The sequence below is a fragment of the Arthrobacter sp. 01N444 genome (assembly GCF_056399305.1).
This window is the reverse complement of record NZ_JBFTRB010000025.1, coordinates 1-46,873: the sequence shown is the minus strand read 5'-3', so window position 1 is coordinate 46,873 and position 46,873 is coordinate 1. Positions and strand designations below refer to the sequence as shown.

The following is a 46,873-nucleotide window of genomic DNA, read 5'->3' as shown; positions in this document are numbered from 1 at the left end:
GGATTGGCCGCCTCCGGTTCCCAGCATTTCCGCTGGTCTCCCTCGCGGCGACTTAGAAAACAATACACCCACCACGCCCCCACCGCAACTCCACCCCCCACACCCACCCCACCACCCAAAAACCCCGCCACCACAACCCAAAACCACCCAACCAGGCCCGCCGGCGTCGTAAGCCCGCAGTGTGTGGTGCGTCACCGCCGAAGGGAACAGTGGGGGGCGTGAAACCGCCAAGTCCTTAAACGCGAGAAGGGCCGGCAACCAAATGGTTGCCGGCCCTTCTTCAAGCCACTGGCTTCAGGAGTCCTGAATTACCAGGAAGACTTCGTGATGCCCGGGAGCTCACCGCGGTGAGCCATGTCGCGGAAGCGAACACGGGAGATGCCGAACTTCTGGAAGGTACCGCGCGGACGGCCATCGATGATGTCGCGGTTACGCAGACGTACCGGCGAGGCGTTGCGGGGCAGCTTCTGCAGGCCGAGGCGAGCAGCTTCGCGTACTTCGTCGGTTGAGTTGGGATCAACCAGAGCCTTCTTCAGTTCGAGGCGCTTTGCAGCGTAACGCTCGACGATGACTTTACGCTGTTCGTTCTTAGCGATCATTGACTTCTTAGCCATGTGTTTAGCGCTCCTCTCGGAATTCGACGTGCTGGCGGATTTTGGGGTCGTACTTCTTCAGGACCAGACGGTCCGGGTCGTTACGACGGTTCTTGCGCGTCACGTAGGTGTAGCCCGTGCCCGCGGTCGACTTCAGCTTGATGATCGGACGTACGTCCTTATCCTTTGCCATTAGAGCTTCACTCCTCGTGCCAGGATGGCGGCGACGACTACGTCAATGCCGCGTACGTCGATGGTCTTGATGCCACGAGCAGAAACCTGCAGCGTGACATTACGGCGCAGGGACGGAACCCAGTAGCGCTTCTTCTGGATGTTCGGGTCGAACCGGCGCTTGTTGCGACGGTGCGAGTGCGAAATGCTGTGTCCAAAGCCCGGCTCGGCTCCGGTCACCTGGCAGTGTGCTGCCATGACGACTCTCCTCAAAAAATAAATGAAACGGCTAACGGAGTTCCCGTTGACCGTGCGTTGGGCGGCGTCCGCATCCGGCCCCCTCCCCCAACCGTCGTTGTCCGCGGGATTCAGACGGCACAAACCGTCTGCTTCCTCACTGCGGCGAAGATTGTGGGCCACGGGCACCTGGCGCCGGCGATCTGTTGGACCGTCATTGCGAAGTGCCGGGATGCTGGGCGAATACAGGAATGCGCGCAACTTGAGCCCCTAACTACCGGCCGCCAGGACCGTCGATTTTTCAGACGGGTCCTGCCAACCGGAGCAATTGCGCACGCTCCGCGCCACCTAGCGCCTACCAAGTCTACGAGTTCGGCGATTTAAAGGCCAATCCGGCGCTGAATGGTGTATAGGGCAGTGCCCCACAGCCAGTGCAGGCGTCGGGCCGGTGCCCTCCCGAGTCATATGCCCGACGAAGGCTTTTCACAGCGAAATGATAGGCAGGGGGGCAATTCTGGATCCATGAACACACAACTTCTGACGAACCGTCCCGGGATTCGCCGCAGCTCCGGCGGCGTTGCGAACCCCTTCAGGGCGCAGTACCGCCGGCGGTTGCTAAGAGCGGATCTGCTGACGGTCCTTTTCTGGACGTCGCTGGCCGGCGCGGTCGCCTTGTGGCTGGCCGACGGCGGAATGGCCGGCTTCTCGACTCCAGCCGGTTCCTTCACCGCGCTGGGGATTGTAGCCGGCCTCGCCGGCATGGACCTGGTGCTTCTCATGCTGCTGCTGGCGGCCCGAATCCCACTCATCGACCAGACAGTCGGCCACGACCGCGCCCTTGAGTTTCACCGCAAGCTGGGCAAACCGGCCCTGTACCTGCTGCTGGCCCACGGAGTCCTCATTGCGATCGGCTACGGCATGGCGGAAGGGCTGGACCCCGTCAGCGAGTCGGTTGCCCTCTGGGTCCTTGTGCCTGACATGTGGCTGGCCTACATTTCCATGCTCCTGTTCATCGCCGTCGTCGTCACCTCCCTGGTAGCCGTCCGACGTCGGTTCCCTTACGAATTCTGGTACGCCGTCCACCTCCTGACATACGCGGCCGTGCTGACCTCACTCCCCCACCAGTTCAGCGTGGGCGCTCTCTTTGCCGAGGGAACCTGGCAGCGCTGGTACTGGCTGGCCCTCTGCATCGCGACCGGCGCCGCGCTCCTCTACTACCGGGTGGTCCAGCCTGTGGTGGCAACATTCAGGCACCAGTTGACCGTCAAGCGCGTGGTGCGGGTGGCCCCCGGGGTGGTCAGCATTGAAATGTCCGGTCTTCGACTGGACGAGCTGACAGGCAGTGGCGGCCGGTTCTTTATCTGGCGGTTCCTGGCTCCGGGCCTGTGGTGGCATCCGCATCCGTTCAGCCTGTCCGCCGAACCCGTCCACTTCGACGCCGCCGGCCAGGGCACGCTGAGGATCACTGTCCGCAACCTGGGCAAGGGGTCATCCCAGCTGGCGTCGCTGAAGCCCGGCACCAAGGTGGCAGTGGAGGGACCGTACGGGCTGTTCAGCACGTCCGCGCGGAGCCGCACCCATGTGGTCATGGTGGGAGCCGGAATTGGCATCACGCCGGTTCGTGCCCTGCTGGAGAGCACGCCATTCCAGCCCGGCAACGCCACTGTCATCCTCCGCGGCCACAGTGAATCCGAGCTCTACCTGGGCGAGGAGATCCTCGATCTCTGCCGGCGCCGCGGCGCCACGCTCTTCCACTTGACCGGCTCCCGCCCGGCCGGCATCCAGACCTGGCTTCCGGAGCACGCCGCCCGTGCCGGCCACCGGCTTGCCAGTTATGACCCGAAGATCGCCGACGCCGACGTGTACGTCTGCGGCCCCTCCGCCTGGGCAGACAACGTGCTTGAAGACGCCCGCGCAGCCGGCGTCCGGGAAGACCAAATCCACTACGAAAGGTTCGACTGGTGAGAACCCGCGCAGCAGTTTCAGCCGCCCTGGCCTCCGCCGGCATCCTCATCGCCGGCTGGCAGTCCGGCGTCCATGTAGCCGATACCGGCAGCTCCGTCGCAAGCGCGGCCGCCGGGACCACCGGGTCCACGGGTTCGTCTGGCTCAAGCGGAACGTCCGGGTCCACGGGTTCTTCCGGCTCAAGCGGAACGTCCGGCGCGTCGGGTGCGGGCACCACAGGGGCCTCGGCCAAGGCCGTAGGGACGTACCCTGGCTCGGTCGTCCAGACCCGGTTCGGCTCCGTGCAGGTGCAAATCACGGTTCAAGCCGGAAAGATCACCGACGTCACGGCGCTGCAGCTGACCGATGCTGAACGAAAGTCCGTGCAGATCAGCAACCGGGCCGCCCCGCTCCTGCGCGCCGAAGTGCTCCAATCCCAGTCCGCGGATGTGCAGACCATCAGTGGTGCCACGGTGACTTCCGAGGCGTACTTGAACTCCTTGCAGGCGGCCCTCGATGCAGCCAACCTCTGAGCTGGGCGGCTCTGCCCTGCGGGCCAGGACGTTTGGCTCGATGGGCACAGTCATCAGCCTGACCGTTCCAGCGGCGGCCGTCCCGGAAACTGCGGGCGGGGAGGGCGGGCTCTACGCCGCAAGCGCCGCCGTCGAGCGCGTCTTTGCCGGGTTGGACGAAACCTTCAGCCTGTACCGCCCCGACTCCGAGGCCAGCCGGCTGGCGCGCGGCGAGCTTTCCCTGCGGGACTCATCCGCCGCGATGCGGGACCGCTACGCGGAGTCGCTCGGCTGGCGGCTCAGGACGGAGGGCGCGTTCTCCCCGGAGCGGCCCGACGGTGTGCTGGACCTTTCGGGGCTTATCAAGGGCTACGCGATCGGGCAGGCCGGTGAGGCATTGCGGAGCCGCGGGATCACCGACTGGTGCCTGAATGCCGGCGGCGACGTGCTGGTGATGGGCTCGCCCGTGCCGGGCAGCGGAACCGGGTGGGCGGCCGGCGTTGTTGACCCGATGGACCGCTCGGCGTTGCTTGCCGCCTACGAGCTGGGCGGACCTGGCACCCGGTGCGCCCTTGCGACGTCGGGCTCAGCGGAGCGGGGTGACCATATCTGGGCAGCGGGAGCCGGAAGCCGGACCGCGGGCTTCTCCGGCGCCGGGTTCGCCCAGGTCTCCGTGGCTGCGGCGGACATTGTCACCGCCGATGTGCTCGCGACGGCGATCGTGGCCGGCGGGACCGCGATGCTGCACCGGGCCACGGACGGTTGGGAGATCGATGTCCTCGCCGTCCGCCGCAACGGGGAGCTGCTCGCGACGCCGGGGTTCCGCGCCTAGGGTGCCGTTCTAGAGGTGGGTCAGCTGGCCGTACTTCGGCTCCAGGCCGTCGCCGGACGACTTGCCGGTGACGCGCCGGACAACCCACGGGCCGGCGAATTCGCGGACCCACCGGGCATTCGCGCGGAGGGCATCCACCCGGCTCAGCTCGGGAACCGGCGTCATGGGCGGGACGTCAATCGAGTGCTCGTGTGCCAGCACCGTGAGGACGCGCTTGGCCATGTTCGCGTGGCCGGCGGCAGACATGTGCATCCGGTCCGTGGCCCACATGCCCCAGTCGTAGTACTCGCTGAAACGCCAGTAGTCGACCAGCAGGGCCCCGTGGTCCCCGGCGATGCCGCGAACCAGTTCGTTGTAGATGGCCGTACGGCCGCGCATGGTGCCGAAAATCTTGGAGCCCCGCGCGTCGAAGCCGGTGAACATCACCACGGTGGCGCCGGTGGCCGTGAGCTTGCGGATCCCGGCATCGTATTCGGCCAGCAGGTCATCGATGTCGACCTTGGGCCGGAGGATGTCGTTGGCGCCAGCGTAGATGCTGACCAGGGTGGGATGGAGGGCGACGGCGGCATCGACCTGTTCGGCCAGGATCTGGCGGAGTTTCCGGCCGCGGATGGCAAGATTCGCGTACCCGAAGCCGGGATCGGCGGCGCCAAGCCCCTCTGCCACCCGGTCCGCCCAGCCCCGGACGCCGTTGGGCCGGGTAGGGTCGTCGTCGCCGACGCCTTCCGTGAAGGAGTCTCCAAGGGCCACATAGCGGGACGTGAAATCCATGGATCCAGTCTGCCAGCAGTTGCCGTGAGCAACAAAGACGGGGGAGTCCGACGTCGGACTGCGGCGCCTTCGGCTGTCGCGCTTAGATGTCGCGCAGGATCCAGTGGTCGTCGTCGAGTCGGGCCACGATCTTTTCGCCGATCCGGGCCAGGTCCGCGACGTCCTCGGGGCTCAGGGCGTCGAGGAACAGTGAGCGGACCGCCTCAACATGGCCCGGGGCGAGTTTCACAATCGTCTGCATCCCGGCATCGGTCAGGTGGGCCGTGGTCACGCGGGCGTCGCCCGGGTGCGGCCTGCGCTCCAGCCAGCCGCGGTTCTGCAGCTTGGTGACCACATGCGAGAGCCGGGACAGGGAGGCGCTGGTGCGCGCGGCGAGCTCACTCATGGGCAGGAAGCGCCCTTCGGCCTCGGAAAGCATCGCCAGCACGTTGTAGTCGAACAGGGAAAGCTTGCCCGCGGCGTGGAGCTGGGTGTCCAGGGCGGCCGGCAGCATGGTGTTGATGCTGAGCTGGGCCAGCCAGGCCCGTCGTTCGTCGGCGTTGAGCCAGCGGGGTTCGGTCATGGCTACATTCTAGGAGACTGGAAGCTTGACGATTCAACTTCAGCCGGGCATTTCCGGAAAACTTCCCGCCTGTCCGTGGCCAGCTACCGGTAGGCTGGCCGCATGTACGTAGTCTCCCTGACATACAAAGTCCCCGAGGACATTGTGGAGTTCCATCTTCCGGCGCACGTGACGTGGCTGCAGGCAGCCTTCGACGACGGCGTCTTCATGGTCGCGGGGCGCAAAATCCCCCGCACCGGCGGTCTGTTGCTCTCGAACGCGGACCGGGCCAGCCTTGACGCCGCCCTGGCCAAGGACCCGTTCTACGTCAACGGTGTGGCTGAATTCGAGGTCATGGAGTTCCACGCCAACAGGGTGGCTCCGGGCTACGAAAACCTGCTGGACAGCTGAGTCCCGGCGGCTACCCGGCGCCGGACTGGCCGCTGGCGCGCTGGTCGTACAGCAGTTTCTTCAGGCCGCCCTTGCGCGGGACCCGCACGGGTTCGGGCCAGCGCGGCCGGAGCTGATCGCCGAGGGTAACGCCGCGGAGCTTCCGCCCGAACAACGGCAATACCCAGTCGCGGACCCAGCGGCGCTGCCGGCGTTCCCACTCCCGCAGGCCCGGCTTCACGGGCGGTTCCCAATCCCTGGGTTTGATCTTGTGCGGCACGCCGAGGTGGTCCAGGACCTGTGAGGCGAGGTATTTGTGGCCTGCCTTGGACATATGCAGCCGGTCCGAATCCCACATCCGCGGGTCATGGAAGGCGTCGAAGCACCAGTAGTCCACCAGCACCGCGCCGTAGCGGCCGGCGATCTCGCGGACGCGCCGGTTATAGAAGGCGTTGCGTTTCTTCAGCGGCTCCAGCAGCGCCGAGACCTTGACGTCGAAGCCGGTGAAGAGCACCAGCGTTGCCCCCGTGCCGGCGAGCGCAGCCACCAGGGACTCGTAGTCCCGCATGAGGGCCCCGATGTCCGTGCCGAAATCCAGGATGTCGTTGCCGCCCGCGTAGAGCGTGACGAGGGTCGGCTCCATGGCCACGGCGGGACCGAGCTGTTCGCCGGCGATGTGACGCAGCCGTTTGCTGCGGATGGCCAGATTGGCGTACTCCCACCCCGGCTGCGCCTTGGCCAGCCTCTCCGCAACCCGGTCTGCCCAGCCCCGCACGCCGTTGGGGAAGCGGGGATCGTAGTCCCCCACGCCCTCGGTGAAGGAATCCCCCAAGGCAACAAAGACCCGCCGCCCACCCCGATCCGGAAGCAAAGGAACTGAACCCATCCGTCCAAACTAACCCCCGCAAAAAGCGGCCAGGGAAAGGGAGAGTTAACCCAAGATGACCGGCCGAGCGAGCCGCAACCGCAACCGCAACCGCAACCGCAACCGGCGAGTGTCCTTAATGTCACCCGGGCCGCACTGAAGGTAACCCACCCCCAAGACCGCAATCGCCGCTTTGCAAAGGAGCGCATCGCCGACTAAGGCCGCCCGCGGCCGCAGGAGGTGTCTAAGCGACGGCAAAGCAGCGATTGCGGGCGAAGCCGCACAGCAACCTGCACACCGCGAGCGACGGCAAAGCAGCGGTGGCGGGCGTAAGCCCGGAAGGACCTGCGGGAGCGTCAGGGCAAGAACCGCAGGACCTGCGGGAGCGTCGGTTACAGCTCAGCTTTCCCCTGCCGCCAGTACCCCATGAACGCGACCTGTTTCCGGTCAATCCCCACGTCCCGCACCAAGTACCGCCGCAACTCCTTGACGGTGCCCGCTTCGCCGGCGATCCAGGCGTAGAACGGCAGTGCCCCGGCGGGCTTATCCGGGTTCTTGCCGGCTCCGATCATCGCGGCGTCCATCCGGGCGGGGGTCTCCCAGAGGATGTCCTGGTCCACGTTCACGTCATCGGGTTCGGGCCCTGCCCCGCCGCCGGCCGCAGAATCAGAGGGCGGCCGGAGGCCGACCCAGCCGGGTTCGGGAACAGCGGCGCGGACGGCTTCCTGCAGGAGTTCGCCATGCGGACGTGAGCGGCCGATCGAGGCGCCGCGTGCCAGCCAGGTGATTTCGACGTCGGCGTCGGACCTCAGATCCAGGAAGTCGCCGGGCTCGGGGACCTCAAGAAACGCATGTCCGCTGATGTACGACGGGAGGCTTTCCAGGATGGCGCTGATGGCCGGGACAGCGGTCTCGTCACCGGCAAGCAGTACGCGCTGGGCCAGGCCCGGCCGCCATTCGATGCCGGAGTAGGTCTCCGCCGTGACACAGTGCGCGGCCCGGTTGTTGGGTCCAATGAGGGTGAGGGCGTCGCCGGGCCTGGCGTTCAGCGCCCAGTTCGCGGCGGGTCCGCCGTTTCCGGCGGCGTCGAAGTGCATGACAAAGTCGACGTCGATCCCCGGATACACGGAGTCGAGGCGTTCCTGCCGCACTGTGTAGGTGCGCATGGAGCCACGGATCGCGGGATCCATGGCCAGCCATTCCTGGTACCAGCCGGACTGCTCCATGTGGAACACCGGCAGCGGCAGCTGGGTGCTGTCCCCGGCAAGGGACGGGATCATCAGCTTCACGCGCAGGTCCAGGGTTTCGCCGTGGACGCCGAAGCCACGCAGGGAGTATCCGCCGAAGGTGATCCGGCGGAAGTTGGGGCTGAGCTCCTGCACCGCGGCGACCGTCACGTCGAACGCCAGGGTCATTGGTTGGCTGGGCGGCTGGTTGCTTACGCCAGAGGGAGTACGGCGTATCCGCGACTGGCTGCTGTCTGCTGCAGTGCCGCCCGTTGCACTGCCGGCTGTTGCACTGCTGTTAACTGCCCTCATGGGACCAACTCCAGGGTTGCTGTTTCTGCTTTTGGGAACTCGGCGTGGTGCCGGCCGAGCGGGATGATCAGTGGCGTGCCGGAAATGGGGTCGGGCAGCACCCGCGAGTCCAGGCCGAAGACGTGTCGGACCAAGTCCTCGGTGACGACGTCGGTAGAGGTGCCCTCGGCCACGATCCTGCCGCCTTTCATGGCGATGACATGGTCCGCATACCGGGCCGCCAGGTTCAGGTCGTGCAGGACGATTGCCACGGTGGTGCCGCGGCGCCGGTTCAGGTCCGTGATTAGGTCCAGGACCTCCACCTGGTGGGCCAGATCCAGGTAGGTGGTTGGCTCGTCGAGCAGCAGAACGTCGGTTTCCTGGGCCAGCGCCATCGCGATCCAGACGCGCTGGCGCTGCCCGCCCGAGAGTTCGTCGACGTTGCGTTCGGCGAGCTCCAGCGTTTCGGTGGCTTCCAGCGCACGGTGCACAGCGAGATCGTCACCCGCGCTCCAGCTGCGGAAGAAGCCTTGGTGCGGGTAGCGTCCGCGGCCAACGAGGTCGCGGACCAGAATGCCGTCGGGGGCGGTGGGGTGCTGCGGGAGCAGGCCGAGGATGCGGGCGAGTTCTTTGGCCGGGCGGGAATGGATGTCCTTGCCGTCCAGGGTCACGGTGCCGCCGGCCGGCTTCAGCAGCCTGGACAGGCCGCGGAGGAGCGTGGATTTGCCGCAGGCGTTGGCGCCCACGATCATTGTCACCTTCCCCTCGGGAATCTCCGCCGTGAGGCCTTCCACCACCCGGCGCTGGTCGTACTGCAGCGTCAGGTCCTTGGCGTTGAGAACTGCCATGTCAGGCGTCCTTTCGGTTGGCCGTGACCAGGAGCCACAGCAGGAACGGTGCTCCCAGCGCGCCGGTGACCACACCGACGGGAAGGACGGTGCCGTCCAGCAGCAGGGGTGCGATGTTGGCGGCGAAGTAGTCGGCGGCGAGGACAATCAGGGCGCCGACGAACGCGCCGGCCGGAAGACTGGCCTTGCCCGTGAAGCGGCGCGCGATGGGGCCGGCCAGGAAGGCGACGAAGGCCACGGGCCCGGCAGCTGCAGTGGCGACGGCGGCAAGGGCGACGGCAACGGCCACCACGCCCAGCCGGGTGATGCCCACCCGGATGCCGAGCCCGGCGGCGGCGGCGTCTCCGAGTTCCAGGATGCGCAGAGGGCCGGCGAGGACGGCGGCGGCGGGCACCAGGACCAGCAGCGCCAGGGCCAGCACTCCGGCACGGTCCCAGCTGGCGGAATTCAGGGATCCGTTCAGCCAGATCAGGGCCTCGGCCGCGGTGCGGATATCGGCCCGCGTCATGAGGAAGTTGACCACTGCGTTCAATGCCGCGGCGATGCCGATGCCGGCCAGGATGAGCCGGCTTCCGGCTGTGTTGGCGTGATTGCCGCCGCCAGATCCGAGGGAACCGCTGCGCGAGATTGTGTAGATCAGGACGGCTACCGCCACGGCCCCGCACAGTGCCGCGCCGGACACCGCCGCTCCGGAGGCGCCGAAAACGACGATGGCGGTGACGGCGGCCGCGCTGGCCCCGTAGCTGATGCCGATCACGTCGGGACTGGCCAGTGGATTGCGCAGCATCGTCTGGAACAGGGTGCCCGAGAGCCCGAAGGCAATGCCGATCATGGTGCCGATGACTGCCCGCGGCAGCTTGGTTTCCATCACGATGAAGCTGGCGCCGGGGATCCTCTCGCCACCGGTGAGGTGGGCCGTGAGGATCCTGACGAAGTCCGGGACGGTGACGGTGTAGCTGCCCAGCAGGATGCTGACGGCGAGGAGCACAACGACGGCGAAGGCCAGCAGGGCCGTCCGGCCCATCGACACACGGCCCATCAGCACACGGCCCATCGGCGCACTGCGCAGCGGCCCCACATTGGCGCGGACCGGGCCGGCCGGTTCGGCCAGTTCGCGCTCGGCGGGTGCGTTCTCCCCCAGCTCGCGCCTGACGTTGGCGAGGTCTGCTTTGCTCACAGCCCTGCCCCCTTCCCGCGGCGGACCAGCCACACAAAGACAGGCGCACCCACCAGCGCCGTCATGATGCCCGCCGGGACTTCGCCGGGCAACAGGATGACACGGCCCACCACGTCCGACAGCAGGAGCAGCACCGGTGCCAGGACCAGCGAGAACGGCAGGATCCAGCGGTAGTCCGGGCCGGTCAGGAAGCGGACGGCGTGCGGAACCACCAGGCCGACGAATCCGATCGGCCCGGCCAGCGCCGTGGCCGAGCCGCAGAGCAGCACAATGCCCAGCGCGGTGACGGCGCGGACCAGTCCGACGCGCTGGCCCAGGCCGCGGGCGATGTCATCCCCGAGGGCCAGGCTGTTAAGGATCCGTCCGGTGAACAGCACAATCAGCGCCCCGGCGGCCAGGAACGGCAGCCCGGGCAGCACCACAGACCAGTCCCGGCCGGCGATCCCTCCCACCTGCCAGAAGCGAAACCGGTCCAGGGTGTCCTGGCTGGAGACCAGGACGACGTTCATCAGCGAATACAGCCCCGCGCTCAGGGCCGCGCCAGCCAGTGCCAGTTTGACCGGCGTCGCGCCTTCCCTGCCAAGTGACGCGATCAGGTAGACGACGACGGCGGCTGCCGCGGAGCCGATGAACGCGAACCAGATGTAGCCGGTCAGCGACGAGACGCCGAAGACGTAGATCCCGGTGACGACGGCGAGGGCCGCGCCGGCGTTGACACCGATGATCCCCGGGTCCGCGAGCGGGTTGCGGGCCACCCCCTGCATGGCCGCGCCGGCCAGTCCGAGGGCGCCGCCGGCGAGCAGGCCCAGCACGGTGCGGGGGATGCGGGCGTGGATGACGGCGTGGTCGCCGTCGGCGGGGTCGAACTGCGTCAGGGCCTGCCAGACGGTGCCGAGCGGCACTCCGCGGGCACCCACAGCCAGGGACGCCGCGCAGACCAGGACAAGGACGACGACGGCGGCCAGCAGCCAGGCGGCCTGCTTGGCGGCGGCTTTCCTCCCGGCGGGGGCGACAGGTGCGCCGGGCACACTGCCGGCGGGCGCCGTCGCCGTACTGATTGCCATGGATGCGTGTTATTTCGCTGCGGCCGCGACTTTGTCCGCTGCAGTGGCCAGCTGCGGCAGGAACGTGTCCAGGGACCACGGCAGGCTCAGCGGCGAGGAAGCGGAGATGGACAGGGTCAGCGTGTTGTTCGAGTCGGCAACCAGCGCGCCGGCCTTGACGGCCGGGATCTGGCCCAGCAGCGGGTCAGCCTTGATGGAGTCGGTGGTGGCGGCATCCGGCACCCAGGTCACGAAGATGTCCGAGGTGAGTTCGTTGGCCTTTTCGGCGGACCACGGGATGAAGAATTCCTTGGAGCCCTTGGAGTTGTCCTCGACAACGGATGCGAGCTTCATGCCGATTTCGTTGAGGAAGCGGGGACGGTTGTCGTTGGCCGTGTAGACGTTGACGCCGTCGCTCTTGTCCGGTTCCAGGTTGCCGTAGATGAAAGACTTTCCGGCGATCTGGGGGTACTTGGAGACCTTGTCCTTGATCGTGGCCTCGGTGTCGGAGACCAGCTTGGCGGCTTCGACTTCCTTGCCAAGGGCCTTGCCGATGATGGTGGTGGAGTCCTGCCACGGCGTGCCGTAGGCCAGCTCCGGGTGCGCCACGACGGGGGCGATCTCGCTGAGCTTCTTGTAGTCCTCCTCCGTCAGGCCGGAGTAGGCGCCGAGGATGACGTCAGGGTTCAGCTTGGCGATCTCGGTGAAGTTGATGCCGTCAGCCTCGGAGAACTGGACGGGAGCCTTCGCGGAACCGAACCCGGCGCCGAGCTCTTCCAGTGCGGCATCCTTCCACGGTGTGGAGCCCTTGTCGTTACCGCCCCATTCGTTCTTAGGCACGCCCACGGGAACCACGCCGAGGGCGATCGCGACGTCGTCGTTGACCCAGGAAACGGTGACTACGCGCTTGGGCTGTTCCTTGATGGTGGTCTCGCCGAAGACGTGCTTGATGGTCACCGGGAAGACGGTGCTGGCCGGCTGGGAGGGAGCGTCCGCCGCCGCCGAGCCGGCAGGTCCGGTAGAGCAGGCGGTCAGGGTCAGCGCGACGGCGGCCAGGAGGGCTGCGGCCCGCCCTGCGCTCTTGCGGAGGCGGCGGCCGGCGGGGCGGCCGCCTGAACGGGTGAAAAGGGCGGAAGCCACGGAACTCCTTAGGTAAGTGATGCAAACCTAAGTAAGGCTAGCCTATCCTTTGTAGAATTAAGTAAGGTTTGAGTAACGTAATTGTCTCAATTGCCCTTTGAAGTGCACCGGAGCATCGATGCGCCCCTCGTTGCACTACTCAAGGCCCAGCCGCCGGGTGCGGAATGCGAACTGGACACGAATCCCGGGCTTTGCAAGGATGGGCTCGCCGGATAATCGGAACCGGTGATGTGTTGGGACGGGGGAAGTGGGCATGGACATCGCGACGATGACTGTTGCCACGGTCAGCGGGGTGGCCGCTGTGGCCTGCTACGCGCCCGCGCTCCTGCCAGCCCCGCCCGCGCAGGCCCTTCCCGCGAAGTCCCGGACCAGCACGGACTAGTCCCGCGAGACGCCTTGCCCCACACCGGAGTTGCAGGCTGGCAGTCTTCTGCCCACAATCCGCCTGGCGCGCCGCGCGCCCGTCTGGCCGGAGCCATCCGATTTTCGAAAGTGTCCGTCATGCAAAAATTCACGGCGCAGCAGATCCGCTCGTCCTTCATCAACGCGAGCCGCTCAGAAGCCGCCAAACTCAATCTGCCCAAGAGCTTCGACACCCTGGATTGGGAAGCATTGGACTTCCTGGCCTGGCGGGACGCGAAGATGCCCCTCCGCGGCTATCTCGTGGTGCAGGGGCCGAAGGGTCCCACCGGCATCATGCTCCGGGCCCCTGAAGGCGGGGCCAAGAAGAACCGTTCCGTGCTCTGCGAGCTGTGCCGGGACGTGTTCTCCAAGGACGACGTCCTGCTGTGGGTGGCCAAGCGCGCCGGGCAGTCCGGCCGCAACGGCAACACGCTGGGCACCTTGATCTGCGCCGATTTCCTGTGCTGCCGCAATGTCAGGGTGGAGCCTGCGGCCAACGAGATCAACCCGGACCCGGCCGCGGTCGTGCTGCGGCAGATCGAAGGGCTGGTGGCCCGCACGGCCCAGTTCGTGGAGCGCGTCCAAGGCAATTAGCCCCGACACAAGCAACGCGGGGTCACTTACGGCCCATTACGGTGGCGTTTATGGGCCGTAAGTGACCCCGCGTTGCTTCAAGGGAGAGGGGTGAGGTCAGCGCAGGACGATGTCCACGGGGTTCGCCTCGGAGCGCCAGGTGCCCTCCGTGCCCGGACGTGCGGCGATCACCGGAGCCGTCAGGACACCGGAACGGTTGGTGCGCTTGTCCCGGAGGATCTCCGTCACCGAGCCAAGGTGCCGGGAAAGGTCGATGACGTTCTCCGGCGCGGCCAGCAGGAGCTGGAAGCCGAACTCATGCAGCGCCTTGATGCCCGCGCCGGCGAATTCCTCCGAGGCGAGCACGAACGCCTCGTCCATCATGACCGTGCCGTACGTGGTGAAGCCCTGCTCGGCGATGCCCAGCTGGTAGCTCAGCGCCGCCGCCATGATGAACGCGGTGAAGCGCTGCCGCTCGCCACCGGACATGGAGCCGGTGTCCGCGTGCATGTAGACCTCGGTCTTCTTCGCGCCCTTCGCTGCCCCCTTGGCACCGGCGCCCTTGGAACCGGCACCCTGGACTTCGCGGTGTTCCTTGCACTGGATGAACAGGTGGCCGCGGACGTCCAGCACTTCGGCCCGCCAGCGGCGGTCCTCCGGGGTCTGCGAGCCGAGCCGCTTCACGAGCGTTTCGAGCGACTTGTAGCGGGTGGTGAGCTCGGCGTCGTCGTCCCCCTCCGCTCCGGACGCAGCAGCGGACGCTGCAGTAACCGCCTTGCCGGGCCGGGTGTGCCGGACCTTGAGCGCGTTCTGGATGGCGTCCTTGAACTGCTTCGCCGTCGCCGGCAGTGTCTGCTTGATGTCGAGTTCCAGGAAGCTGCCCTCGTGGAAGTTGACCTCGGACAGGATCCCGTTCAGCGGCAGGATGCGGCTCGTGATGGCGCGCCGCTCCTCGTCGAGCAGGTGCAGCAGGGTGGAAAAGGATTCGTGCGTCCGCTGGTTGAAGAACTGCCGGAACTCGGCCTCCTGGGCGGGCAGCCCGTCGCTGACAATCGCGTGGTAGCGGGATTCGAACTCCCCCGCGGCGCCGATCGAGGTGCCGTGGTCCGCGGATATCGCCGTGCCCCACTCCCGGACGAAACCCTCGAAAATGCGGGTGAGGCGCTCCGAGGTGGCCTGCCCGCGGGACTCGGCGACGTGCAGTTCGGCCAGGAGCCTGGTGCGGACCTGGTTGGCGAGGTTGTCGAGTTCGTGCATCTCCAGGACGTCACCGAAGCCGGTGAAGTACGGTTCCAGCGCGGCGACGCCGGCGTCCGACGGCGGTGCCTGCGCCAGCCGGGTGCGTGCGGCATCGAGCAGCGCACCAGCGGCGGTCATGCGCGCATCGAGGGCCTTGTACTCGCTTTGCAGCACGGCCGCGGATTCGGTGCTGGACTGGTGCTTGTGCCGCGCGGCTTCGATGCTGGCGCGGAGCGGTTCGAGGTCGGCCTGTGCGGCGAGGGCGTCCTTGAGGCGCTTCTCGATCCGGGCGAGCTCCTCGCCGGCCACGGCGGCCGACACCTGTTCCCAGGGCCGGTGGTCCTCGGCCACCCGGCGCAAGGCTTCAAGCTGCCGGGTCATGCCTTGGTGCGACTCTTCCCGGCTTTGCGCCAGCTCGGCGGCCTTGGCCAGCTCCTGCTGCAGGTCCTCAACCTGGGCCGCCACCAGTTCGAGCTTGGCGGCATTGTCGAACCCGAGGACGTAGTCCTGGCGGGATGTGAAGCGGTCATCCTTTTCCACTGTGTGGCGGTTGCGCTTGACCACACCGCCCAGGCTCAGGCCCTTGTCCAGGCCGGCGAGCTCGTCCGGGTTTTCCACACACGGGTAGGCGAAGTCGAGGGCAATCCGTTCGCGGAGCCAGGCGCTGGACTGCGCAAGCGCCTGGGCGTGTGGCCCGGCCGGCAGCCCGGCATCGGTGAGGAAACTGAGCTTGGTCAGCAGGTCGCGATCGGCCACGTCCTCGACGGCCAGCGCGCCGCCGGCCAGGGGCCGGGAGACGTCCACGGCACGCAGCGCCCCGCGCACGGAATGGTCGTTGAGGTAACGGGTGACTGCCGCGAAGTGCTCGCCCGGGACCAGCAGCGTGGTGGCCAGGCTCCGCAGCGCGCGCTCGGCAGCCGGGCGCCACTGTTCCTGGCCCTCGGCAAGGTCGATCAGCTCGCCGCCGAAAGGCATCTGCTCCTCGGGCACGCCCGTGGCAGCGGCAATGGCGCTCCGGTTTTCAATGCTCGACGGCGGCAGCAACGATTTGCGCGTCTTCAGCGAGACGAGCTCCTGCTGGGCCGCGGCGAGTTCGCGCTTCCGGGTGGCGTGGCCATCAAAGGCCTCGAAGCGCAGTTCCTTGAGCGCCTCGGAGTCGTCCTGGAGCTCAGCCGAGCGTGCCGCGGCGTGCTCGTGGGCCTGATCCCAGCCGGCGGCCGACCACTGCAGTTCCAGCCCGGCGTCGGTCAGCGCCTTGCGGGTCGATGCCTCGACTTCCTGCCGGAGCTTGAGCCCCACCCGGGCGTTCTCCAGGGACTGCTCGATCGCGGAAATCGCGTTGCCGCCCTGGTTGTTGTACTCGCCCTCCAGCTGGCGCAGTTCCTTGGCGAAGCCGTCACGGACAGCGCGTTCGGCGGCCAGGTCCGTGGCCTTCGCCTGGGCCAGCTCCTTCAGCCGCGCCAGGGTCTTCTCGTGGACAGTGACCGCGAGCTGCTGCCTGTAAGCCTCGAATTCCTCACCTGTTAGGTCCCGCAGCCGGTTCGCGTCCAGGAGCGCCTGCGCGTATTCCTTGTTCAGCCCGGGGACGGGGGCCAGCTGGTCGCGCTGCTGCCGGACGTCCTCGAGGCGCTGCCGGATGGACATGAGGTTGCTGAATTCCTCGACGACGTCATCCGCCGCGGCCAGCGTGGCAGGGGCATCGAGGACCTGGTCGCGGAAGAAGGTGTTGACGCTGCCCCCGAGACCCTTGCCGGCCTGGATAACGCGCAGCAGCGGAAGGGCCTGATCCGAATTGATGCCGAGAAGCCGGCGGAATCGTTCGGCGAAGGCCTTGTGGACGTCGAAGATCTGGGCGTCCGGGAAGATCGCGTCCAGCGCAGACTTGGTGAACCGCTTCTCCGCGATGCCCTCGATCGCCGCGAGGTCCAGCGGCTTGTTATCGATCACGTAGTACCGGCCGACGCTGGATTCCGTGCCGTTCTTGGGCAGGTCGAAAAGCGCCGAAACCGTCACCCGCGTGCCGGCGGCGTTGTCGAACGTCAGCGCGACGGCGGACCAGGTCGCGCCGGGGCGCTGGAATGCACTCGCCGAGCCCTCTCCCACGGCCTTGTCGCCTACCTTGCCGCGCATGTACGTGAACGTGGTGCGCTTGTCCTCGACGGCGCCGCCCGCCCGCTGTGCAGCCGCTTCGTTGGAGCGCGGACGGGCGTCGAAGACCCGAAGCATGGCATCGAACAGCGTGGACTTTCCGACGCCCGAATTGCCGGTCAGCAGTGTGCCGTTGCGGTCCACGTGCATCGTGTGGGCGCCATGGAATGTGCCCCAGTTGACCACCTGGACCAGGGCCAGGCGCATCTGGCCGGGGTTGGTGAGCTCGCCCATCGGCAGCATGGTTGCGATGCTCACTTGGTCTCCTCGGCTTCTTCAGTGTGGCTGGGTGACGACGACGGCGATGCCGCCCCCGCCCCTGCGCCGCGCAGCTGATCTTCGATCAGCTCAGCGCGCGGCTCCGACAGGCCCGATGCCACTCCCGGGGCGGCATCGCCGTCGTCGTTGTACGGGTCACCGTGGGCGTCCGCAGCGACTGCGGTGCCGCTGTTCACGTCACGTTCGGCGACGGCATCGCCGTCGTCGTCCGGGTCTTCCTCCGCGTTTGCCGAGGTGTCTGTGTCGAGCTCCAGGAGCGGCTCCGTTCCCGACTGGTCTGTGCTGGCTGCCACCAGGGCTTCGATTTGGGCCGGGATGTCGCCGATGTTTTCGAACGGCAGGGCCAGCGGGAGGGCGTTGGAGATGGTGTAGACCTCGTCCAGGCCCGTGGCGAGCAGGAGCTGGCGGGCCAGGAGCTTGGTGATGGCGCGATTGACGACGTCGGCATCGCGCAGGGCGTCCTGCTGGCCGGTGGGCTGGTAGTGGGCGACGAGTTCGGCGATTTCCTCGCGCGTGATCGTCGGGTCCGTCTGGGCGGTGACGTGCCGGTCCAGGAGCAGGCGCAGGCGGAGCAGGACGATGGTCTCGACCCGGCTCAGGGCACGCTGCTGGCGCAGGATACTGGAACGCGTACTGCCGCCGATCGCCTCGGGGTCAACCGGGCGCAGGACGGCGACCTTGCGCTCGTGGTCCAGTTGCAGCGTGAGGAAGAGTTCGGAGAGGCGGCTGCGCAGGATCAGCTGGTTGTCCAGGAGCGTGGTCCACAGCTTTTCGTCGCGGCCGCCGTCGATGTAGGGGCCCTTGAGCAGCTTCACGAGCGCCTGCCGCACCTTCATGGGCAGCACGCCGGTGTCGCCCGGGAAGAGCGCGGCGCCGTCGACGAACGTGTCCCGGGGGGTGACGATGAAGGGGTCGCCCCGGACGTGGGCGCCATCGCTGTCCGCGGGCGCAGACTCGGGCGCGGACTGCAGGTCCGCCGCCGCGGTCTCGGTCGCGGTCTCTGCCGTGGTTTCTGTCGTGGTCTCGGTCAGGGTCTCGGTCACAGTCTCTTCAGTCATGGTCAATCCTTCGCGAGCGTGACGACGGGCAGGTAAGCGGTGCGGGGGGTGCCGTCGATTTGTTCGAATTCGATGGGGCCCCAGGTCCCCCGGTCGAAGCCGGCACCTTCGTGGAGGGTCTGCGACAACAGGGCCCGGATGGAGTTGATGTGGCGTTCCTCTGCCGGCAGCTGCGCCCAGGCCTCGGTAAGGGTTGAGGCCCCCGCGAGCGCGGCGCGGATGGCCTCCGGCTTGGCCTTGGCGGTCCGGGGCGAGCGCGCCCGGTCCGAGTCGGAGAACGCGATGGGGTCGGCCAGCTTGGGTGGAGCCGCGAATTCGTCAGGGTCGAAGAGCTTGACCATGGCCAGGGACTCGAAACCGGCGCTGAACAGCACCGGGCCGCGGACCAGGCCGGGCCGTTCGCGCTCGTACGGCAGGGTGCGGATCGCCTGCTCAGCCTCCCGCAGGACCTTCCGGAGCCGGACCGACTGCCGGAAGTCGTCACTTTGGACGTAGGTGTTGAGGCTCTCGCTGAGCTTGCCGTAGATCCGCTGGATCTGGCTGTGCTGGGTGCGGAGTTCGGCCACAAGGTTCTTGAGCGTCTCGCGTTCATCGTGGCTGAGCTCGTCCGCGAACTGCCGGCTCAGGACTTCGCCGATCGCCGACCGGAACCTCAGCTGTTGTTGCGGGTCCTCCAGGAACGCGGTGAAGGAGCGGAACGTCCGGCCTTCGGGACTCTGCCGCAGCCGCTTGTCGGCCTCGAGCACTTGGGCCATGGTGGCGCCCTTGCTGAGCGATTCCTCGATGATCTGGTTGCGCAGCTCCCCCACGAGCTCTTCGATCCGGTCACGCATCTTCTTGTAGTCCGCGGGCAGGCTGGCCGCGAGATCGAGGATGTTGCCTGCCGCCTCCACAGCCTCGTCGTCGTCGAGCAGCCCGTCGAAATCGCCGGAGCTGATGTCTTCCATCAGCTGGCGGCGCTCGTCGATCTCCTCTTCGAGGGATTCAATGCGTGCGCTCTGGTCCGGGTTGGTCTCGTTGGCGAGCTTCTCGACGTCGCCCAGCAGTGTGCCGAGCCGGGAGCCGTTCAGCGTGGACCGCTCGCTGGAGAGGCTGTCCAGGAAAGCCAGGACGCGGGCAGCAGGTTCCGTTACTTCGTAAACGATCTGGCCCGACTGGTTCCGGCGGGTCAGGAAGTTCTTGCGGGTCCATTCGTCCGCGTATTTCTTTCCGGAAAGTGTGCCGTTGGCCGAGCCGCTGTGCTGCTCTCCGGTGCCGGGGGCCTGCCGGCGGAGCTGCTCGAGGAAGGCGTCGACGTCGGCGTGGAACTGTTCCAGCGGCAGCTGGGCGCGCGTGCGGGTGAAGGAGGCCTGGAGCACGGCGATCACCCAAGGCGCCGAACGCGTCAGCGCCCAGGCAGGTCCCTTGGTAAGGAGCTCAAGGTCCCGGAGCCGGGTGCTGATGGCGTCGGCTGATGACACGGCGGAACGGGACACGCGCTCTCCTTCGGCTGCCAGGGGATGGTTTGGGGTGGCGTTGCGGGGCAGCGGATTCGAAAAACTGCCAGCTACAAGGTTAACGCAGGGCCCCGCCCGCATTTATCGTTGTCTGCTCCCCTATGTCGGCGCACACTGGAATGACCAGCCGAAGGGAGACGATCATGCGCAAGAGAACGGTCTGGATCACGGGGGCGGCCTCTGCAGCGGTGGTGCTGGGGGGAGCGTCAATTGCGGTCGGGGCCACCCAGGCCAGGGATGTCTGGTCCGGAAGTGCGGGCGCCCTCACCGCCAAGATCGGGAACTTTGAGATCGGTGACGATTCCGATGGACCGGCGCTTAGTGACGCCGACCGTGCCATGGCAACACAGGTTGCGTTGGCGAAGGTGGGCCAGGGCAGCGTTACCGAAGTGGAGCGGGATGACGACTCCGGCGCGGCCTACGAGGTCGAGGTACGCCTCAACGACGGGTCCCAGGTCGAAGTCGCCCTCGGCGCGGACTTCCAGGTCATGAGCCAGAGCGCCCCTGAACACGACGAAGACTGACACCGGGCAGCCTCCCGGCACTGACAAGCGCAGCGACCCCCCGATCAGTGAGGGTGCCGCAACTCAGCCGTGACCTACGCCCCGGTAGCATTTCGATCCCGCATCAAGAGGCCCCCAACGTCCAAAGGACCCTAGTTCAGCACGCCCACGGCACCCTACGCTCGGGCTACTGGTTCAACCGGAGCAATGGTGCAGGGGGAAGAATGCAGTTCGACCTAAGCGCAGTGGAAACCGGCACGATGGTGGTCATTGGAACCCTCGTGTTTGCCGTGATGATCGGCGCCTTCATGATGGTGTCCGCATTCGCGGCCATGGTTTTGGTCGGTGTCGGCCGGCTCGCCTGGTACCTCGTGGCCGGCGCGGTGGTGGGCCTGGTCCACGGCATCAACCACGGTTGGGACCGGCTGGTCCACCACGCCTCAACGGTGGAGATGCCCGCCGATTTCCAGGTCGACTTCGGCACGGACTTCCGGTCCGACTTTCCGGGCCAGGCCTCCCCTAGCACAGGCACTTACCCGCGAGTAGTATTGCGGGACAGCTGAAGGGTCCTCCACCCGCGGCGGATCCAGGGCTCAAGCCGGTCACCCGGTTAGAGGAGATGCCCCGTGAGCTCCGCCATCGAAGACCCCGCCACCACACCCGGTACTCCAGCGTCAGATTCTCCAACATCAGGCATTCCGATTCCGGCGGCCGACGGGGACGCTGAGCACGTCGGCCCCGACGCGACGGCCGCCGACGCCCGCGCCATTGCCGAGGCCGCCCGCGAAACCAGTTGGAGCCAGCCCAGCTTCGCGAAGGGCCTCTACCTTGGCAGCTTCGATTTGTCGCTGATACACCCGTGGCCCGAGGCCCCCGCCGACGACGTCGAACGCGGCGAGGCGTTCATGGCCCGGCTGGCCGACTACTGCCGCACGATGTCCGGGCGCACCATCGAACGCGACGACCGGATCCCGGACGACTATCTCAAAGGGCTCGCGGAGCTCGGTGTGTTCGGAATGAAGATTCCCCGCGAATACGGCGGACTGGGCCTCACGCTCGTGTATTACGGCCGCGCACTGGCCCTGCTGGGCTCGGTGCACCCAAGCCTCGGCGCCCTGATCTCCGCGCACCAGTCGATCGGCGTACCGGAGCCCGTCAAGGTCTTTGGCACTCCGGCCCAGAAGCGCGAATACCTGCCCCGCTGCGCCGCCGGCGCCGTCACCGCTTTCCTGCTCACCGAGCCCGACGTCGGCAGCGACCCCGCCCGGATGGGCAGCACGGCCGTCCTCTCCGACGACGGCGAGTCGTACCTCCTGGACGGCGTCAAGCTCTGGACCACCAACGGTGTTATCGCCGAACTCGTCGTGGCGATGGCCCTCGTGCCGCCGCACACCGATGCGGACGGGACCGCCCACAAAGGCGGTATCAGCGCCTTCGTGGTCGAAATGGACACCCCTGGCATTACCGTGGAAAACCGCAACACCTTCATGGGGCTCCGCGGGATCGAAAACGGCGTCACCCGCTTCCACCAGGTCAGGGTCCCCGCTGCCAACCGGCTGGGCCGGGAAGGCCAGGGCCTGAAGATCGCCCTCACCACACTGAACACGGGCCGGCTCTCCATCCCCGCGCTGTGCGTCGCCACGGGCCGGTGGAGCCTGAAGATCGCCCGCGAATGGTCCGACGCCCGCACCCAGTGGGGCCGGCCGATCGGCCAGCATGAGGCAGTGGGCAAGAAAATCGCCTTCATCGCCGCCAGCGCCTTCGCCCTGGACGCCGTGTTTGAACTCTCTGCGGAAATGGCCGACGCCGGGCAGAAAGACATCCGGATCGAGGCGGCCCTGGCCAAGCTGTGGTCCACGGAGATCAGCTGCCTCATCGCGGACGAACTCGTGCAGATCCGCGGCGGCCGGGGCTTTGAAACGGCGGACTCCCTCGAAGCCCGCGGCGAGCGCGCCGTCGCCGCGGAACAGCAGCTCCGCGATATGAGAATCAACAGGATCTTCGAGGGGTCCTCGGAAATCATGAGGTTGCTGATCGCCCGCGAGGCCGTGGACGCGCACCTGGCCGCCGCGGGAGACCTCGCCTCGGAGGATGCCCGCCTCTCCGACAAGGCGAAGGCCGCCGTCGGCGCCTCCGGCTTCTACGCGAAGTGGCTGCCCAAACTCGTGGCCGGCGCCGGCATGGACCCGCGCTCCTACAGCGACTTCGGCCGGCTCGCGAAACAGCTGCGCTACGTGGAGCGCTCCTCCCGGCGCCTCGCCCGGCAGACCTTCTACGGGATGGGCCGGTGGCAGGCCAAACTTGAGCACAAGCAGGCGTTCCTGGGCCGGATCGTGGACATCGGTGCGGAGCTGTTTGCCATGGCAGCCTGCTGTTCGCGCGCCGAGATGCTGCTGCGGACGCAGCCGGAACGCGGCGCCTCCGCGTACGAACTCGCCGAGGCGTACTGCGAACAGGCCCGTGTTCGCGTCGACGAATATTTCGACCGGCTGTGGCGGAACACCGACGACGCCGACCATGCCCTGGCCCGCAAGACACTGGCCGGGGACTACACCTGGCTGGAAGCCGGAATCCTCGACCAGTCTGAAGGGACCGGTCCATGGATCGCGGACGCCAGCCGGCGCGCCTCCGTCCGGGAGGACCTGCACCGCAAGTACCGCTGACGGGCCGTCGCCACGGATAGTAAGCATCCTTGCTAACCGGATTCCGCCGTGGTTAGGTTGACGCCAGACCGGCGTCTCCAGTGTGCCCGGTCATTCAGCGAAAGTGAGCAGCCCTCATGAGCAGCACCGCAGGCCCCGACGACAAGACGACACAACACGCCGCGCAGGACGACGCCACAACCCGCCCGGTGACAGCAGTCCGCCACGACGACCCCGTGCGCGACGCACCGGTCCGCGATGTCGACCCCGTCCGCGACGCACCGGTCCGCGATGCTGTTCACGACACTGTCGTGGAAGAGATCCCCACGCGCGAGACGGTAGTGGCCCGCGAGAAGGAACAGTTCGGCGGCATCAAGGTCGGCTCGGCATTCTTCGGCTGGCTGACGGCCACGGGTACGGCCGTGCTGCTCACCGCGCTGGTCGCTGCCGGCGGTACCGCCGTCGGCCTGGCCACCAACACCGATGTGAACGACGCCGTCGACCAGGCCTCCAGCAATCAGACGGTCGGGCTGACCGGCATCATCGTGCTGCTCGTGATCCTGCTGGTCGCCTACTACTGCGGCGGATACGTCGCCGGGCGCATGGCCCGCTTCAACGGCGCCAGGCAGGGCTTCATGGTCTGGATCTGGGCCCTGATCGCCGCGATCGTCGTCGCCGTGCTGGGCCTGGTCGCCGGGCAGCGCTTCAACATCCTGGCCAACCTGAACAGCTTCCCGCGGATCCCGATCAACGAGGGCGAATTGAACACCCTGAGCATCATCGCGGCGATCGTCGTGGCCGCGGTGGCTTTGGTGGGCGCAGTGCTGGGCGGCCTCGCGGGAATGCGTTTCCACCGCAGGGTGGACCGGGCCGGCTTCAGCCCGGCAGCAACGGTTGAGAACCACCCCGTCAGGGACAACTCAGCCGGAGAGAACTCAGCACGGGACAACTCAGCCGGGCGCCCCTAGCCGCGACGGCGTCAGCCCCGGAGGGCTCAGCCGGCAACGACGCCATCTACGTAGTACCAGCGCCGGTCCACCCGCACAAAGCGGCTGGTTTCGCGGTGCAGGCCGCCTTCGCCCTCGTGCCGGTAGTGCGCCGCGAATTCCACGGTGCCTTCGCTGTCCAGCGGGCCGCCGCGGCTGGTGGAGAGGATGTCCAGGCGTCGCCACTGCATGCCGGAATCAAACTCCAGCTCAGCGGGCCGAGTGTCCGGGTGCCAGGTCCGGAGCAGGTACCCCGCGTCGTGGACTACGAAGGCGCTGTACCGGGAGCGCATAAGCTGCTCCGCCGTAGGCGCCTCGGCGTCCCCGCGATGGAACCGGCCGCAGCAGTGCACATACGCCTCGCCCGACAGGCACGGGCAGTTCCCCTCATACGGCGCGAAATATGCCGCTTCCGGAATACTCACGGAGCGGTCCGTGCCAGATGCTCCGGCGGGCTCGGAATCGGCTGCTGCGGCGTGCGTCACAAGGTGTCCTTCCGGCGGGCCGGACGACGCCGGCGGGGCTGTCTCCGACTATAGACGCCCGGCCGGCGGGGCCCGTGCCCCGCCCGCGGATAACGGCTTCGACACATATTCGCCACGACTGCCGGGGGCGGCACGGGGCCAGCGAAAAGTACGTATTGTTAAGGGGGCTCCTGCCCGCCGCGTGCTAGCGGCAGGGACCACGCTGAAGCAGGCCGGCAAGGAGGGGTGACATGGAAGATCCAACGACCATTGCGCTGAACCTGACTTTTTTCGGGACCCTCGGCGTGGCGTTCTTCATGTTCCTCGGCCTCTTCCTGGTCTTCGCCGCCACCCTCGTGCTCGCAGGGATCGGCCGGCTGGCGGCAGTCGTTGTCTTGGCCGTCGCCGGGCTCGTCCGCGGAACCCCGGTATCACGGGAAAATGGGGCTGGGGAAGAGCCGGCGCCGCACCGGCCGGCAAAGGCAGCGAAGCCCGCACGCCCCGCCCGGAATGCAGCCAAAAAGGAACCCGCACTGTCCCCGGAGTGGGCGGCCGCCGTGGCCCGGGCAGATGCCCGCGCCGCCGCGAGGGCCAGGGCCGAGGCCGGACCCGCCGTACGGGTCACCGTCCGGGACCTGCCCGACCCCCTGGCACCGGCACAGGACATCACAGAAGTCTCTGCCCTCGTGCAGTCTGCCACGGACACCAATGGAACACTTGGCTCCGTCCCGCGGGCGTTCAAAAAGCCGCCCATGCCCGCAGCGAAGTCCCTGCTGGACACCGGATCGCTCGTGGCGCTGCGCGGCACTCCGCCGGCCGGGAAGGCCAAACAGCCGGTCCAGGAACGCAAGGCCGGCTGAGCCCTTACCCCGGGCAGGCAAGTCCGCTACGTTGGAACCCATGGAATTCAGATACCTCGGGAACAGCGGCTTCAAGATTTCAGAAATCACGTTTGGCAACTGGCTGACCCATGGCTCCCAAGTGGAGAACGATGTCGCCACCCAGTGCGTCCGGGCCGCGCTCGACGCCGGTATCAGCACCTTCGACACGGCCGACGTGTACGCCAACACAGCGGCGGAGACGGTCCTCGGAGCAGCCTTGAAGGACGAGCGCCGCGAGTCGCTGGAAATTTTCACGAAGGTCTTCGGCCCCACCGGGCCCAAGGGCCACAACGATCTCGGCCTGTCCCGCAAGCACATCATGGAATCCATCAACGGCTCCCTCACCCGGCTGCAGACCGACTACGTGGACCTCTACCAGGCACACCGCTACGACTACGAGACGCCGCTGGAAGAGACCATGCAGGCCTTCGCGGACATCGTGCGGCAGGGCAAGGCCCTGTACATCGGGGTCAGCGAGTGGACGGCCAACCAGATCCGCGACGGCCATGCCCTCGCCAAGGAACTGGGCTTCCAGCTGATCTCCAACCAGCCTCAGTACTCCATGCTGTGGCGGGTGATCGAGGCCGAGGTGATTCCGGCGTCGGAAGAACTGGGCCTATCCCAGATTGTCTGGTCCCCGATTGCCCAGGGCGTGCTGAGCGGCAAGTACCACCCCGGCAAGCCTGCCCCTGAGGGCAGCCGCGCCACGGACTCCAAGGGCGGTTCACGGATGATCGAGCGTTGGATGTCCAACGAGGTCCTCACCGGCGTCCAGCAGCTCAAGCCGATCGCGGAGGAGGCCGGGCTGACCATGGCGCAGCTCAGCATCGCCTGGGTGCTGCAGAACAAGAACGTGGCCTCCGCGATCATGGGCGCGTCCCGGCCGGAGCAGATCGAGATAAACGTCGCGGCAGCCGGCGTGAAGCTGGACGCGGTGATCATGGACAAGATCGACGCCGTCATCGGCTCACTGGCCGAACGCGACCCCGCGCAGACCAAGTCGCCCGCCTCCCGCGAGGCCTAGGCCATGACCAACGCTCCCGAGCTTGCTGTCACCGGGTCCACCGGCCAGCTGGGCGCCCTGGTGGCCAGGCTGCTGGCCCAGGCCGGCAGCGAGCAACGGCTCCTGGTGCGGGACGCCGCCCGGGCACCTGAGCTCGAAGGCGCCGTCCCCTTCGTCACCACCTACGCCGAGCCGGAGCAGGCGAAGACGGCGCTTTCCGGGGCGAAAACGTTGTTCATGGTCTCCGCAGCCGAGGCCGAGGACCGGCTGCAGCAGCACTACGCCTTCGTCGATGCCGCGGCCGCAGCGGGCGTCCAGCACATCGTGTACACCTCGTTCTTCGGCGCGGCGCTGGACTCCACGTTCACGCTGGGCCGGGACCACTTCGCGACGGAGGAGCGCATCAAGGCCTCCGGCATGGACTACACGTTCCTGCGGGACAACTTCTACCTGGACTTCCTGCCGCTGCTGGCCGGCGAGGACGGCGTGATCCGCGGCCCCGCCGGAGACGGCGTCATGGCTGCCGTGGCGCGGTCAGACATTGCCCGCTCGGCCGTCACCGTACTGCGGGACCCGTCCCTGCATGTGGGACGGACCTATGACCTGACCGGCCCGGAAGACATCTCGCTGGCCCGCGCCGCCGAACTCCTGACCGCCGGAACCGGCCGGGCCATCACCTTCCACAACGAGACCCTGGCGGAGGCCTACGGGTCCCGTGCCTCGTACGGCGCCCCGCCATGGCAGGTGGACGCCTGGGTGAGCACCTACACGGCCATCGCCGCCGGCGAACTCGCCGGTCCGACGTCGGCAGTGCATGAGCTGACGGGCCGGGAACCGCTGAGCCTGGCGCAGTTCCTGGCCGAGGCGCACACGCTGTAGCCCCTTGACCGGAAGAGACGGGACCGGAAGGGACGGGACCGGCGCGTCCCGGTGTTGACGGTTTCCGGGCTGCGGCGTAGACCTGAGACCAGGTGATACCTACGAAAACCGGCGGGTCCTTCACAGGAGCGGGACCGGGCCGGTCCGGAAAGAATCGCGGCATGCCATGCCAAAGCAAATGTCCAGACACTCTTCTGTCCTGAAGAGTCCGCGCCGGCAGGCCGGACAACCCCGGGCGCATCCCGGCGAACCGAGCCACGGCCCGCTGACGGCGGAGGAACTCCAGCTCGCCGTGCGGAACCATTCCATGCCGCTCGAGGCCCTGCGGAGCGACACCACACCGCCCGGACTGCACTACGTGCTCACGCACTTCGACATCCCGTTCATCGACGCCGATCACTGGCATCTGTGGATCGGCGGCGCCGTGCAGCGGTCCTTCGAACTGAGCCTGCGGGCCTTGCTCCGGGCACCGAGCATCACCCTCCCGGTCACCCTGGAGTGCGCCGGCAACGGCCGGTCCCTCCTGCGGCCCCGCCCACTGAGCCAGCCGTGGGTACTCGAGGGCGTGGGGACCGCCGTGTGGACCGGTGTCCCGCTCGCCTACCTGCTGACGCGGGCCGGAGTGGAGGACGACGCCGTGGAGGTGCTCTTCACCGGGGCCGACGCCGGCAGCCAGGGCGGCGTCGCCCAGCAGTACGCGCGCAGCCTGCCGATCGAGGAGGCCTTGCGCCCCGACGTCGTGCTCGCCTACCGGATGAACGGCGCAGACCTGCCGCCTCAGCACGGCTATCCGCTCCGGCTTGTGGTGCCGGGCTGGTACGGCATGGCGAGCGTGAAGTGGCTGACCTCGATCAAGGTTCTGACCAAGCCCTATGACGGTTTCCAGCAGGCAGTGGCGTACCGCTACCAGCATGACGCCGAGGATCCCGGAACCCCGGTCACCTGGATCAAGGTCCGCTCGCTCATGATGCCCCCGGGGGTCCCGGATTTCTTCACCCGGAGCCGGATCCTGCCCCCGGGACCGGTGATGCTCACCGGCCGGGCCTGGTCCGGGCAAGGCGCCGTGCAGCGCGTCGACGTCGGAATCGACGGAAAGTGGGCAGCGGCCCATCTGGAGCACCCGGCAGCGCCGTTCGCGTGGTGTGCGTGGTCGATGCCGTGGGTGGCCGATCCGGGCGAACACGAGCTCTCCTGCCGTGCCACGGATGCCAGCGGCGCGGTCCAGCCGCTGGAACCGGAATGGAACTACCAGGGCATGGGCAACAACGTGGTGCAGCGGATCAAGGTCAGCGTGGCATAGCGCCCCCACCCGGGGCGCGGGGACTTAGCGGCCGCGCCGCAGGTGCTCCGCATTCAGTTCATCGAGCTGGGAATCCGTGAGCTCGTCAAAGCCGCGGGCCTCGCGTTTGTCGCTGCGGGAGAAGCGGATGAACATCAGGATGATCAGGGGCAAGTCGACAATTTCGCAGATGAACCACAGGACGTCCCCCGCCAGCTGCTGGTCACGCAGGGCGTTGGGGAACCAGCCCATCGCAGACGGCGTCGTTGCGACGTGATCCAGCACCTGGCCGTTGAGGCGCAGCAGGATCCCGGGCACGGCATCGACCAGCAGCTCGATGAAAACAAACACGAACTCCATGATGAAGAACGCGCTGGAGCGGCGGAAGTCCGCGTCCTCGATGATCGGCAGGGCCATCATCATGCCAAGCAGCGGGACCCCGACCGTCAGGAGCGCCTCGGCCCAAGCGGCTGTGCGGAGGGTATAGAACGCCGGAGTCAGGAAGGTGGCGAAGAGGGCAAGGCCCAGGAGCGGGGCGGCCATGGAGTTGCCGGCAAACCGCACCGCGCTGTGCGCGAGCGCCCTGTTCAGCCGGCCGACGCCGCGCGGCGGCAGGGCCGCACGGGCGAGGGAGATGGGTTTTCCCAGGCCGATCAGCAGCGGCACCACGAAGAGCAACAGGGAAATCTTGAGCGTGAAGGCCCACCGGAGCTGCGGGCTGTAGACGCCAGGGAACCCGCACGTCAGCACTGTCAGGGACCCAAGGCCCAGAACATAGAACGCCAGCGTCCGCCACCCGCGATGGCGGTGCCCGCGCGCCGCCGCGGCCCTCAGGCCCAGCGCGTACAGCAACGCCGAGCCGCCGATCAGGGCGGCGGCGGCCCAGTCGATCTGCCAAGCGGTGAGGACTACATCAAGGGGCGGCACGGGCTCATGATAGATACCATTTCTTGGAAGACGCCGGGCCCGTGCCTGGCCGGGCGGCCCGGGGCAGGCCTCAGCATCCCTCGTAGCCGGTGAGCACCTTGACCTTGTCCGCCGAGGCGGACGACGGATCGAAGGCGTCAGTAGTCCACGATCGCGCCGGCGGAGATGTTGACGGTCGCGTCCGTGATGGCCGCCGCCTTGTCCGAGACGATGAAGGAGGCCACGTTACCGACGTCCGTCAGCGTGGCCGTCCGGTTCAAATGCGCGGCCCTGGCAATCTCCACTACGATCTCTTCGCGGCCCTCGGCCTGCCACGGGATGGTTTCGATAATGCCGCCCGTGACCATGGTGACCACCCTGATGCCGTGTTTTCCCAGTTCCAGGGCCCATTGCCGGCGCAGTCCTTCCATCGCGTCGAGCGCCACCTTGAAACCGCCCAGGCCGGGGATCGTCTGCGGGCCCGAACCGCCGAACATGAGCACGACGCCGGAGCGTTGCTTGACCATGTAGGCGGCGGCCGCGCGGGTGGTCAGGAAGTGCGTCCGCGCGGCCAGGGTGATGGGCTGGGTGAAGTCATCCACATCGATCTCCATGAGTGGCTGCTGGATGTCGCCGAATGAGATCACGTTGAAGGAGATGTCGATCCTCTTGCTCTTCTTCGCCACCCGGCTTACGAAGGCATCCACCTGCTCTTCGTCCAGGGCGTCGACGACGGCGGTTTCGGCTGTGCCGCCCGCCTCGCGAATGTCATTGGCTACTTTTTCCAGCCGCGATTCCGTCCTTCCGGCAATGTGCACTGTGGCGCCGTCGGCCGCGAAAGCCCTTGCCACCGCCCCGCCGACCGCCCCGCCGCCGCCATAGATCAGGGCGGTCTTGCCGTGAAGCATGCCGTTTTCCGGAATCCCGATGTTCACCATGGTCGCCTGCCTAGTGCCGCGGAGTACGTGAATTCCCTCAACTATGTTCTTGCGGAGGGCGGGTGGCAAGAGGACCGGGCGCAGCGCGGCATTAGCTTCTGGGCGGCCCTCCGGGTCCGGTGGCTGGTCCTCCGGGTCCGGGCGCGGGCCCGGGTCCTGGTCCGGCGGAAGGTCCGGGTCCGAACGCGGGTCCGGGGGCGGGTCCCGGCCCGACGGGCCCGACGGGTCCGGCAGCGGGTCCGGGGGCGGGTCCTCCGGTTCCGAGCGCAGGTCCGGCGTATGCAGGCACCGGCAGCTCGCCCGGATCGACCGGACCCATATCAAGGTGGAACGGCGGATATTCGTCCCGCATGAGGGCAACGTAGGCGATAACGCGGTAGATCCAGCGGTTCAGGCCAAGCAGGAGGTCGAAGAGCCCCCGCCGGTATTGGCCCGTGAACAACAGGATCACGCCGGCGATGAGGACCAGCAGCCCCAGGAGGGAGATGCCCACACCTTGCTGTACCCACTCGCCGTCCCGGTACTCCCACGTCCTCGCGGTCCCCGTCAGCAGGCTGATAAGCAGCAGATGTGGAATGGCCAGCAGCCACGATTTCACCAGCACCAGGCCGCGGGACAGCCGTTCGGGATAGTCGACGTCGAAGTCCGCCGGGTAATCGGTGCGGGCCAGGGTGAAGGGGGGATAGACATCCGTGCCGATAGCGCTGAAGGCGTAGAAGGCCACACGCCAGTTCCAGCGGATCACACCGACACTGAAATTGAACAGCGAGCGCGGGTAGCGCGCCGTGAACAGGATCGCGAACCACGCCACGATCGTGACCACTCCGAAGGCGAACCAGAGGATAAACAGGACGATGAAGTGCGGGATGGCCAGGAACCACTTCACGAGCCACATCCACCGTGACAGGTTCGGGTCGAGGTAGCCGTGGAGGCGGGCGGGGTACACATATGGGGTCGTAGCACCCGGTGCCACCGGATACGGAGTCCCCGGCGTGGCAGCGTAGGCTGCCACGGCACCCGGCGGGGCCGCACTGTTCTGCTGGCCGGGGGTGGCCCTGGGCGGGTAGGGACCCGCGGGATACGGCTGGCCGGGCTGGGCCGGCAAGTGCCCGGGAGGGACACCGCTGCCCGTCCCGCCTTGGCCCAGGCCGCCGCGGCCGAGTCCAACGGCGCCCAGCACTATCAGCGGCACGCCGATCAGCAGCATCACAAGTCCGCCGATCAGCAGCCCGATGAACACCGGCAGGAGCAGATCTGTGCGTGCCCCTGCCTGCAGATTCACGCTCACCGGAGACGTCCCGTCGGCATTCATGACCACCACTGCCCAGGATCCGGAACGGAGGTCCCAGGTCAGTTCCTGTTCCCCCGGGCCTGTGGCAGTCGCGGCCCAGAAGGTCTGCTGCGCCGGATTGGACGGGACCTGGGAGCCGGCCACTTCGCGGTACCGCGCGCGGAAGGGGTTGAACCTGACGTCGACGATTTCGGTGCGCCGGACACCGGCCAGGTACGTCGCGACGTCGGCCCGCGGGGCAATTCCGATGAAGATTTCCTTGCCGGGGTCGGTGGAGGAACCGCGGAGCAGCACGCTGCCCGCAATGTCCACCGGAACGCCGTCGTCCACGCCGCCGCCGGTCATGAGGTCCAGCCGGGGGGTCGTCAGCGCGTAGGAATTGCCTGAGAAAGGCGCTGACGGCGTGATGAAGTACCTGCCGTCACGTTGTTGGTAGTTGACCCAGCCCGCAAAGCCGGCGCCCGCCAACAGCCCCAAACCGACCAGCGCGCACAGCGAGCCGATCACCAGCATGACAATCCGGCCTGCCTTCATGGCCGCCGTCCTTTCAGATGGTCCGTTTGCCACGCCCGGCCGGACGTGGCTTCCGGAAGCTGGCGGCCCGGGCCGCTACCGCCCGAGCGGGATCACGAACGGCTTGGCTTCGTCGATCGCGCCGGCACTGCCGGCGTGGAGGACAACGAGCGCGTTCATGCCGTGATCACGACTTTGAGGGCCTTCGTCTCCGCGGCGCGGGCGAAAGTGTCGTACGCCTCCATGAACTCGTCAAAGGTGAAGTGGTGGGTGGCGAAACTGTCCGCGGGGATCTTTTGCTGTGCCACGAGCTTGAGCAGCATGGGGGTGGTGTTGGTATTCACCAGGCCCATGCTGATGTTGATGTTCCGGATCCAGAGGTCTTCGACGTGCAGTTCCACGGCTTTGCCGTGCACGCCCACGTTGGCCACGGTGCCGCCGGGACGCACGATGTCGGTGCACATCGTGAAGGTCGCCGGGACGCCCACGGCCTCGATCGCCACGTCCACACCCTGCCCGTCGGTCAGGAGCATGAGCTGCTCCTTCCAGTCGGCATCGGATGAGAGGACCACGTCGGTGGCTCCGAATTCGCGGGATTTCTCGAGCCGGTTCGCGTCGAGGTCGACGGCGATGATCGTGGCGGCGCCGTAGAGGCCGGCGGTGGAGATCGCGGCAAGTCCCACGGGGCCCGCGCCGATGACGGCGACCGTGTCGCCGGGCTTGACCCGGCCGTACTGCACGCCGATCTCAAAGCCGGTGGGGAGGATGTCGGAGAGCATGACGGCCTGCTGGTCGCTGACTCCCTCAGGCAGGAGGTGCAGGGAGTTCTCTGCATAGGGGACGCGGACGAACTCGGCCTGCGTGCCGTCGATCAGATGTCCGAAAACCCAGCCGATGCCGGAGGTTCCTTCCTCCCCCAGACAATGGGAGTACAGGCCTGTCTTGCAGTTGGCGCAGTGCCCGCAGGACTTGATGCACGAAATGATGACGCGGTCCCCGACCTTGAGGCTGGTCACGGAGGCGCCGATCTCCGTGATGGTGCCGACCCCTTCGTGGCCCAGGATGCGGCCCTTGGCCACCGCGGGGACGTCGCCTTTGAGGATGTGCAGATCGGTCCCACAGATGGTGGTGGTGTCCACTTTGACGATCACATCGCTGGGATTCTGGATTGTGGGATCGGGGACCTCGGTCCACGATTTCTCCCCGGGACCGCCATAGACGAGGGCTTTCATACGTGCTCCTTGGTTTTGAGGATGACCAGCGGGTCCACGAGGCGCAGACGGCACGGAGTCTCCGTGCCATCGATTCCCGAATACAGCAACGAGGCGCGGGCACGCTCACGGAGTTCCTCGATCGCGGCGGCCGACACCCGGGCATGGGCGAGGTCGAGCACGAGTTCGAATCCGGGAAGCTTGCTTGTGACGCGGCGGCAAACGACGTACAGTGCCCGCACGTTGGCCACGGTCACCACACCATGCACGTCGATCCGAGCTGTTTCGGCGTCGGCGTTCAGGCGGATGAGCACCTTGAGTTTAGGGTCCCCCGAATGGTGATGGATACTCATGTGGCCGTGGTCTCCTGCCTTTTCCTGCTGAAGCCGGAAAGTGCAAACGCCATTTCCTTCCCCAATTCGCGGTGAGACCCGTGCCGTATTTACGTGAAGTGGTTTTTCGCTCGACACGTCCCCCAACTGGCCGTGCAGCAACCTCCCCACACATTCAGCTTGGGGGGCGCTCGTGGCAGAGGTAAGGGGCGAAAGTCCCGTGTGCGCCTGTTGGGTCCTGCGGCGTCGCCCGCCTAGCCTGTTCCTATGCCTGTTCCGCTCGATCCCTGCCGACCCCCGGACCTCGTGCTGGCCTCCGTGCGGCACCCCGGGGAGGAAATATGCTTCGACGTTCATGTTCGCGCCGGGGCCGTGTCGGCGATCATCCCGTCGCGCCCGGGCCCGGGCGCGCTCCCCGCTGCAACCCGGGTGGTGGATCTGGAGGGCCGCTACGTCATTCCTGGGATGTGGGATGAGCACGTTCATATGACGCAGTGGGCGCTGGCCTCCAACCGGCTTGACCTCTCCAGTGCCGGCTCGGCGCGCGAGGCGGCCGCCGTCGTCGGGGCCCATATCGCCGGGGACACTAGCACCGGGACCGGAAGCGGCGCCGGAGCTCCGGGTCCCGTCCAGACGCTGGTGGGCGTCGGTTTCCGCGATGCCATCTGGCATGACCTGCCCAGTCTGGACCTCCTGGACGGCGTGACACGCGGCCGGCCTACGGCCCTGATCAGCCACGACCTCCACTGTGTCTGGCTCAACTCCGCAGCGGCCCAACAGTACGGAATGCCGGTGGATGCGGGCGGCCTGCTCCGGGAAGAACCGGCGTTCGCCCTGACCCGGGAGCTTGGCCAGCTGCCGGACGCGGTGGTGGATCCGTGGGTGCGGCAGGCAGGTCAGGCTGCGGCCGCGCGGGGCGTGGTCGGGATTGTGGACTTCGAGATGACATGGAACCGCGACGCCTGGCTGCGGAGGATCTCCGGCGGCTTCGCTGCCCTGCGGGTTGAAGCGGGCGTCTATCCGCAGGACCTGGACCGGGCCGCGGCAGAGGGGCTGCGGACAGGTTTGGCGGTGGCCGGCAGTGGCGGGCTGCTCAGCGTGGGCCCCCTGAAAGTGCTGATCGACGGCTCGCTCAATACCCGCACAGCGTATTGCGTGGACCCGTATCCGAACGGCGGCCACGGGCTGCTGACCGTGAGCGAGGCGGAGCTGCTCGCCCTGTTGGTCCGGGGCCGGCAGGCGGGTTTTGTGCCGGCGGTCCACGCAATCGGCGACGCGGCCAACCAAGTCGCCTTGGATGCGTTTGAGGCGGCGGGCCTCGCCGGACGGGTGGAGCATGCCCAGTTTGTCCGGAGCGAGGATTTCGCCCGCTTCGGCCGGTTGGGCGTGACCGCGAGCGTCCAGCCTGCGCATGCCCTCGATGACCGGGACGCCGCCGAGGCGAACTGGCCGGGGCGCACGGACCGGTCCTTCCCGCTCCGTTCATTGCTGGCCGCCGGGGCGACTCTCGCCTTGGGCTCGGACGCTCCGGTGGCCCCCCTGGATCCGTGGATTGCCATGTCCGCTGCCACGGCGCGGGACCGGCTGGATGGCCGCGGGCCGTGGCATGCCGAGCAGGCCCTCACGCGGCAGGAGGCCCTCACGGCCTCGACCCGCGGTCGCGGCCGTCTCCGGGTCGGGGACCCCGCCGATATTGCAGTGCTCGACGCCGACCCGCTGACCGTGTCGGATGCGGATTTTGCGGCCATGCCGGTGGCCGCCACGTTAGTGGGGGGACGGTTCACGTACGGCGGCTAAGCACCTTTGACGCGCGCCTGGACTAAGTTGGCGTACGGCAGGCGGCCGTATTCTTCGATGAATGCGGCATGGTACCGGGCTTCGGCCGCGTTGAGTTGCTCAACGGGCAACTCTTTCCACGCGATGATCAGGGCCCCGGGCACGGCGAGCTGCCAGATGAGCCGCCCGTCCCAGTGGCCTGGCGGCTTGCCTTCGCCGAAGTCGACGAATTCCTGGATTTGCCGGCGCAGTCCGCGGTTGCCCTTGCTTCCGGGGCCGGCTTTGCCCACGAAGAGGACATCGGCGCCGTCCACCCATTCGGCGTCGAGAGCGTCCGCCTTGAGGGTGGGGTTCTTCTTCTTGAAGATGCCGGCGGTGCTCCTGGCCAGGAACTGGGGCCGGAAGCCCTCGGGCCGCAGTACCGCGAAGATCCCGGGCTTCTGCGGGATCCGGTTGATGTCAAGGTCCTGGAGCGGCCGGAAACCGGTGAAGCCGTCCTGTTTCAGCGACTGTGTGTTGATGGGCATGGGTTCCTTGGATCGGGGCTCGTGGCGTTTCTTTGAAGCTTACGGAAGAAGCTCACTCACTGAAGTCCGGGCTCAGCTGCGGGTGAAGGTGCCCAGCCCGGTCTGATCGTAGAAATCAAGCCTGACGCTCGGAGCCGTGCCGCCTCGGGCTGCGGCGTCCGCACCAGGGGCTGCAGCCGCGCCGGGGGCGAAGATTGCCCCGGCAAGACCGTTGGCGTTCTCGCCGATTGATTCAAAGCTGAAGGTGTCGCCGTCAAAATGAGTGAGCGGGAACTTGGTGGTCCTGCCGGCCGGGCCCAGCTCAAGGGTCAGCACGCCGTTCTCCACCGCGACGGTGAGCGGGCCGTAGTAGGAGTTCGCGTAACTGCCGATGTAGAAGTCGTTGCCCTGCGCCGGTTTGGCCTGGGCCGGCGCCTTGGAATAGTCGACTTTCGGCTTCTCCGCCTCATCGATCTTCTGGAAGACGCCCGAGGTGAATCCGATCCAGTCCACTGTCGGGGCGCCGTTCTGGGCCGTGTCCAGGAACGCGGCGCAGATGGCTTCGGGGATGCCCTGCGGCCGGCCATTGGTCAGGGCCACAATGCCCAGCTGCTCGCCGGGGAGCAGTGAGACGGCGGTCGCGGCACCAAGGTTGAAGGCTCCCGAGTGCCCGAGCATCAGCCGGGCGTGGTCGTCGTAGGAGACGTTCCAGCCCAAGCCGTAGAAGCGGGTGCGGGCGCCCGGCGTCGCCGGTGGGCCCGACACGGCGTGCGGGACATGCGTGACACCAAGCGCGTCCGGGTCGATGACCTCGCTTCCCTCAAAGCTGCCGTTGGCGAGCTGCAGGCGGATCCAGCGGGCCAGGTCGCGCACGGAGGAACTGGCCCCGCCGGCGGGTGCTTCGGCGTCGGCATCCCGGGTGTATTTGGCCACCCAGGTCTTGTTACCGGCTGGGACGTGGATCAGTGCCTTGTTCGTTGCCTTTTGGTAGTCCGCGTGGCGATAGCTCGTGGATGACATGCCCAGGGGCTTGAACAAGACTTCTTCGGCGAGGTCTGCCCAGGGTTTGTTCATGGCATCGGCGACAGCCTGCGCACCAGCCGTGTAGCCGAAGTTGCTGTAGTTGTAGCTCGACCGGAAGGAGTCCAGCGGCTGCTGGTTGAGGTGGCTGAGAATATAGGACTGGTCGAATCCGAGGTCTTCCAACAGATCGCCCGCCCCCGTACTGAGGCCGCCTTGATGTGACAACAGGTCGGCCGCCGTGGCGTTCCGCGTGACGTAGGGGTCTTTCAGGGCGAAGCCGGGGGTGTGGTTGATCACCGGTTCCGTCCAGGAGATGGCCTTGCGGCCCACGGCCACGGCCGCCACCGTGGAGGCCAAGGGTTTGGACACCGAGGCCAATTGAAAAACGGTATCCGCGTCCACTGTCTCGGGCCGGCCCGATTCCCGCACGCCGAAGCCCTTGGCGTACACCATTTGGTCTTGGTAGACCACGGCCACGGCGACTCCGGGAACACCGGTACTCTCCATCACGCCCTGGACCATCCCGTCCAGCTTTGCCAAGGCGGCGTTGACCTTCTGTTGGTCCAGGAGCGGTTTGACCTGCGGTTCCGGCGCCGGAAGCAGAGACGCCGACGGCGCACCGGAGCCGCCGGAGGCACTGCTTCCGGTACCGGCGGGGGCACTTTGGGCCGTGCAGGCGGCCAGCAGCGGCATGCCCGCTATACCCGCGGCGCCGACGCCGACGGCTTTAAGTAACGAGCGGCGGTCCGAAGGCAGCGAGCTGATACTCGTCGCGATAGATTCCCTCTGGTTCATGGACAATCCTCCGCCCGGTTCCGCCTGGGGCGCAGAGCTAACGCCCTCTCCCATGATGGACCCGTGCCCGTTTTTGAGACAGGGGCGGTGCGCTCTGGTGTGGGTCCTCGGACGCCGGGATCTCGGGGCCGCACCTCCACAACCGCCAACGAATCCCACCAATCCCGCTAACCTCGCGGCCTCCTTCTGGTTGCCCTATTAATGTCCGATCCCCGGAGGAGACTGGATTCATGGACGGCAATCAGGGGCCCGAAGTGGTTCCGGCGGGAGACGGCGACTACGGCCTCGGCCGCGCCGGGAGCAGTGACGGCGGCGTCCAGGATTTGCTCGCATTCTGCTCCCGCGTACTCCGGGACCTGCGTCAGGCCGAAGATTGCGCCGGGATGATCGAGCAATACCGACGGCTCGACGAGTTTCACTCTGCGCTCGACGCGTTGCGGACGCGTCTTCAGCTCGACGTTTTCCTGGGCAGCGTTTCGGGAGTGACGTTGGGATCTGGAAGGTCGCCGATGGCTTCCGAAGCGGTGGAACGGCTCCGGAGGGCCATAAATGTCATAGCCCGCAGGGACACTTAACTCATGGACGGCAATCAGGGGCCCGAGACGATTCCGGCAGACCCGGCACCGGCAACTGCGGGGACCGTCGCTGAACTGGCCCGGATCCTGGCCTTCCTCCCGGCCCCGGACAGCGCTGCCGCACTGATCGACGAGATCCGGGACCTGGAGGACCTGAAGTCCGCCATGGCAGCCCGGCAGGCCCGGCACGCCGTGGCCTTCGACTTGCTCCAGCGCCGCGAACAAGCCCGGCTCGGCGTGCCGGCCGAGAGGCTTGGCGCCGGTGTCGGCGCGCAGATCGCCCTGGCCCGGCACGAATCCCCCGCCAGGGGCGGCCGGCTCCTGGGCCTGGCCAAAGCCCTGATCACCGAGATGCCGCACACCCTCACCGCCCTGGAAACCGGGCAGCTGAACGAATGGCGCGCCACCCTGCTCGTACGCGAAACCGCCTGCCTGACCGCCGCCGACCGGGCCGCCGTCGACGAGGAATTGGCGCCCGACGCCGGGACGTTCGCCGGGGCCGGTGACCGGTCCCTGGTCGCCGCGGCCCGCACCGCCGCGTACCGGCGTGACCCCCGCTCCGTCACCGAACGCGCCGCCCACGCCGCCAGTGAGCGGCGTGTCAGTCTCCGCCCGGCCCCCGATGCGATGACCTGCCTGACCGCGCTGCTGCCCGTGACCGCCGGCGTCGCCGTCTACAAGGCGTTGAGCGGGCACGCCGACACCCTCCGTGCCGCCGGGGACCCGAGGGGCCGCGGGCAGCTCATGGCCGATGCCCTGGTCGAACGCACCACCGGCACCCCGGGCGGGATCACCGGCGTCGAAATCCAGCTCGTCATCACCGACCGCACCCTCCTCCAGGGAGACGCCGAACCCGCCCGGCTCCCCGGCTACGGCACCGTCCCCGCCGGCTGGGCCCGCACCCTTATCAGCGGCACAAATGGACCAAAGAGCGGCGAGGGCGGCAGTTCCCGGGGACCCGGCGCCGCGGCCCCGAACACGGACAGAAACGGTGACGGCCGGTCCGGTGGTCGCCCTGGACCGGCCGGCACCGCCGGGAGCGGCGATGACCCCGCGTTCACCCTCTGGCTCCGGCGGCTCTACACCCACCCCGGCACCGGCGAGCTCGTGGGGATGGACTCCCGGGCCCGGCTCTTCCCGCCCGGGCACCGCCGCTTCATCCAAACCAGAGACGACACCTGCCGAACTCCCTACTGCGACGCCCCGATCCGCCACCTGGACCACATCATTCCCTGGCACACCGGCGGAGAAACAACCAGCACCAACGCCGCCGGCCTCTGCGAAGCCTGCAACCACACCAAAGAAACCCCCGGTTGGAAAGGCCGCCCCGCACCCGGTCCCCGCCACACGCTCGAACTCACCACCCCCACCGGCCACACCTACCACTCCACGGCGCCACCCCTGCCGGGCACGCCGCTTCGGCCATCGGCCACAGACCAGCCGAGGTCCCAGCCAGGCTCCCGCCATCGGCGCCAGCTCCGGCACCAAGCCAAAACGCTCAGACGTGGAAAGTCCAAAGTTGGGGCTGCGGCATTTGGGGCTGCGGCATAGGGACCAGTTCGTTGGCTGCCGTGCGGGCCCGAACTAACATTGGCTCGGCCTCGGGGCACAGTTGCCGGGCGACGGGCCGCTATTCGAAGCACTCGATTCGCGGCTCTTGCCCTCGGCTCGCCACGCTTCATCGCATCCAGCATGTCAGCGGCAAAGAAAAGCGCCCGACCGCCTGGGCGGCGGCGGACGTCAGGCCTGCAGGTACCTTCGCGATCTCGCTAAGAGACGGCTCGGACACTTCCGTGTCCCGAACAACCCGGAGTCATCAGATGGTTACCTGCAGGCGCTTTAAGCCTACGCCCGCCTCACGGCCGTCACCAGAGGGCGCGTTGACTCATAAAAAACCTCCGCGTAGCCCCGGCCGAATAGGTCCCGGCCGAAACACCCCCTGCCGCGAAAGCGTAGAGTGGAGGAAGCCGCCTGATTCTGGACGCCAAGTGCTGAGGGAGAAATCGTGACGATTGACTGGGACGAAAAAAAGACCCTGCTGCAGGAGCCGAACATCGCCGCGGTGACGCAGCTGTGCGACGAACTCATGGAAAAGAAGCCTGGATCCGTGGTCCCGTACATCGACCCCATCCACGACGAGGACGAATGCCGGATCGTCAGCCTGCATATCAGCCCGGGCAAGGGCACCGAATCGGGCTTTGTCTCGCACTTCAACGACGATGAAGCCGCCCGCCGCGCCACCTCCATCTACGAGGCCGCAGAGCTGGACCCCCGCTATGTGATGCCGTGGAACGCCTACCCGTGGATCCGCGATCCGGAGGCATCCTCGGCCCTGAACGTCCAGGAGAAGACGGACGGCCTCCGGCCCTTCCGCCAGTTCCTCAAGATCAACAAGCGCGTCTCGGCCGTTATTGCGCACGGCGCGGACGCCCACTCCTTCCTGACGCTTTTCGAGAAGACCTACCATTCCTCGCTGAAGAATCATGGTGTCAAGATCTACAAGGCCACCGCACTTGGCGGCCGCGCCTTCGCGGTATCTCCGGCCAAGCAGGAAGAGCTCCTCGCCAAGAACGTCGAGGTCTACAAAGACGCCATGCAGCGGGCGGGCATCCAGCACCTCTGAGGCTCCACGCAACGCCGTCCGGCAACGGCATCCGGCGCAAGCCGAGCCGGCGTCGGCGGCATCACCCGGCCAGCAGCCTGCGGCGGTGTTTGAGTTCCTTGACCCAGTCGCGGGTGACCATTGCTGAAAACGGCGAGGCGCCGTCGTCGGTCATGGAGCGGAACGCCGTGCCCGCCTGAAGATCCGCCAGCAGCGGTTCAGAGGCCTTCAGCGCCAGTTCCAGCACCTGGACGGCGGCACGTTCAGTCAGCCCCATCCCCGCGGCCCAGCCCAGGAAGTGCTTCCGGGAAATCCCTGTGCGCTTGCCGTCCAGGGTCAGGGCGAGTGTCTTGTCCCCGTAGACGACCGTGGACGGGATGTCGTATACCGGCGCGATGGACCACTCTCCGGCCGGCTGCTGCACCATGGAAACGTTCTTCGCGTGCAGGTCGCCATTGCCCGTCAGCCACGCAAATGCCGCCTGGAGGGCCAAATTCCGCACCGCGGGCAGCGGAGCGGCGCAATACGCCGCAAGCGCATGGCACACCTGCCCGTATCCCACGTTGTACTTGTCCGCAGGGTAGAGGCCCAGGACCTGCGCACCGTCCTCGACGGCGAGCCGCTGCACGGCCCGCGGCGACCTGGCCGCCGCCTTGGGCCCCGACACGCCGGCGACAGGCCCACCGGATACAGTGCCACTGGCTACAGGCACCCGGTCGAAGCGTTCCACGAGCAACCCGGGCCGACCGGCGACGTCGCGGATCAGCTGGACCCGGCTCAGAGGGATCCGCAGCCGCGCCGCGTACCGGAACATCGCGTACTCGTTTTCGACGACGTGCGGGAACTCGGGCGCGTTGAGTTTGAGGATGTAGCGCCGGCCGGCGCTGGCCACCGGCATGGAGATCATTCCAGCGGACAGCTTGTCCTGCACCCCCGCCAGGGCCACCGGGTCGATCAGCCCGGAGTCGCCCAGCAGGGCCTCGAAATCCACGGGCGTTGCGGGGTCAAGCTCGACGGCGTGCTCGTCCGGGTCCAGCTTCTCGCCGTGGCCGACGATCTGCACGTCACCCACCGGGTTGGCACCGGCCGCGATGAGCAAGGACAGCTCATCATCCACGCTGGTCTTGATGGAACGGCGCAACGCATTCAGCCGCCGGCCCTCCGGCAGAAGCCCGGTGAAATACGGCGGGGCTGCCCCCGCCGCGGACAGTACAGGTTCCGGCGTTAGCGGCAGGGAGCTCGCGACGGCGGGGCCCCCGGACGCCAGATAGGCCGGCAGGTAGCTGAACCTGGTGCCGCCGTCGTGCCGCTCCAGCCGGGCCGCCAGCACGCCGGCCTTGTAGATATCCGCGATCCGGTGCCTCATGGCCGGGCTTCCGGCCCGTCCCGCAGTTCACCGTCGGCCCGCAGGCCGGCCACCGGGCCTGCGAGGGCACGGGCTGCGGCGCTGGTCCGGGTCTGGACCCGGAGCTCCAGCCCCAGCGTGTCCAGGAGCGCCAGCAGGGAGTCCAGCTGCACCGTGCGTTTTCCCTGTTCGACGAACCGGACGAAGCGCTCTGAGACTCCGGCCAGTTCGGCCAGCTCACGCTGGCTCAGGCGGAGCGACCCGCGCCGGGCCCGGGCCTCGGCAGCGAGTTCGCCCGGAAATGCGTTCCCCATGGCCACCTCCCGTTGATCAAGATACGTCCGAGGGTCCGGCGTTCGTGCGTACGAACCTGCGGGATCGAACCTGTGTGCGTACCAACCTGTGAGATCGAACCCTGCGGGATCGAACCACGGCGGTACGAACGTGCCGCTTTGCAGGCATTTCCAGTATAGGACGGGCCAAGATGCATGCACAGGGCTATAACGGCACGTACGTACCGGCGCACTGGGCCGGCAGGGGCAACTGCCGGCGACCGAAGGCACCCGCCATCACTGCACGGCTGGCGCAGCCCTGCCTCCACAGATTGGGCGGTTCAGCCGCGCGCGGGCGTGACGGTTCGCAATGGCCCGTAGGATTTAAGGGACTTAAGCGACAACCAGACCCCACGGAATCCGGAAAGGACTGCACACGATGACGCGCGCTTCCTTCCGGCTGTTCCGCACCGGCCTGATCGGATCCATCATCGTGGCGCTGGCAGCCGGTGGCCACCTGGCCGGCGGCGGACGGCTGCCCGAGCCGGCGATCGTGACGGCGTTGTGTGCCGTGGCGATGGTCCCCGTGGCCGTACTGACCCGCGTCCGCCTGTCCTTTCCGGCCCTGGCCGGCCTGCTTGGCGCAGGGCAGCTGTGGCTGCACTGGTCCTTCGGCACCTTGTCCTCAGGGGCGCCCGCGGCCCTCCAGGCCCGGATGGCTGCGGGTCATCCGGGCCATCCGGGCCATTCGGCGGCTGCCATTGCCCCGGCGATGTCCGACCCTTCCATGGCGGTTTCGGCGGCCGACATGGGCGGTGTCATGTTCGCCGCACACGCGGTGGCGACGCTCGGGACGGCACTGTTGCTCGCCCACAGCGAGCGTGCCCTGTCCGGACTTGCTTCCTGGCTGCGCCCGCTCGTGCAGCTGCCCCAGCCCTCCGCCGCCGCGCCCGTGCACGTCCCCCGCCCCCGCGCGGTCAACCTGGTCCTCCCCAAAGCCCGGGCTGGCCTCCGCCTGCCGACCAGGCGCGGACCTCCGGAGCTGTCGCCCGCCGCCTGACATCAATCCCTTTCACATACGGACGGGGACAGCAGGCGGCCACCCCACTGCTACCGCCGGAAGGACAACGCACCGGACGGCTCCCCACCTGATATCCGTTAGTGAAAGGCACCCTTGCCATGAAATCCTCCCTTCGCCGTACCCTCAAAACCGCCGCTGCCGCCACGATGACCGCGGGCCTGCTCGCCGCCGGCGCAGCAGCCGCCTCCGCCCACGTCCACGTCGACACCGATGATCCGGCCGCGGGCGGCTACAGCCACCTGACGTTCAATGTCCCCAGCGAGTCCGAGTCGGCCAAGACCAGCAAAATCGAAGTCACGCTGCCCACGGACACCCCGTTTACTTCGGTGTCGGTGAAGCCTGTCGAGGGCTGGAAGGCCGTCATCACCACAAGCGACCTGCCGAAGCCGATCACGATCGCCGGCGCCACGGTCACTAAGGCCCCAAGTTCCGTGGTCTGGACCGCGGACGAGGCCCACCAGATCGGACCGGACGAGTACCAGGCCTTCTCACTGTCCGTCGGCGTCCTGCCGGACGCGGGAACCACAGTGACGCTGCCGACGGCCCAGACGTACACCGATGGAACCGTCGTCAAGTGGGACGAGAAGACGGTCGAGGGCCAGGCCGAACCCGGGCACCCGGCACCCTCCTTCGTGACCACGGCCAAGGACGCCGACGCCCACGGCGCAGCCGTCCCCGCCGCAGCCACGACGACCGCACCCTCGGCGCCCCCGGCAGCGGCAGCGGGCATGTCCAGTGACGGCGGATCCGCCGCCGGCTGGATCGGGCTGGCCGCAGGGCTGATCGGACTGGCCGCGGGCGTCACCGCGCTGGTCCGCACCCGCCCGTCCAAGGTCCAGTAGTCCCGGCCAGCAGCCCGGACACAAACCCAGGCGAGTAGGCCGCCGCCGGAACTCCGGCCCGAGCGGCGACGGCGGCCCCGGACCCCCGGGGCCGCCGTCATACTTGACACCCCGGTGTGATCCCTGCCATATTTTAAAGCGTGAACCTGTCAGACAGCCGGACAGCAGGACAGCCATTGGCTCGCCTCAGTGCCGCCGAAGCCGTTTTTAACGTCCTCCGCACCGAGATCGAATCCGGCAGGCTCGGCATCGGCGCCAAGCTGAGCTCCGAGGCCACTCTTGCCCAGCAGTACGGCGTGAGCCGCTCCGTGATCCGGGAGGCCCTGCGCTCCTGCACCGCCCTGGGCTTGACGGTCACCAAGACCGGGCGGGGCACGTTCGTCGTCGCCAACCGCGTGGCAAAGGACCTGGTCCTGGGCCAATACTCGGCCCGCGACCTCACGGAGGCGCGTCCCCATATCGAGGTTCCCGCCGCCGGACTGGCTGCAGAACGCCGTTCGGCCGAGGAGCTGGCAACGCTGCGCGACATCGTCGCCGCGATGAGCGGCGAGGACGACCCCGAAGTCTGGGTGGGCCTGGACTCCAGCTTCCACGCGTTGATCGCGCGGGCCAGCCGCAACAAGGTCTTCGAGAACGTCGTCGCGGACATCCGGGACGCCCTCGCCCACCAGTCCGAGACCCTGAACATGGTGGCGGACCGCCAGCACGCGTCCGACGAGGAGCACCGGCGCATCCTGGCCGCGATCGAAGCCGGCGACGCGGCGACGGCGCGCATCGCCATGAGCCAGCATCTGCACGCCGTTGGCATTGCCCTCGACTCGATCCTCAACGCCTGACGTCAGGCGCCTGGTGCCTGGTTCCGTCAGCAATGCCGGAAGCAATCTGGTCAGCACCGGCAAAACCAGCACCAACACAGTGACCAGCCACCACAACCGCATCAACCGCCACCGCCAAAGGACGCAATGACTTCCCCTGCCCTCGACAACACCCCGACCCCGCTCGCCCCGGAGTGGCTGCCGCAGCACGTCCCGCTTGCGGTCCAGACCCGGGACGGGCTGGTCGAGAGTGTCCACTACGGCTCGGTCATCGCCACCGCAGCGGACGGCCAGATCCTACTCACTGCCGGGGAGCCCCTCGCCCCGTTCTACCCGCGGTCCGCCCTGAAGCCCCTGCAGGCCGTCGCCATGGTCCGCGCCGGGCTGGACCTCCCGGACGAACTGCTCGCCCTCGCCGCCGCCAGCCATTCCGGCGCAGCCAGCCACCGTGACGGCGCCCGGCGCATCCTGGAGCTGCACGGCCTGACGCCAGCGGACCTCGAGAACAGCACCGATCTCCCCTACGGCGCCCGCGAACGCGAAGACTGGCTCGGCGGCGGCGGCCGGGCCACCCAACTGACGCAGAACTGTTCCGGAAAGCATGCCGCCATGGCGGCCACCTGCGTCATCAACGGCTGGCCGGTCCAGGGCTATCTGGACCCGGCGCACCCGCTGCAGCAGCTGGTGGCCCAGACCGTGGCGGACCTCACCGGTGAAGACCCCCAGCGCACCACCACTGACGGCTGCGGCACCCCGCTCTTCGCGCTCACGCTGCGCGGCATGGCCCGCGCCTTTGGCCGCCTGGCCGCGGCTGCCGCGACCGGATCCGGCGAAGCGGAAGCCGCCGTCGGCCGCGCCATGCGCCGCCACCCCGAGATGGTTGCGGGCGAGGACCGGGACGTCACCGCGCTGATGCGCCTGGTCCCCGGCCTGCTCGCCAAGGACGGCTTCGAGGGCGTCCAGCTGGTAGGCCTCCCGGACGGCCGCGCCCTCGCCGTGAAGGTTTCCGACGGCGGAGACCGCGCCCGGATGCCCGTCACCGTCCGGGTCCTGGCCGCGCTCGACGTCGACACCTCCCCCTTGGCGCGCCTCGCCGCCACACCTGTGCTGGGCGGCGGCCGGCCCGTCGGGCTGCTGCAGGCCACCGATTTCCTCGCTGACCCCAAGATCTCCCCCGCCCCCAAAGACCTGTAAGGGACCGCCATGACCTCGCTCGACGAACGCGCAGAATTCCGCTCCGAACACGACCTCCTGGGTGACCGGGATGTTCCCGCCGGCGCCTACTGGGGCGTCCACACCCTCCGGGCCGTGGAGAACTTCCCCATCACCGGCCAGCCACTGTCCTCGAACATGCACCTGGTCCGCGGCCTGGCCGCCGTGAAACTCGCCGGCGCCCGCACCAACCACGAGCTCGGACTGCTCGACGCCGGGCGTGCCGCCGCCATCGGGCAAGCCTGCACCGAGGTCATGAACGGCAAACTCAGCGAGCAATTCGTCGTCGACGTCATCCAGGGCGGCGCCGGGACCTCCTCGAACATGAACGCCAACGAGGTCATCGCCAACCGGGCCCTGGAAATCCTCGGGCACCCGAAGGGCGACTACGCCCGGCTGCACCCCAACGACCACGTCAACCTCAG

General features: G+C 67.7%; 46 protein-coding genes and 1 pseudogene. 23 read left to right on the top strand and 24 right to left on the bottom strand.

Translation table 11 applies throughout. The features are described from left to right. Positions 1-308: 308 nt before the first annotated feature. The 3 genes from rpsN to rpmB are packed head-to-tail and all read right to left on the bottom strand — an operon-like array spanning position 309 to position 1,022. Entirely contained in the window at positions 309-614 is a 306-nt protein-coding gene (gene rpsN, locus AC1DKN_RS20360; RefSeq protein ID WP_026266887.1) for a 30S ribosomal protein S14, read from the bottom strand. Between the two features lie 4 nt (positions 615-618). After that, positions 619-786: a 50S ribosomal protein L33 gene (rpmG, locus tag AC1DKN_RS20355; RefSeq protein WP_003798558.1), complete on the bottom strand. Its 168-nt coding sequence runs from the start codon at positions 784-786 to the stop codon at positions 619-621. After that, entirely contained in the window at positions 786-1,022 is a 237-nt protein-coding gene (gene rpmB / locus AC1DKN_RS20350) for a 50S ribosomal protein L28 (RefSeq protein ID WP_011693744.1), read from the bottom strand. The genes rpmG and rpmB overlap by 1 nt, the downstream gene beginning before the upstream one ends. A 501-nt stretch (positions 1,023-1,523) precedes the next feature. Between rpmB and AC1DKN_RS20345 the strand changes: the two genes are divergently transcribed. Genes AC1DKN_RS20345 through AC1DKN_RS20335 form a run of 3 tightly spaced genes read left to right on the top strand, consistent with a single transcriptional unit; the run spans position 1,524 to position 4,289 of the window. After that, complete coding sequence (locus AC1DKN_RS20345; RefSeq protein ID WP_476872326.1) at positions 1,524-2,966, top strand: ferredoxin reductase family protein; 1,443 nt, start codon at positions 1,524-1,526, stop codon at positions 2,964-2,966. Then, positions 2,963-3,478, top strand: coding sequence for an FMN-binding protein (locus tag AC1DKN_RS20340; protein ID WP_476872325.1), 516 nt, complete (start codon positions 2,963-2,965; stop codon positions 3,476-3,478). The genes AC1DKN_RS20345 and AC1DKN_RS20340 overlap by 4 nt, the downstream gene beginning before the upstream one ends. 40 nt (positions 3,479-3,518) lie before the next feature. Next, positions 3,519-4,289 carry an FAD:protein FMN transferase gene (locus AC1DKN_RS20335; RefSeq protein ID WP_476872329.1) on the top strand — a complete coding sequence of 257 codons (771 nt, stop codon included), beginning with the start codon at positions 3,519-3,521 and terminating at the stop codon, positions 4,287-4,289. 9 nt (positions 4,290-4,298) lie between these two features. On the opposite strand, the gene AC1DKN_RS20330 is transcribed toward AC1DKN_RS20335, so the two are convergent. After that, positions 4,299-5,060 carry an SGNH/GDSL hydrolase family protein gene (locus AC1DKN_RS20330; RefSeq protein WP_028276862.1) on the bottom strand — a complete coding sequence of 254 codons (762 nt, stop codon included), beginning with the start codon at positions 5,058-5,060 and terminating at the stop codon, positions 4,299-4,301. Positions 5,061-5,142: 82 nt separating this feature from the next. Continuing rightward, positions 5,143-5,622 carry a MarR family winged helix-turn-helix transcriptional regulator gene (locus AC1DKN_RS20325; RefSeq protein ID WP_223915074.1) on the bottom strand — a complete coding sequence of 160 codons (480 nt, stop codon included), beginning with the start codon at positions 5,620-5,622 and terminating at the stop codon, positions 5,143-5,145. A gap of 102 nt (positions 5,623-5,724) precedes the next feature. On the opposite strand from AC1DKN_RS20325, the gene AC1DKN_RS20320 reads away from it, so the two are divergent. Next, the gene (locus AC1DKN_RS20320) at positions 5,725-6,012 is read left to right on the top strand and encodes a YciI family protein (RefSeq protein ID WP_018776102.1); all 288 of its coding nucleotides are present in this window, start codon (positions 5,725-5,727) and stop codon (positions 6,010-6,012) included. 10 nt (positions 6,013-6,022) lie between these two features. Here AC1DKN_RS20320 and AC1DKN_RS20315 read toward each other — a convergent pair whose 3' ends face one another. The 6 genes from AC1DKN_RS20315 to AC1DKN_RS20290 all read right to left on the bottom strand — a co-directional run bounded on the left by AC1DKN_RS20315 (position 6,023) and on the right by AC1DKN_RS20290 (position 12,581). Further along, complete coding sequence (locus AC1DKN_RS20315) at positions 6,023-6,877, bottom strand: SGNH/GDSL hydrolase family protein (RefSeq protein ID WP_476872324.1); 855 nt, start codon at positions 6,875-6,877, stop codon at positions 6,023-6,025. Positions 6,878-7,248: 371 nt separating this feature from the next. After that, positions 7,249-8,271: a siderophore-interacting protein gene (locus AC1DKN_RS20310; RefSeq protein ID WP_476872323.1), complete on the bottom strand. Its 1,023-nt coding sequence runs from the start codon at positions 8,269-8,271 to the stop codon at positions 7,249-7,251. Between the two features lie 119 nt (positions 8,272-8,390). Then, complete coding sequence (locus AC1DKN_RS20305) at positions 8,391-9,221, bottom strand: ABC transporter ATP-binding protein (protein WP_476872322.1); 831 nt, start codon at positions 9,219-9,221, stop codon at positions 8,391-8,393. Between the two features lies 1 nt (position 9,222). After that, positions 9,223-10,260 (bottom strand): FecCD family ABC transporter permease, encoded by a 1,038-nt coding sequence (locus AC1DKN_RS20300; protein WP_476872328.1) that lies wholly within the window; start codon positions 10,258-10,260, stop codon positions 9,223-9,225. A 134-nt stretch (positions 10,261-10,394) separates the two neighbouring features. After that, positions 10,395-11,462, bottom strand: coding sequence for a FecCD family ABC transporter permease (locus AC1DKN_RS20295; RefSeq protein ID WP_476872321.1), 1,068 nt, complete (start codon positions 11,460-11,462; stop codon positions 10,395-10,397). A gap of 9 nt (positions 11,463-11,471) precedes the next feature. After that, positions 11,472-12,581 carry an iron-siderophore ABC transporter substrate-binding protein gene (locus AC1DKN_RS20290; RefSeq protein ID WP_476872320.1) on the bottom strand — a complete coding sequence of 370 codons (1,110 nt, stop codon included), beginning with the start codon at positions 12,579-12,581 and terminating at the stop codon, positions 11,472-11,474. A gap of 253 nt (positions 12,582-12,834) precedes the next feature. On the opposite strand from AC1DKN_RS20290, the gene AC1DKN_RS20285 reads away from it, so the two are divergent. Both AC1DKN_RS20285 and AC1DKN_RS20280 read left to right on the top strand, forming a co-directional pair. Next, positions 12,835-12,963, top strand: a complete 129-nt coding sequence (locus AC1DKN_RS20285) for a hypothetical protein (protein ID WP_476851701.1) — start codon at positions 12,835-12,837, stop codon at positions 12,961-12,963. A gap of 119 nt (positions 12,964-13,082) precedes the next feature. Continuing rightward, a complete protein-coding gene (locus tag AC1DKN_RS20280; protein WP_476851702.1) occupies positions 13,083-13,577 on the top strand; it encodes an FBP domain-containing protein in 495 nt (164 codons plus the stop codon). A gap of 96 nt (positions 13,578-13,673) precedes the next feature. Here AC1DKN_RS20280 and AC1DKN_RS20275 read toward each other — a convergent pair whose 3' ends face one another. The 3 genes and pseudogenes from AC1DKN_RS20275 to AC1DKN_RS20265 all read right to left on the bottom strand — a co-directional run bounded on the left by AC1DKN_RS20275 (position 13,674) and on the right by AC1DKN_RS20265 (position 19,755). After that, entirely contained in the window at positions 13,674-17,201 is a 3,528-nt protein-coding gene (locus tag AC1DKN_RS20275) for an ATP-binding protein (protein WP_476872319.1), read from the bottom strand. A 212-nt stretch (positions 17,202-17,413) separates the two neighbouring features. Further along, a pseudogene (locus AC1DKN_RS20270) lies at positions 17,414-18,280 on the bottom strand (DUF4194 domain-containing protein); the annotation flags it as partial. Between the two features lie 2 nt (positions 18,281-18,282). Further along, complete coding sequence (locus AC1DKN_RS20265; RefSeq protein ID WP_476872318.1) at positions 18,283-19,755, bottom strand: DUF3375 family protein; 1,473 nt, start codon at positions 19,753-19,755, stop codon at positions 18,283-18,285. Positions 19,756-19,919: 164 nt separating this feature from the next. Here AC1DKN_RS20265 and AC1DKN_RS20260 point away from each other — a divergent pair, with 164 nt between their 5' ends. The 4 genes from AC1DKN_RS20260 (at position 19,920) to AC1DKN_RS20245 (ending at position 23,889) form a co-directional block, all read left to right on the top strand. Further along, entirely contained in the window at positions 19,920-20,300 is a 381-nt protein-coding gene (locus AC1DKN_RS20260; RefSeq protein WP_476872317.1) for a PepSY domain-containing protein, read from the top strand. A gap of 203 nt (positions 20,301-20,503) precedes the next feature. After that, entirely contained in the window at positions 20,504-20,842 is a 339-nt protein-coding gene (locus AC1DKN_RS20255; protein WP_476858079.1) for a hypothetical protein, read from the top strand. Between the two features lie 63 nt (positions 20,843-20,905). After that, a complete protein-coding gene (locus tag AC1DKN_RS20250; protein WP_476872316.1) occupies positions 20,906-22,942 on the top strand; it encodes an acyl-CoA dehydrogenase family protein in 2,037 nt (678 codons plus the stop codon). A 116-nt stretch (positions 22,943-23,058) separates the two neighbouring features. Next, a complete protein-coding gene (locus AC1DKN_RS20245; protein WP_476872315.1) occupies positions 23,059-23,889 on the top strand; it encodes a hypothetical protein in 831 nt (276 codons plus the stop codon). Positions 23,890-23,915: 26 nt separating this feature from the next. Here the strand turns inward: AC1DKN_RS20245 and AC1DKN_RS20240 are convergent, their stop codons facing one another. Then, entirely contained in the window at positions 23,916-24,332 is a 417-nt protein-coding gene (locus tag AC1DKN_RS20240) for a YchJ family protein (RefSeq protein ID WP_476872327.1), read from the bottom strand. A 290-nt stretch (positions 24,333-24,622) separates the two neighbouring features. Between AC1DKN_RS20240 and AC1DKN_RS20235 the strand changes: the two genes are divergently transcribed. The 4 genes from AC1DKN_RS20235 to AC1DKN_RS20220 all read left to right on the top strand — a co-directional run bounded on the left by AC1DKN_RS20235 (position 24,623) and on the right by AC1DKN_RS20220 (position 28,434). Continuing rightward, positions 24,623-25,231: a hypothetical protein gene (locus tag AC1DKN_RS20235; protein WP_230007271.1), complete on the top strand. Its 609-nt coding sequence runs from the start codon at positions 24,623-24,625 to the stop codon at positions 25,229-25,231. Positions 25,232-25,271: 40 nt separating this feature from the next. Next, positions 25,272-26,276, top strand: coding sequence for an aldo/keto reductase family protein (locus AC1DKN_RS20230; protein WP_476872314.1), 1,005 nt, complete (start codon positions 25,272-25,274; stop codon positions 26,274-26,276). A gap of 3 nt (positions 26,277-26,279) precedes the next feature. Further along, complete coding sequence (locus AC1DKN_RS20225) at positions 26,280-27,134, top strand: SDR family oxidoreductase (protein WP_476872313.1); 855 nt, start codon at positions 26,280-26,282, stop codon at positions 27,132-27,134. A gap of 178 nt (positions 27,135-27,312) precedes the next feature. Further along, complete coding sequence (locus AC1DKN_RS20220; protein WP_230007269.1) at positions 27,313-28,434, top strand: sulfite oxidase; 1,122 nt, start codon at positions 27,313-27,315, stop codon at positions 28,432-28,434. A 24-nt stretch (positions 28,435-28,458) separates the two neighbouring features. Here the strand turns inward: AC1DKN_RS20220 and AC1DKN_RS20215 are convergent, their stop codons facing one another. From AC1DKN_RS20215 to AC1DKN_RS20195, 5 genes are all read right to left on the bottom strand, one after another. After that, positions 28,459-29,340 carry a cytochrome c oxidase assembly protein gene (locus AC1DKN_RS20215; protein ID WP_476872312.1) on the bottom strand — a complete coding sequence of 294 codons (882 nt, stop codon included), beginning with the start codon at positions 29,338-29,340 and terminating at the stop codon, positions 28,459-28,461. Positions 29,341-29,477: 137 nt separating this feature from the next. Further along, complete coding sequence (locus AC1DKN_RS20210; protein ID WP_476851716.1) at positions 29,478-30,257, bottom strand: SDR family NAD(P)-dependent oxidoreductase; 780 nt, start codon at positions 30,255-30,257, stop codon at positions 29,478-29,480. Positions 30,258-30,348: 91 nt separating this feature from the next. Beyond that, positions 30,349-32,082, bottom strand: coding sequence for a DUF4389 domain-containing protein (locus AC1DKN_RS20205; RefSeq protein ID WP_476872311.1), 1,734 nt, complete (start codon positions 32,080-32,082; stop codon positions 30,349-30,351). 155 nt (positions 32,083-32,237) lie between these two features. Further along, on the bottom strand, positions 32,238-33,293 hold the full coding sequence (locus AC1DKN_RS20200; RefSeq protein ID WP_018776072.1) for a zinc-dependent alcohol dehydrogenase family protein: 1,056 nt from the start codon (positions 33,291-33,293) through the stop codon (positions 32,238-32,240). Then, the gene (locus tag AC1DKN_RS20195; RefSeq protein ID WP_028276886.1) at positions 33,290-33,625 is read right to left on the bottom strand and encodes a hypothetical protein; all 336 of its coding nucleotides are present in this window, start codon (positions 33,623-33,625) and stop codon (positions 33,290-33,292) included. Before AC1DKN_RS20195 ends, AC1DKN_RS20200 begins: the two co-directional genes overlap by 4 nt. Positions 33,626-33,871: 246 nt before the next feature. On the opposite strand from AC1DKN_RS20195, the gene AC1DKN_RS20190 reads away from it, so the two are divergent. Next, complete coding sequence (locus AC1DKN_RS20190; protein ID WP_476872310.1) at positions 33,872-35,401, top strand: amidohydrolase; 1,530 nt, start codon at positions 33,872-33,874, stop codon at positions 35,399-35,401. Here AC1DKN_RS20190 and AC1DKN_RS20185 read toward each other — a convergent pair. Together AC1DKN_RS20185 and AC1DKN_RS20180 are read right to left on the bottom strand one after the other, a co-directional pair. Continuing rightward, on the bottom strand, positions 35,398-35,907 hold the full coding sequence (locus AC1DKN_RS20185) for a hypothetical protein (protein WP_476858087.1): 510 nt from the start codon (positions 35,905-35,907) through the stop codon (positions 35,398-35,400). The two genes, AC1DKN_RS20190 and AC1DKN_RS20185, sit on opposite strands and share 4 nt — an antisense overlap. Positions 35,908-35,979: 72 nt before the next feature. Next, entirely contained in the window at positions 35,980-37,704 is a 1,725-nt protein-coding gene (locus AC1DKN_RS20180; protein ID WP_476872309.1) for a serine hydrolase, read from the bottom strand. A gap of 230 nt (positions 37,705-37,934) precedes the next feature. Here AC1DKN_RS20180 and AC1DKN_RS20175 point away from each other — a divergent pair, with 230 nt between their 5' ends. From AC1DKN_RS20175 to AC1DKN_RS20165, 3 genes are all read left to right on the top strand, one after another. Continuing rightward, a complete protein-coding gene (locus tag AC1DKN_RS20175) occupies positions 37,935-38,279 on the top strand; it encodes a hypothetical protein (protein ID WP_230007308.1) in 345 nt (114 codons plus the stop codon). 3 nt (positions 38,280-38,282) lie between these two features. After that, a complete protein-coding gene (locus tag AC1DKN_RS20170) occupies positions 38,283-39,830 on the top strand; it encodes an HNH endonuclease (RefSeq protein ID WP_476872308.1) in 1,548 nt (515 codons plus the stop codon). Positions 39,831-40,284: 454 nt separating this feature from the next. Next, positions 40,285-40,902 (top strand): uracil-DNA glycosylase family protein, encoded by a 618-nt coding sequence (locus AC1DKN_RS20165; protein ID WP_028276890.1) that lies wholly within the window; start codon positions 40,285-40,287, stop codon positions 40,900-40,902. A 61-nt stretch (positions 40,903-40,963) separates the two neighbouring features. Here the strand turns inward: AC1DKN_RS20165 and AC1DKN_RS20160 are convergent, their stop codons facing one another. Further along, complete coding sequence (locus AC1DKN_RS20160) at positions 40,964-42,247, bottom strand: type II toxin-antitoxin system HipA family toxin (RefSeq protein WP_476872307.1); 1,284 nt, start codon at positions 42,245-42,247, stop codon at positions 40,964-40,966. Then, the gene (locus AC1DKN_RS20155) at positions 42,244-42,540 is read right to left on the bottom strand and encodes a type II toxin-antitoxin system Y4mF family antitoxin (protein ID WP_223914978.1); all 297 of its coding nucleotides are present in this window, start codon (positions 42,538-42,540) and stop codon (positions 42,244-42,246) included. Before AC1DKN_RS20155 ends, AC1DKN_RS20160 begins: the two co-directional genes overlap by 4 nt. Positions 42,541-42,937: 397 nt before the next feature. On the opposite strand from AC1DKN_RS20155, the gene AC1DKN_RS20150 reads away from it, so the two are divergent. From AC1DKN_RS20150 to AC1DKN_RS20130, 5 genes are all read left to right on the top strand, one after another. Beyond that, positions 42,938-43,558 carry a hypothetical protein gene (locus AC1DKN_RS20150; RefSeq protein ID WP_476872306.1) on the top strand — a complete coding sequence of 207 codons (621 nt, stop codon included), beginning with the start codon at positions 42,938-42,940 and terminating at the stop codon, positions 43,556-43,558. A gap of 119 nt (positions 43,559-43,677) precedes the next feature. Next, positions 43,678-44,421: a YcnI family copper-binding membrane protein gene (locus tag AC1DKN_RS20145; RefSeq protein WP_476872305.1), complete on the top strand. Its 744-nt coding sequence runs from the start codon at positions 43,678-43,680 to the stop codon at positions 44,419-44,421. A gap of 140 nt (positions 44,422-44,561) precedes the next feature. After that, positions 44,562-45,257 (top strand): FadR/GntR family transcriptional regulator, encoded by a 696-nt coding sequence (locus tag AC1DKN_RS20140; protein ID WP_476851857.1) that lies wholly within the window; start codon positions 44,562-44,564, stop codon positions 45,255-45,257. Positions 45,258-45,383: 126 nt separating this feature from the next. Further along, on the top strand, positions 45,384-46,430 hold the full coding sequence (locus AC1DKN_RS20135; RefSeq protein ID WP_476872304.1) for an asparaginase: 1,047 nt from the start codon (positions 45,384-45,386) through the stop codon (positions 46,428-46,430). Positions 46,431-46,439: 9 nt separating this feature from the next. Beyond that, the coding region (locus tag AC1DKN_RS20130; protein WP_476872303.1) for a lyase family protein at positions 46,440-46,873 on the top strand (434 nt) is incomplete at its 3' end.

What these genes read in the sequence shown, in the direction of transcription:
- AC1DKN_RS20280 (WP_476851702.1), top strand. Translation starts at nt 13,083, where the DNA reads ATGCAAAAATTCACGGCGCAGCAGATCCGCTCGTCCTTCATCAACGCG.
- AC1DKN_RS20175 (WP_230007308.1), top strand. Translation starts at nt 37,935, where the DNA reads ATGGACGGCAATCAGGGGCCCGAAGTGGTTCCGGCGGGAGACGGCGAC.
- AC1DKN_RS20230 (WP_476872314.1), top strand. Translation starts at nt 25,272, where the DNA reads ATGGAATTCAGATACCTCGGGAACAGCGGCTTCAAGATTTCAGAAATC.
- AC1DKN_RS20330 (WP_028276862.1), bottom strand. Translation starts at nt 5,060, where the DNA reads ATGGATTTCACGTCCCGCTATGTGGCCCTTGGAGACTCCTTCACGGAA.
- AC1DKN_RS20145 (WP_476872305.1), top strand. Translation starts at nt 43,678, where the DNA reads ATGAAATCCTCCCTTCGCCGTACCCTCAAAACCGCCGCTGCCGCCACG.
- AC1DKN_RS20205 (WP_476872311.1), bottom strand. Translation starts at nt 32,082, where the DNA reads ATGAAGGCAGGCCGGATTGTCATGCTGGTGATCGGCTCGCTGTGCGCG.
- AC1DKN_RS20305 (WP_476872322.1), bottom strand. Translation starts at nt 9,221, where the DNA reads ATGGCAGTTCTCAACGCCAAGGACCTGACGCTGCAGTACGACCAGCGC.
- AC1DKN_RS20325 (WP_223915074.1), bottom strand. Translation starts at nt 5,622, where the DNA reads ATGACCGAACCCCGCTGGCTCAACGCCGACGAACGACGGGCCTGGCTG.
- AC1DKN_RS20315 (WP_476872324.1), bottom strand. Translation starts at nt 6,877, where the DNA reads ATGGGTTCAGTTCCTTTGCTTCCGGATCGGGGTGGGCGGCGGGTCTTT.
- AC1DKN_RS20225 (WP_476872313.1), top strand. Translation starts at nt 26,280, where the DNA reads ATGACCAACGCTCCCGAGCTTGCTGTCACCGGGTCCACCGGCCAGCTG.
- AC1DKN_RS20260 (WP_476872317.1), top strand. Translation starts at nt 19,920, where the DNA reads ATGCGCAAGAGAACGGTCTGGATCACGGGGGCGGCCTCTGCAGCGGTG.
- AC1DKN_RS20190 (WP_476872310.1), top strand. Translation starts at nt 33,872, where the DNA reads ATGCCTGTTCCGCTCGATCCCTGCCGACCCCCGGACCTCGTGCTGGCC.
- rpmB (WP_011693744.1), bottom strand. Translation starts at nt 1,022, where the DNA reads ATGGCAGCACACTGCCAGGTGACCGGAGCCGAGCCGGGCTTTGGACAC.
- AC1DKN_RS20245 (WP_476872315.1), top strand. Translation starts at nt 23,059, where the DNA reads ATGAGCAGCACCGCAGGCCCCGACGACAAGACGACACAACACGCCGCG.
- AC1DKN_RS20160 (WP_476872307.1), bottom strand. Translation starts at nt 42,247, where the DNA reads ATGAGGCACCGGATCGCGGATATCTACAAGGCCGGCGTGCTGGCGGCC.
- AC1DKN_RS20180 (WP_476872309.1), bottom strand. Translation starts at nt 37,704, where the DNA reads ATGAACCAGAGGGAATCTATCGCGACGAGTATCAGCTCGCTGCCTTCG.
- AC1DKN_RS20150 (WP_476872306.1), top strand. Translation starts at nt 42,938, where the DNA reads ATGACGCGCGCTTCCTTCCGGCTGTTCCGCACCGGCCTGATCGGATCC.
- AC1DKN_RS20135 (WP_476872304.1), top strand. Translation starts at nt 45,384, where the DNA reads ATGACTTCCCCTGCCCTCGACAACACCCCGACCCCGCTCGCCCCGGAG.
- AC1DKN_RS20255 (WP_476858079.1), top strand. Translation starts at nt 20,504, where the DNA reads ATGCAGTTCGACCTAAGCGCAGTGGAAACCGGCACGATGGTGGTCATT.
- AC1DKN_RS20320 (WP_018776102.1), top strand. Translation starts at nt 5,725, where the DNA reads ATGTACGTAGTCTCCCTGACATACAAAGTCCCCGAGGACATTGTGGAG.
- AC1DKN_RS20235 (WP_230007271.1), top strand. Translation starts at nt 24,623, where the DNA reads ATGGAAGATCCAACGACCATTGCGCTGAACCTGACTTTTTTCGGGACC.
- AC1DKN_RS20310 (WP_476872323.1), bottom strand. Translation starts at nt 8,271, where the DNA reads ATGACCCTGGCGTTCGACGTGACGGTCGCCGCGGTGCAGGAGCTCAGC.
- AC1DKN_RS20155 (WP_223914978.1), bottom strand. Translation starts at nt 42,540, where the DNA reads ATGGGGAACGCATTTCCGGGCGAACTCGCTGCCGAGGCCCGGGCCCGG.
- AC1DKN_RS20210 (WP_476851716.1), bottom strand. Translation starts at nt 30,257, where the DNA reads ATGGTGAACATCGGGATTCCGGAAAACGGCATGCTTCACGGCAAGACC.
- AC1DKN_RS20295 (WP_476872321.1), bottom strand. Translation starts at nt 11,462, where the DNA reads ATGGCAATCAGTACGGCGACGGCGCCCGCCGGCAGTGTGCCCGGCGCA.
- rpmG (WP_003798558.1), bottom strand. Translation starts at nt 786, where the DNA reads ATGGCAAAGGATAAGGACGTACGTCCGATCATCAAGCTGAAGTCGACC.
- AC1DKN_RS20335 (WP_476872329.1), top strand. Translation starts at nt 3,519, where the DNA reads ATGGGCACAGTCATCAGCCTGACCGTTCCAGCGGCGGCCGTCCCGGAA.
- AC1DKN_RS20300 (WP_476872328.1), bottom strand. Translation starts at nt 10,260, where the DNA reads ATGGGCCGTGTGTCGATGGGCCGGACGGCCCTGCTGGCCTTCGCCGTC.
- AC1DKN_RS20220 (WP_230007269.1), top strand. Translation starts at nt 27,313, where the DNA reads ATGTCCAGACACTCTTCTGTCCTGAAGAGTCCGCGCCGGCAGGCCGGA.
- AC1DKN_RS20170 (WP_476872308.1), top strand. Translation starts at nt 38,283, where the DNA reads ATGGACGGCAATCAGGGGCCCGAGACGATTCCGGCAGACCCGGCACCG.
- AC1DKN_RS20185 (WP_476858087.1), bottom strand. Translation starts at nt 35,907, where the DNA reads ATGCCCATCAACACACAGTCGCTGAAACAGGACGGCTTCACCGGTTTC.
- AC1DKN_RS20285 (WP_476851701.1), top strand. Translation starts at nt 12,835, where the DNA reads ATGGACATCGCGACGATGACTGTTGCCACGGTCAGCGGGGTGGCCGCT.
- rpsN (WP_026266887.1), bottom strand. Translation starts at nt 614, where the DNA reads ATGGCTAAGAAGTCAATGATCGCTAAGAACGAACAGCGTAAAGTCATC.
- AC1DKN_RS20195 (WP_028276886.1), bottom strand. Translation starts at nt 33,625, where the DNA reads ATGAGTATCCATCACCATTCGGGGGACCCTAAACTCAAGGTGCTCATC.
- AC1DKN_RS20345 (WP_476872326.1), top strand. Translation starts at nt 1,524, where the DNA reads ATGAACACACAACTTCTGACGAACCGTCCCGGGATTCGCCGCAGCTCC.
- AC1DKN_RS20200 (WP_018776072.1), bottom strand. Translation starts at nt 33,293, where the DNA reads ATGAAAGCCCTCGTCTATGGCGGTCCCGGGGAGAAATCGTGGACCGAG.